The organism is Vibrio sp. D401a (assembly GCF_030248515.1).
In the GTDB taxonomy this organism is placed as follows: Bacteria; Pseudomonadota; Gammaproteobacteria; order Enterobacterales; family Vibrionaceae; genus Vibrio; species Vibrio rotiferianus.
The window spans coordinates 173,015-230,685 of the sequence record NZ_JAHGAI010000001.1; the positions used below are offsets into that span (position 1 = coordinate 173,015).

Here is a 57,671-nt window from a genome sequence, read left to right on the forward strand (position 1 = left end):
GCTGAGTCACATGTTGATCGTTCAATTGACGGCCCTGCTGAATTTATCCATACCAACATCATCGGTACTTATACCCTATTGGAAGGTGCGCGTAAGTATTGGAATGAGTTGTCAGAAGATGCTCGTCAAGCATTTCGCTTCCACCATATTTCAACAGATGAAGTGTACGGCGATCTGCCACATCCAGATGAAGTTGAAGGCGGTGAACTACCACTATTCACTGAGACGACGGCTTACGCTCCGAGTAGCCCGTACTCAGCATCGAAAGCATCAAGTGACCACTTAGTTCGTGCATGGGCTCGTACTTACGGTCTGCCAGTGTTAGTGACTAACTGCTCTAACAACTACGGACCTTACCACTTCCCTGAAAAGCTAATTCCATTAGTTATCTTGAATGCCCTTGCAGACAAGCCGCTACCAATCTACGGTAAAGGCGACCAAATTCGTGACTGGCTATTCGTAGAAGACCACGCGCGTGCACTTACAGAAGTGGTTCTAAACGGTGTGGTAGGTGAAACATACAACATCGGCGGTCACAACGAGAAGCAAAACTTAGAAGTGGTTCAAACGATCTGTAAAATCCTTGATCGTTTAGTTCCTAAAGCAACGCCATACGCAGAACAAATTACTTACGTAAAAGATCGTCCAGGTCACGACCGTCGTTATGCGATTGACGCAGACAAGATCGAACGCGAGCTGGGTTGGAAGCCACAAGAGTCATTTGAGAGTGGCATCGAAAAAACCGTTCAATGGTACCTAGATAACCAAGAATGGGTGAAGAACGTTCAAAGTGGTGAGTACCAACAATGGGTTGACCAGCAATATGGAGCTAGCAAGTAATGCGAATCTTATTGTTGGGTAAAAATGGCCAAGTTGGTTGGGAGCTGCAACGCTCCCTAAGCTGTCTCGGAGAAGTAACGGCTGTCGACTTTGATAGCGCAGATTACTGTGGTGATTTTACTAACCCAGAGGGGCTAGAGCAGACAATTTTAGCGCTTAAGCCTAACGTCATCGTTAACTCTGCAGCCTACACTGCCGTAGATAAAGCCGAAGATGATCAAGCTGTTGCTTATCAAGTAAACGCGGGCAGCGTTGAAGTTATCGCTAAAGCGGCAGAAAAGCTTGGCGCATGGCTTGTACACTACTCTACAGATTACGTGTTCGACGGTTCAGGAGAGCATGCTCGTAAAGAAGAAGCTCCAACTGCTCCATTGAATGTGTATGGTGCTAGTAAACTTCAAGGTGAGCAGGTAGTCGCTCAGCACTGCAGCAAATATCTGATTTTCCGCACAAGTTGGGTATACGCAAGTCGTGGTCACAACTTTGCGAAAACCATGCTCAAGTTGGCGAAAGAAAGAGAAGCACTTTCAATCATCAACGATCAAGTGGGTGCTCCTACTGGCGCAGAATTGTTGGCAGATTGCACAGCAAATGCGTTACGTGTTGCGCTAAATAAACCAGAGGTAGCAGGTCTTTACCACCTAGTAGCATCGGGTGAAACCACATGGTACGACTACGCGCAATTCGTTTTTGACTACGCACGTCGTAGCGGTATTGAGTTGGCCGTTAAAGAAGTGAATGCAGTACCAACAAGCAGCTTCCCGACCCCTGCACAAAGACCTCATAATTCACGTCTTGATACTTCCAAGTTTGAGCAAACATTTGAGCTTAACATTCCCCATTGGAAGCACGGCGTAGAACGAATGCTTGTAGAATTAACAGAGTCTTAAAAATGCAAAATACACAAAAAAGAAAGGGTATTATCCTTGCTGGTGGTTCAGGCACACGTCTGTACCCAGTAACTATGGCCGTAAGTAAACAACTACTGCCAATTTACGATAAGCCAATGATTTACTACCCGCTAAGCACACTGATGCTAGCAGGTATTCAAGAAATCTTGATCATTAGTACGCCTCAAGACACCCCACGTTTTGAGCAACTGCTTGGTGATGGTAGCCAATGGGGTTTGTCACTGGAGTATGCAGTGCAAGAGTCACCAGATGGTCTAGCGCAAGCATTTATTATCGCAGAAGAGTTCTTAAACGGTGCACCGAGTGCATTGGTACTGGGTGACAACATCTTCTACGGCCACTCACTACAAAAGCAATTGGCGGAAGCGAGCAACCAAGATTCGGGTGCAACCGTATTTGCTTACCATGTTCATGATCCCGAGCGCTACGGTGTTGTGGAATTTGATGACGAAGGTACAGCTGTTTCTCTAGAAGAAAAACCAGAAGTACCGAAGAGCAACTTCGCGGTTACTGGCCTTTACTTCTACGATGAGAAAGCGGTAGAGCGTGCGAAGAGCTTAAAACCTTCAGCTCGTGGCGAGTTAGAAATCACTGACCTAAACCGAATTTACCTAGAGTCCGGAGAGCTTTCTGTTGCTAGAATGGGTCGTGGCTATGCTTGGCTAGATACAGGTACTCACGAGAGCCTGATTGAAGCAACAAACTTTATTCAAACGATCGAGCATCGCCAAGGTTTGAAAGTTGCAGCGCCGGAAGAGATTGCCTACCGTATGGGCTTTATCGATGCAGATCAAGTACGTAAATGTGCAGCTCCGTTGGCAAAAAATGCTTATGGCCAATACCTACTGCGCATGCTAGAGGAATAAGCATGAAAGTTATCCCTACTGAAATCAAAGATGTATTCATCATCGAGCCGACAGTGTATGGTGATGATCGCGGTTTCTTTTTTGAAAGCTTTAACCAAGCACGTTTTGAAGAAGCGATCGGTCAAAAAGTCGAATTTGTTCAAGACAACCATTCTCGCTCAGTAAAAAATGTACTGCGTGGATTGCATTACCAAGAGCAACAAGCACAAGGAAAACTAGTACGTTGTGCAGTTGGTGAAGTACTGGATGTGGCAGTTGATATTCGTAAAGACTCAGAAACGTTTGGTAAAGTTGTTACCGTAAACCTGAGTGCAGAGAACAAACGCCAGCTTTGGATTCCTGCAGGCCTTGCACATGGCTTTAGCGTTCTTTCTGAGGTCGCTGAGTTTCTTTACAAGACCACTGATTACTACGCGCCTCAGTATGAGCGCAGCATTCGTTGGGATGATCCAGACCTAGCGATTGACTGGCAGCTAGAGGGTGAGCCCGCGTTGTCAGAGAAAGACAAGCAAGGCATCAGCTTTAGCTCCCTGAAATAAGATTAGAAGTGAGGCATTGCCTCACTTTTTTCTTTTTCGTTATAGAAAGTAGGCGAGTTATGCTTTTTGTAAATGCATCAAACACCATTGCGTCTTGATACCTATCAAAACACCCGCGGATACAAAAGATAGCCGAATAAAAGTGCAAATTCTGGTTAGATTTCGTATCATGCTCGCCTCTACAGAGAACCGAACACAAAGTCGAAAACAGGCAATTAGCCAATCTCTGAACGGAACAGATTCAGACAACATTATTAATATCGACTCGCAAATTTTGGCTAAAACATGTTTCCAACCAAAGAAAACCGTCAACTTTTCCGCACTATGGTGCGTCGAGAAGTCAAAGCAAAATACCAAGGTACATTACTAGGCTTCCTATGGAATCTTGTAACGCCTTTGATGATGCTTGCCATTTACTCCACTGTTTTCCTGACCGTATTTAAAGCAAAGTGGCATTTAACAGCGACAGAGCAAGCCGATTACGGTCTGATGCTGTTTGTGGGTATTTTAACCCATACCTATATGGCAGAAGTGCTAACCACAACCAGTAATGTGATTAGAAACAACAGTAACCTAGTGAAAAAGGTACGTTTTCCAGTTGCAATGCTGCCAATGATTTCCGTTTGTAGTGCAGGCGTGAACTATTTATTTGGTTTACTGCTTGCATTTGCCTACGGTGCATTCAACCACTACATTGCCGATTATACCTACATTATTTATTTGCCACTGGTCTTGTTAGTGTACGTTTGCACTTTGACCGCAATCGCATATTTAGTGTCAGCGCTTGGCCTATTCATTCGTGATGTGTCACAAATGATGCCGGTTTTGATCACAGTATTGTTATTTACGAGTACAGTCTTCTTCTCGGCGCAATCTGCGCCAGATGAGCTGGCACAAGTTTTGTATTTCAACCCAATAAGTCCAATAGCGGATGCAATCCGCAGCATCTTGTACGGTCAAATGCCAAATATGACACACCTATTCACTTTGGGTGTCGTGAGCATTGTATGTGGCTTTATGACCTACAAATTCTTCGGTCGTTTACGTCCGAGCTTTTCAGATATTTTATAAAATAACATGTTAAATGAGGGAATCATGCTTTTAGGTGAGCGACTCAAACAGAAGCAACTCATCTCGGATGAGGACATAGAACAAATTATCGCTCTTCAGGAACAAGCCCCGATAGGAAAGCGAGCTCGCTTTGGTGAGCTATGTGTTTCGCATGGCTTGTGTTCTGAGCAAGATATCCTCGCCGCGTTAAGTGAACAGCTAGAGTTACCTTTACTTGCCGATATTCTAGAGCAGCATTATGGCAGCGATCTGCCGCCGTCAGAGTTGGCATTGTCATTATATCCGGCTGAATGGTGGCAGCAGCGTCAAGCGTTCCCTCTTTTAAAAAACGACAACGAATTACTTGTTGCTCAAAGCGATATTTGGGATGACTTCGTATTTGAGTCATTGCTAAGAACGCACAACCTACATGTCATTCCAGTGTTGTGCTCGAACTACGAAATGCGTCAATTGCTCTCAACCATAGATGAGCAACAGACAACGGCAACCGCATTAACGGAGCAAGACAGCAGTTCGGCTCCTGTCGTTAAGTTTGTGAATGAATGTATTCAACGTGCAATCAAAGAGAACGCATCAGATATTCATTTTGAAGTAAACAAGCAACAATTCTCTGTGCGCTACCGTGTTGATGGGGTTTTACGTACCGTTGATCAGCCAGGAATGGCACAGCACTCAGCGATTTTATCGCGTATTAAGTTAATGGCGGGCTTGGATATTTCAGAAAAGCGTCTGCCACAAGATGGTCGTATCCGTGTTCGACTATCTGGCCTACAGGTCGATATTCGTGTTGCAACCACACCTACCGTTTACGGTGAGAATGCGGTGCTTCGTTTGCTTGCGAACGAGAAGCAAAGCCAAGAGCAGCAGCGCAAAGAGCTGGATATGCTGCCTGATCAAAAAGGCATTATTCAAGATATCTTGAGCAAGAAAACCGGTATTTTCCTGATAACAGGACCAACAGGTAGCGGTAAAACCACCTCCTTGTATACACTTCTTGGCCAGCTCAATGATGATCAAACTAAAATCATCACAGTAGAAGATCCGGTGGAATACCAAATGAAGGGGTTAACTCAAATCCAAGTCAACTCAGACATTGGTTTGAGCTTCGCTCACGTATTGCGTTCTGCACTTCGTCAAGACCCAGATATCATGTTGATTGGTGAGATGCGCGATAAAGAAACCTCACAAATCGCGATTCAGTCTGCGCTAACAGGTCACTTCGTACTATCAACGTTACACACCAATGATGCACCAAGCAGCTTTATTCGTTTGAAAGACATCGGCATTCCAGATTACTTAATTAAATCAACAGTAGTTGGCATCATGGCGCAGCGTCTTGTGCGTAAGTTATGCCCGCATTGTAAGCAAGTAGATGGACATGGTGAGCAAGCGGCTCAGTCACTTGGATACCAAGATGTTTACTCGCGTTGGGGGCATTTGTTACCACAACAAGTCACTTGGTACAAAGCGTGTGGCTGTGACCAATGTAATGGCACTGGTTACCACGGACGTCTGGCTATTTTCGAACTGTTAGGCTGGTCTGAGGAAGAAACAGCAGAGCTAGAAATGACAGAGTTACAGCAAGTCGCTAAAAAGCAGAACATGCGTAATTTACGTCAGGATGCCTTGATGCGAGCAGCATTAGGAGACACCACGCTAGAAGAAGTGCTACGTGTTGTAGGCTAAAGGATTAACCAATGAAGCAGTTTAAATACGTCGCACGCCGAAAAGACGGTTCATTGATCGACGGATGGCTACAAGCAGAAAGCGAGCAGCAAGCGAAACGGCAGTTGCAACAGCAGCAACGACAAGTTGTTATGTTGACTGAACAGCGCTCCAGTGGTGCGAAAAATCTAGGCCGTGAAACCCTGATCACCACATTGCGCGAACTCGCCACACTGCGAGAAAGTGGCATGCCGCTAGACCAGTGTATGCTTTCTTTGCTGGAAAACGTTGAAGACAAGCAAATGGAATTAGTACTTAAGCGTTTATACAGTGACATTGAGAGTGGCTCAAGCTTGTCCGAAGCCATTAGTGCTCAGCCCGATGCCTTCCCGTTTTACGTCTCTTCAATGCTACGTTTGGGTGAAGCAAGTGGTCAGCTAGGAGAGGCGCTATTTAGCATTTCTGAACGTATCGAGCGAGAAGAGAAGCTAGTAAGTGAAGTAAAGTCGGCATTGACCTACCCAGCGTTCCTGCTGGTTGTTTGTGTGGCGACGGTATTCTTCATGTTCCTCTATGTTATCCCGAACTTTGAGAATATGGTTCAAGGTGGAGGAGACGCCGGCGCACTTGGCACATTGCTAGATATTTCAGCATTTTTGAATGATAACCTAACTATTATTCTTATTTTAATGTCTGCATTGATTGGCGGAGTTTATTACAGCGCAAAGTATGGCAACCTCAAAGATTATGCTATGCAAACCTTATGCATAATCCCCATGTTTCGTAACCTCATCGATTCATGGAACATAGTTCAATTTTCCAGTAGTATGCAAAAGCTTTTGCAATCTGGAGTGGAACTTGTTGAGTCTGTAGAAATCACACTCAATAGCATTTCTGACACGCAATTAAGAAAGCGCTTAAACCACGTCGTAGTAAAAGTACGCGAGGGTAAAGGCCTTGCAGATTCACTTGCTGAATATCATGTATTTCCACCTATGGTTATTCGCCTCATTCATACCGGCGAGGCGGGGGCTTCTCTCGTGCCATGTTTCCGAGAAATACATAATTTGTATGAGCGTCGTCTCTCTAAAGGTTTGAAACAAATCCTTACCATACTAGAGCCCTTAGTGATTGTAATCATGGGGGGGATCGTAGGTAGTATTATGATCGTGCTGATATCTGGCATTATTTCAGTGAACAATATCAGCCTATAAAGAGGTAAAAAATGAATAACCAAAAACAACGTGGCTTTACGCTGATAGAGTTGCTAGTCGTACTTGTCCTAATCTCTTTGCTAGCTGGCTTGGTTGGTCCTCAACTGTTTAACCAAGTGGGTTCATCAAAAACTAAAGTGGCAGGCGCACAAATTGAACTGCTAACTTCAGCACTGAATACTTATCGTCTTGATATGGGTGAATACCCAAGCACTGAACAAGGCCTTGATGCGCTAATGGAAAACCCAGGCGATACCACTATGTGGAATGGCCCATACCTAGCGAAAGAAATCCCGCTTGATCCATGGAACCGAGCATACCATTACGAACTAAAACCAAATTATGAGTTCGCACTATACACCTTAGGCCGAGACAATAAAGCTGGTGGTGAAGGTGAAGATCAAGACGTTGGTATTAAGTAATGCCAACTAAGGTGCTGACGGCAAAAATCAAGAGTACTCGTGGTTTTACCATGATCGAGCTACTCGTTGTTCTTGCACTGCTTGGTGCAGTCAGCACCATTGTTGTCCCACAGCTTTGGGGCCAATACACTCGCTTCGCACAGCAGCAACAAGTTGAAAAATTCTGGGGAAAAGTTCGTGATCGAGCTGTGCTGCTACGTAAACAAGGGGAAAACTTCGTGTTTGAGCAGCAAAATCCTAAATGGCAAAAGCTCGCGGCTGAATACGACCTTACTTTACAAAAAAGTGACGTCATTATAGTCCGTGCGGATGGCTTTACTGCTGGTGGTACAATTAACCTTCAAGTGGAGTCAAAAGAAGCGTATTGGAAAATTGAAATAGCAACGCCAGATGGAACGGTTAACATTGCTCGCCGATAATTCACAAGCTCGTAAAACGCCTCAACGTGGTTTTACGTTAATTGAAGTTTTAGTCGCACTTGCGATTTTAGCCGCGGGTTTCTCTGTGATTTTCCAGATGTTTCAGCAATCGGGAATTACAGCAAACCGAATTCAACAAGTTCAGCATCGAGTCGATGTCGAGCAATCCATTTTTATGGAGTTGTCACATATCAACCCATCGGCAAATCAACAAGGTGTTGGCTCGCAAGGTGATATCACGTTTCAGTGGCGAGCAACACCAATTAGTCCTCTATTGAGGTTACGTAGCGAAGACAACACCAACCAGAATCATGTTCAAATATTTACGATTAATGTGGTCTATCAGGAAAAAAAAGTAGAGCGCAGTTTTGAATTTGATCAGATGGGGTGGGAGAGGAAAACCGGTGTATCCCGCTAAGCGTCATAGTAAAGGTTTCACACTGATTGAAGTACTTGTTGCACTGGTCGTGTTTTCTTCAGTCGTATCACTCGTCCTAATAGGTTTGGAGCAAGGCAGAAGCCAATGGGATAGGGCAATGAGATCTACGGATCAAAGCTATCATATGTTTCAACGTAAGCAATGGTTGCAACAGCTCTTTACTCAAGCAAACAGCGCGACATTTCAAATATCGTATGGTACTGAAGCGCCACACTTTTTAGGTACAGCTAACGACGTGTCGTTCATTAGCAATGCACCAATCATATCGGGTCCGGGCACATATGCGAGTGTTAACTTAACACTCGAAAGTCAGAGTAATGGGATGAGTCAGTTAGTATTTCGTCAGTGGCCATACAGTGACCCATACCTGAGTATTCCGCAGGAGGCGGCCGAGTCCAACACATTGGTATTGCTTAAAGACATTCAAAGTTTGGAGTGGGAGTATTACCTTGCACCGCGCGATGAGGCTACGCCGTGGGAAATCAAATACAACACCTTTAGACGTAGACCCGAAGGTTTATGGTCTCAGGAATATGATGCACGTTTTGAGCAAGAAGTGCCGCAGACGGTGAAACTTCATTTTACTCAAAATGGCAAAGAATACGTATGGCAGTTTTATCTACCAACAAAAACAGCGGCTTATAGCCAAGAAACTCGATTGAGTGTGTTCTAGATGAGAATTAATCGTCATCAAACAGGCGTCGTATTGCCGTTGACTCTTATTATACTCGCAATTCTCACAGCAATGGCGAGCGTGGTAATGGTGAGAGATCGAAACAAAGTCGCTGATACGGAAAACATGCGCGATCAATGGCAAGCAAGGCTAGAGATTCACAACGCAGAGCAACGTGTGTTTTACGCGATGTTGGCGGGAGAGCAACAACCTGGAGCCTATCAATTAGGTCAAACACTGTTGTTGACGGATGGAACACCAACCAAATTATCCAATGATGTTTGGGTATCGATTCAAGATCATGCGGGTTTAATGAGCCTACGTTTTATTGATCGTAAATTGCTTAGCGAATTATTTCGAGCATATTTAGGCCCAGGCTTTGATACCAATACAACACAAGCCATCATTAACTGGCAAACGCCGGGGGGACAGCTTCCTATTGATGCTGCAGTGCTGCCTAGGCAAGCTCTGTTTCGTAGTTTAGATGAGCTAATGCTGATCTCTGAAATTACACCTGAAATTTATAATGGTCGATGGAATATTGCGAGTGATGAGCCCTCACCAGAAATGGATGAGTTGAGGCCGCTACCTAAGTATGGATTAAGAGACTTGCTCACGCTTGGTGGGCAAGATCAACTGAACTATGCCGCAACGCCAGATATTCTACTACAAACGCTATATGGCTTTAATGCCGATGATATTGAAAGGCTAGATCGACTCAAAGCCAATGCAAACTGGCGAGGAGTCCAAAGTACTTTTCAGTCACTAGGCATGGCTTTTGGTGAGGGAAGTATGTCCCCAAGTGTGGATTACACTATCCGCTTCCAATATAAGGGAGTCCGAGCAAGAGGTGAATATGAGATATACGCATACTCACTTCCTGTGCCTCGTATATCGTGGTATTTTCCCGACCAATATCGTTATTTTACCCATACACAACCATAGGCAATAAGGTGATACATAAATTACAAAGGCAATGGTACGTTTGGCCTGAGCAAAGTCAGTTTGAACCCAAAACGGTCGAAAATGCACGTCAATGGGATAAAGTGATTGGCTTAGTACCTCAGTCTGTATGTCTCTTTAAGGTATTTTATTACCAAACCGAGCTGATACCACAAAGCGAGATCCGTCAGTGTGTGGATAACGAGTTAGAACAGCTAGTTGACTGGCAAGAATACCAATGTCATACGTGGATCAATAAAGTCCAAGATCGCTGGCAAGTTGCAGTTTGGTTTTGGGATAAAAGCGAGATTTCTTTTGCTCAGCCTGTAACGCATATCGTTCCTGCGATGGCGTGTGAGCTTGCGAAAGTCAATACACCTGAAGGCATACTGCTTTACACAGAAGGTCAAAATACTTCGGCACAGTCGTGGGCGATCACTTGGCAAGGTGGCAAAGTCATTGAGCAACTGTATCCAATGCGTTCACCACTACACCAGCGTACCGTGGCACAGCGAATCAGTGAGCAACAGCATGTTTACTCAAACCAGGACCACCATTCATTACTTCAAGGCGTCGAGCTAGCAAGCCTGAACCTAGTCCCTCGCTCTGCAGTGCTATCGGAAGGGAAATGTAGTAACCAGTTTGATCTGGATAATCCATGGCAATATTGGCGAACGTTATTGGCACTGCTGTTGGTTCTGCTTGCTTATATGGGAGCGGATGCCACTCTAGTGAGCTTCAAGCAAGGGCAAATAGAAGACGAAATTACCCAGTTACAACAAGAAACTTTCCAGCTTCAGCGCCTACGTGGCGAAGCTCAGGACACGAGTAAAGTACTGACCCAGATAGAGCTAGCGCAACTGCGACAAAGAGTACCAGTGCAGATCATTGAAGCGCTTACTACACAGCTTGCAAAAGACGTTGTCATAGAACGCTTAACATACAAGCCGGAGCGTATTGTGTTGCAAGGTACCATCCGAGATTCTCTGGGCCTGTTAGAAACGTTGTCGTCTCTAAAAGGAGTGAAAGAAGCACGATTGCTTGGCGAAGTCGTGCCAGTGGATGATGATAGACAAGAGTTCCGTGCAGAACTGATCTTGTTGGAGGCAGACCAATGGAAAAACTAAATCAGTTGCTGCAAGACTCGAACTTAAAAGAAGAGTTATCGAGTCCGGTTGTCCAGTGGGCAGGATTTTTCTGTGCCATCATCTTTGTTTGGTGGTTAGCGATCAGCCCATACACCGAGTGGCGTTCTCAAACTGTTGGGCAACTGGAGCAAAAAACATTGCAGCTTGAAAGGTTGCAACAGTTGAAGGCGAGCAGCGATGTCATTACTGACTCTATTACGCAACTGAAGGCAAATTACAAAGCTGCGGAGCAGTCCCTGATCAAGGAGCGCACCAATAGCCGTGCTATATCGGTCCAAGTGAATGCTTTTGAAGACGTATATCGCCCATTTGGACTAAAGTTCAGCGGCCGTCGTTTTGGTGAACCAGATGTCTATCCTTGGCTAGGTGAGAAAGTAGAATCGCAATGGCGCCTAGAAGGTGCATCGGACGATATTTTGTACATGCTATATGCATTAGCAAACCAACGTACCATCATTGAGCCCACATCGATTGAAATCAAACGTGGACGCACAACGCGTAATCAAACAGTGCCGAATTACGAAGTAGCGGTAGACATTCGCAGTTATCGTCAGCTACCGATCAGAGAACTGAAAATGAGAGCAAGACAATGATAGCGCAGACCAAAATAGTACTAGGTGCGGCGTCATTGGCCGTTGCATCTTTGGGAATGACCTACGTCAGTTTAACGCCTAGTAACAGTGCCGACGACTTACTCAGTGTGTCAGCATATCAATCAAAAGTGGACGCAGATCAGCCTCAGGCTCCAAGTGGCAATATATTCAAAGTGGATCGTGTGATTCGCGCTGTCGATGCCGACAAACAAGCTGAGCTTGATGCGGCAGCGCAAGCGGCAGAGGCCGCCCGCTCCGCGAAAGCAACACTCGGGGACTTTGTGATGGTCAGTATCGTCACCCAAGGTGAGCACACCTACGCTGTCTTCGTTGGTAAAGAGCAGCGAATTGCATTAGCCGAAGGTGAGTTTAATGATGCTATCGGTACATTAAGTTCAATTACAGGAAATCAAGCGACAACAACCGGAGTTGATGGCGCAGAGAAGCAGTGGCGACTGTTCCCAGTTGGTGATCTAACACCAAAAGAAGAGTCTCCAAACCAAGAGGAAACCACCACACAATGAACGGCCTATTGATGATGGAAAGGCGACATAAAAAAGCCCTGATGGCGGTAGCGATCAGTAGCCTGATGGCTGGCTGTGCTAACTTTGCTCCTTTACCACCAAACGTTTACTCACAGCCCCCATCGGTCAATGATCAAAATTCAGTCACTGTTATTGATGCTGATGCGAAAAAAGAAGACCAGCAAGAAGGTAAACTGAACGGTGGTTATGTTCAGGTAGATACCAGTATTCGTTCGGCTCCTCTACTACATGCATCACAGAAAAGCAGTGCTTCTGAGAACATTTTGGGCCTGCCAAAAGAACCCGTAAGCCTGAACGCCGATGGCCTGCCACTGAACCATTTCATCAACCTTGCATTAGGCGATGTGCTAGGCGTGAACTATGTGGTAGATACTGACTTAGCCAAAAAAACAACACCAATTACCATGCGTGTTAACCAACCTGTAGAGCCTTTGCGCTTGCTCGGGTTAGTTGAAGAGGTGTTACAAGTTAACGGCGTCGCACTCGCACTGGAAGACAACTTGATTAAGGTTATTCCTTCTAGCAAAACCAATAATCAAACGCCAAGCTTGATGAACCAAGCGGTTAAGCCTATGTTGCGTTATGGCAAGGTGGCGCAGTTGGTACCAATTTATTATCTGTCTATTAACCAAGCATCGAGCATGGCAAATAGCTTACTGCGTGAGGGTAATGGCGGAACCGTGTTGGTCCAAAACCATCTTAACTCTTTAATGGTCGTAGCTCGTCAGGATGATATTGAGCGTCTTGAAAAGTTACTTGCAGAGTTAGACGTACCAGCTAAGTCGTCAAACTATATGACGTTGATTAAACCAACGTACTCAACGGCAGGTGATCTTGCTAAAGAGTTAAAAGCAGCCCTAGATGCGGCTTCAATCCCCGCGACTATTGGTAGAGGTACGCACGGTGTGATTTTGTCGCAAATCAGCCCTGAGCAGTTGTTGGTTACATCAAGCACCAAAGCTTGGCTAAATTATGCTAAAGAGTGGATTAAGCGTTTAGACATCCCCAAACCGGTTGAAGGCACCCAAGGTGTTTATGCCTACTACATGAAAAACACCAAAGCGGCCGATGCATGGCAGATGGTAGAAGCGATATTTGGCGATGGTAAATCCAAGTCCAAACAACCAGAAACGCCGAGGCAAGATATTGTTGCATCTGCCCAAGAAGGTAGCTCGATTGCAGGTAATAAGGGATATCAGCCAAGACAAAGATCGGTGCAGCAAACCATGAGTGTGGTGTCTAAAGATTACCGTGTAGTGATCGACACCAAACGTAATGCTTTGATCTTTCAAGGCCAATACGCAGAGTATCAACGTTTAGTTGAATTGCTGAAATTCGTTGACCAACGTCCGCGTCAAGTGTTGCTGCAAGCAACAGTGGCCGAAGTTAAAGTAGAAGATGGCTTCACTTTAGGCACATCGTTTAACATTAAAAGCGGTGATATTACAGGTGGTACCAACGGTATTATAACTAATGCCGGCAACTTAAACCTAACGGGTGTATTTGGCGATGTTACTGCTGAGTTCACCGCCGCGATGGACAATGGTAAGGCGCAAATTCTTTCGAGCCCACGAGTCATTGCAATGGATCAAGAACCCGCACGAATCAGCATCGGTGAGCAGATTCAAGTAAAAACGGGTGAGGTGTCTGGTGGTGGTGATGACTCCAAAGCGACCATCACATATCAATATGTGGATGTAGGTATCACGCTCGATATTACCCCAACCATTAATCAAAACGGCTTGGTGGAACTCAGTATCAGCCAAGAGGTCAGTTCGCAAGGGGTGGCTTCTGGCGATAGCATCCCAATCAATAAGCGTTCACTCCAAACTCGTATGTTGGCAGACAGTGGCGACACCATTTACATGGGTGGCTTGATATCCAAAGATAACAACAACAGTGAGAAGAAGGTTCCTATTTTAGGTGATATCCCGGTAGTAGGTAACCTGTTTAAATATAAATCGGAGAAGCAGAACTCTACCGAGTTAGTGTTGTTGATTACGCCTTACGTGATCAATAGCCGTGATGAAGCCCAGTTCTATACCAAAGAGTTCAGGAATGTGACGGGTTGGGAAATGGTAGAAAGTCTACCTTATTAAATTAGAATAAAGCCCCTAAAAGGGGCTTTTTTATGCTTCATGCTTTTACTGTCTTATTTATTAATAAGGTGATAAGGAGTGAGGTTTTAATTAATTAGTCGTAAATATCCTCTTTTATTCGCGCAGACGAGTAACAAATTATTGTGTCAGGGGTCCCAAAAAGGAGGTATTGTTCAACTACGCAGGGAAAAATTCGCTATATTTTTACGGTTTTATTGGATGAAGTTTTGTACGTGCCACAGAGTAGTGTTGAGCTTTTTTTAATGGTCAAGAATTGTGAGATTGTCATATTCTTGACATTTATGTCATTCTTCTGACATGGGTTTGATATTTATATTTGAGCGATTGAATTTGTTTTAAAGCCAATAAAATCAAATGTTTAGATATTTATTGTTAAATGCTAATCAAAAGCATCATGTTTAAAACCATGAGCAAGAAAAATGGCGAGATAAAAAACACAAAATGGCGAATATTTGAACGATTTGGGTGGTGTGTTTTTTTTTGTGATTAAAATCACTCTCATTTTTCCTTGAATTAAGAGAAAAACGTCTCACTGTCACACTTTTTCCATTGACTTTATTTGTACTTCTAATAAAAATAGCGAGTGCGCACTTCGGGGCGCGATCTTTAAACTAATGCTTCGCAAGTTGGCTGAACTTTCTACTACTTAGCGGTGGAGACAGGAAAGCGCGAAGTATGGTGCGACGAACAGTGCACCGAAGTTGATCAAAAATCACCTTCCTAAGATGTCGGTGAGAATAATATGGATCCAAACTAAGGATATAAATAACATGTTAAAGAAAACGCTTCTTGCTGCTTCAGTAGCAGCATTCGCAGCAGCACCAGCAATGGCTGATGTAACACTATTTTATGGTAACAACACTGCTGATACAGAAGTAAACACAACGTATCTAGCATCAGTAACTAAGCAACCTGTACTTAGTTTCTCTACTGCTGAAGAACAAGTTGGCGCTCGTTTCGGCGTAACTGGCGATCTTAAGCAAAACGGTTTTATCACTATCGAACTAACGGGTGATGCAACATTTAATGAAAACGAAGTTCGTCAGTGGCTGACAGACATTGATGCTGCTGATGCAGACAGCCTAGATATTACTATCGGCTTGGATCTATACCAACAAACTGTTGCAAACAACGCTCTGACTGGTGTACCTACTGCTGTAGTGAACCCTACTCTAAGTCAGATTTTCAAAGTAATTCCAGCGTCTTCTGGCTACCAGCTAGATTACGCGATCGATTTAGATGGCAAACGCCTTCGTTTGGCACTTAAGCAAACTATCGGTTCATTTGATGATTTGATCGCGCTTAGCGCTCCAAAAACTGCAGCAGAGGTTGATACCGCTGCAGCAGCTAACGTTGCTCTTGCTGCTGACGTAGCGGCACTAGCTACAGCTGGTGTAACAGGTACTCTTGTTGATGGTGATGGTTCAACAACGACTGGTTACAAATTCTCAGATACTTCAGGCACAGCAACAACAGCAGCAGAAAAAGTTGCTTACATCCGCGCTAACGCTACTGGTGGTACTGATGATACTTACCTAGAAGGTCTTGCTGGTTTCGCAGAAGGTGATTCAACAGTTGCAGCTGCAGGTACTACAACTAACTTCGATTTTGCTAACGCTAACCAAATCTTCAACCTGAAGACTGGTAGTTCAGATGTTAAAGCTAAAATCGGTGCATTGAAGAACGCGTCATACTCTGCTGATCCTAAATCTACAGGTAGTCTATTCCAGTTAGGTGAACTATTTAAGCTAGCTCTAACAGATGCAGACTCTTACGGTAAAGCGACAGCTCTTGTTTCTACAGGGTTTACTGGTGTGTTTGCGGGTTCTAACGCTGGTACAGTTGTAAATGATCTAGACATCTCAGCAGATGGTCTGAAACTTATCAACCGTACGTCTAACCAGAACATTCAGTTGAACAAAGTTCGTTTAACTCTAAACGGTGACCTATCTGCGTTTGCAGCTGACGATTCTGGTATGCTTCTAACTAAATCAGGCACTACTTCTGATTGGAAACTGAGCTCAGACAAGAAATCAGCAACAGCTCTAGCTAATGTAGGCACAGGTGGTTCTTCTGGTGTTCTACAAGGTGAAGATGATCGTTTAGCAAGCGTTGCATTTACTACACTTGAAGATCTATATGTAGCAACAGACAACGATATCCCAGTAGAAGCGCAAGTTATCTCAATGACTGCTTCTATTCTAGGTGCAGAGCAAGATACTTTCGAAAACTACTCTAACACTCTAGAACAACTGTTCTTGATCACTCGTGACGGTCTGAAGTTCGATACTATCCTAACTGGTACAACTTCTTCTAACACTGTTCACATTCGTGACGTATCTGGTAACCTTCCTGTTGAAGGTGGTAAGATTTACGTGACTGTATGGGAATACGACGCACACGAAGCTGGTGAAAACGCAGAGCGTAACGTTCTTGCAGAGCGTGAAGAGCTAGCAGTTAAGCTACCTTCAAACGGTGCTGTAACTCTATCTCCAGCAACTATCGCTGCTCAACTAGGCATCGAAGTAGCTCCAGCTCGTCAAGCACGTATGCTATTCGAAGTTGAAACTAACGTTGGTGAAGTAGCTGTTAAGAAATCTGACGGTAAAGGTACTGACATCCAAGTTGGTTCTCAAGCTCAAGAGAAAGAGATCGTTGACTTCACTCTATAATAGAGTTTAGTAACTTTTGTCCAAAAGGAGCCTTCGGGCTCCTTTTTTAATGTCTGCGTTTCAGTAAGGTGACTCTTCCAGCGTATTTATGACGGTAAATGCGCAAATTTACTTCTCATTGACCTCACCGTTTTGCAAAGCGTTCTGTTTTTGCTCATAATACTCCCCCCTAATCGCAATAAATTACCCCGATGGTTATATCCGTTTCTCAACTCAGTAAAAGCTTTTCTCTTGCTAACCGCCCTTGGCAGCGCTTGCGCCAAGCATTGTGGCCAAAAGCAAGTGACGAGCGCTTTTACGCCCTAAAAAACATTAACTTTTCTGCTAAGCAAGGGGAAACCGTTGGTATTGTTGGTCATAACGGCAGCGGGAAATCGACCTTATTGCAGCTGATTTGTGGTGTTATGCAACCCGATCAAGGTGATGTCTCTATTCAAGGGCGAGTCGCGGCGCTCCTAGAGCTAGGCTCTGGTTTTAATCCTGAATTTACTGGTCGCCAAAACGTTTATTTCAATGCGCAACTGCTAGGTTTGAGTAAGGCAGAAGTGGCCGAGAGATTTGATGATATTCTCGCTTTTGCTGACATTGGTACCTTTATCGATCAGCCAGTAAAAAGCTACTCCAGCGGTATGATGTTGCGTTTGGCCTTTTCTGTTGTCATGCACATTGATCCCGACATCCTTATTGTCGATGAGGCTCTTGCGGTGGGCGACGATGCGTTCCAACGTAAATGTCACGCTAAGCTGCGTCAATTACAGGCAAAAGGGGCGACATTGCTGTTCGTTTCTCACTCTGCAGGTCAAGTTATTGAACTGTGTGATCGCGCAGTACTGCTCGATCATGGCGAGTTACTTATGGAAGGGACACCTAAGCAAGTAGTCCAGCAGTATCACAAGTTATTGCATATGCATGGCCCAGAGCGTGAAACGTATCGTCAGCAAATCAAAGATGGTTTACGTGAGCAGACAGAAACCAAACCGAAGAAGAAGCAACTTGCGGTAAGCAAAGGGGCATACGATCCAAATATTCAGCCTGTTTCTACAGTATGGTATCAAAGTCAAGGTGCCGTTATCAGTGAGCCTCATATTGAAAATCTAGATGGTGAAGCGGTCAATCTGCTCACTGCTGGCGAAGAGTACGACTACGTTTATCAGGTGCATTTCGAGCGTGAAGCGTTTGAAGTTGGTGGCGGTATGATGATCAAGACTGTTTCTGGGTTAGAAATCGCGGGTGCAACGAGCACACGCAATCATCAAATGCGTATTCCTTACGTTGCTGCAGAACAGACGATAGAGATGCGCTTCCGTTTCTCATGTAATCTGCCAAATGGATCGTACTTCCTTAACTGTGGTTGTTCTGCATTAGTTGAAGGTGAACGTCAGTTCTTACATCGTGGTGTAGATGCGGCAATGTTTACCGTGATTGAGCAAAGCAGCCATGTGACGGGAGCAGTAGACTTAGTGAAAAAGATCACGTCTAAGCCTTTGGTGACAGAGGGCTCTCATGCGTCCTAATCTATTTATTATTGGTGGACAAAAGTGTGGCACCAGTGCGTTAGCCCATTTCATCGCTCAGCATCCCGATATCTGCTTAGCTCAAGGTAAAGAGGCACATATACTTGATCATCCAGAGTACCTCAATAAAGAGGGACAAGTGTGTGTGAGCGACGCTGTTTTAGACCAAGCCTACGCCGAGAAATTTACGCATGCGAATGGAGAGCGCTACTTATGCGATGCAACGCCAATCTATGCCTACTGGAATCAGGTGTTACCAAAGTTGGCTGAATATCAACCCAATGCTAAAGTCATTTTTATGTTGCGTGATCCAGTTGAAAGGGCGATCTCACAATATACTATGGAGAGTAAGCGAGGCTTCGAGAGTGAATCAATGCTGAAAGCCTTTCTTAAAGAGCCATCGCGCCTTCGAGCTGCTCAACATGACTACAGTTGGCATTCATCGCTTCGCACGCACTCTTACCTAGACCGAGGTCATTTTAGCCAGCAGTTGGCGGAGATAAAGCGCCATTTTGGTGAGAACAATGTCTTAGTTATGCACAATGATGAGCTGCGCCACCATCATCAACAGGCCATGCAGCGCATCTTTGATTTTTTACAAATTGAGAGTGTGGCGATAGCAGCGGAATCAGTGTTTGCCGGGCAATACGCCTCCCCAAGCATAGGTGAAAGACTCGCCAAGTTATACGCCCAAGCCAAATTACATAAAGAGCAGAAGTTTGTACGCCAATATGCGACAAAACTGCCAAGCAAATCAGAATAACGAGTATCGAATATATGTCGAAAAACACTGAGCAAACGTCGGTAGAAACAAGCCAGAACAAATCGGTAGTGATTGTTCTAGGCATGCACCGTAGTGGTACGAGCGCACTGACTAAAGCCCTACAAGTTATTGGGGTTTCATTAAGTGAGAACTTAATGCCTGAGGGGGAATTTAACCCTAAAGGTCACTGGGAAGATATTGATGTCGTTAGTATCAACGATAAGCTTCTGGCACATTATGGCAACGTCTGGTTCAGTGCTACTCAACCAGAGATAAACCTTGATGATCAATATGTTCAATTGCTTCTGGGTGAAGCGGTTAACATGGTTCAGCAACGAGTTGAAGAGTTTAACCTTTGGGGCTTTAAGGATCCTCGTACTTCTCGTTTACTTATGTTTTGGCAAGAAGTATTCAAGCGTGCCGGTGTACAGGCTAAGTATGTCTACGCATTGCGTAACCCTTTAGATATTGCTCGCTCGTTGGCTCGTCGTGATGGGATCAATCATCGTCAGGGCTACTTATTGTGGCTTTGGCACACACTACCAAATTTAAATTTATTGCAATCCGAGAATGTGTCTTGGGTTGGTTTTAATGAGCTACTTTCTCAGCCTAGAACGGTGATTGCTAAGTTACAACAGCAATTAGAGTTAGACTCAGTATCAACAGAAAACGTTGATAAGTTCTGCGATTCTTACATTGACCCATCCTTAAGCCATAGTAATGCCCAACTGAGCGACCTTTATCAAGATACTGAGCACTTTGAACCAGTATTGAGTCTTTACGAGGCGATGGAGAAGTTCAGCCAAGGTTCGCTGACGTTGGAGCAATGGCTAAATGAAGAGCAGGCAGATAACGCTCACCGAGACTTTCAAAGTGCATTCTCGGAACAGTGGAAATGTCTAGCTGAAGAGCTGAATCAATCTGCATTTAAAAATCATGCTTTGCTGTATCATGCGAATATTCGTAACGATCAGTTAATAGATGATTCCCGCAACAAGCAAGCTGAGCTACAGAATGAGCTTGAAAAAGTTCATGCTATTGTTAACGAGAAAGAACATTGCTTAATTGAGATGAACCAAAAGTTGGTAGAAACCAGCGATGCTTTTGTTGCACATAAGAAAGCGCTTGAAGAATTACGCCCTGAACTAAAAAAAGTGCATCATGAATTAGAAAAAGCACACCTAAGTTTGCATGAGAAAGATGTTCAGATCGCGACACTCAATGAACTTAAATTTGTGGTGCGTGAGAAGGAATCGCAAATAGCGATGCAGCAAAACCAAGCTCAAGCACTAGAGCAACGAGTGGCTGAACTGGAACACCGCAATGCAAATTCAGAGCAATGGGCATACTCGCTGCAAGCTGCAGTCGCTGAAATGCAAAACTCAACATCTTGGAAGCTAACTTCGCCGATACGTGCAATTCGTCCTGTGCTTTCGATGCCAATTAAAGTGGCCAAGCGTGGAGTTGGCTTTGTTAGGCATCATGGTGGCGTTCAGAATACCTGCCGCAAAGCGTGGGGTGTTTACCAACGTGAAGGGCTGAAAGGTTTGCTTAGCCGTGGTCAATACCAAGCGGCTCAAGCCGTAGAGCCGACAGGTGAACCACTGATCGATTACGGTCAATGGCTTGAAAAGTATGGTCAGTTGTCTGCCGAGCAAACGCAGCAAGTATCAGCACGTATTGCAAGCTTAGAAAATAAGCCGAAAATCTCTGTCTTGATGCCTGTATATAATGCACCAGTAAACTACTTGCGTGAAGCGATCGAATCAGTGACCGCTCAGCTTTACCCTGAGTGGGAGCTATGTATTGCCGATGATGCGTCACCAAACCAAGAAGTGCGTGATGTACTGCGTGAGTACGCGCAACAAGATAGCCGAATAAAAGTGGTAGAACGTGAGCAGAATGGTCATATCTCCGAGGCAACCAACAGTGCGCTTGAAGTCGCAACAGGTGAATACATCGCCTTAATGGATCATGATGATAAGCTGCCAAACGATGCTCTTTACTGGGTGGCAGAAACAATTCTAGCGAACCCGGAAGCGGCATTGATTTACAGTGATGAAGACAAGATCACTGCAGATGGTGCAACCCGCTATGATCCAAACTTTAAACCTCAGTGGAATCCAGAACTGCTGCTAAACCAGAACTGTATTTCGCATTTAGGCGTTTACGAAACTGAGTTGGCAAAAGAAATCGGAGGCTTCCGTAAGGGCTTTGAGGGAGCGCAGGATTGGGATTTTGCGCTGCGTTTTACAGAGAAAGTAGAACGCGAGCACATCATCCATATTCCACGTATTCTTTATCACTGGCGTGCAATTGAAGGCAGTACAGCGGTTGATGGTGATGAAAAACCTTATGCTTTAATTGCGGGTTTGAAAGCCGTACAAGAACACTGTGACCGAATGGCGATCAAAGCCGAAGTGGTTGAACATCCAGAGCGTCACTATGCTCGAGTTAAATACGAGATCCCAACACCTCAGCCAATGGTAAGTATGATCATTCCAACACGTAATGGTTTGGACGTACTTTCTGTGTGTATCGACTCTATTTTGGAAAAGACGACTTACCAGAGCTACGAGATCATCATTGTAGACAATGGCTCAGACTGCCCAGACACCTTAGCGTACTTAGAGAAACTCCAGCAAGAGAACAGCAATGTAGTTGTGCTGCGTGATGATAGCCCATTCAACTATTCTGCGCTGAACAACAAAGCAGCAGCGATTGCGAAAGGTGAGATCTTAGCGCTGGTGAACAATGACGTAGAAGTGATCACGCCTGATTGGTTAACGGAAATGGTTGGTCATGTTATCCAACCACAAAACGGAGCGGTTGGCGCTCGTCTTTGGTACCCAGATGATACGTTACAACATGGTGGTGTGATTATGGTGGGGGGCGTTGCTGGCCATGCACATAAACACTTGCCAAAAGGTTTACCTGGATACGGCTGTCGTGCGATTGTTTCGCAAAACTACTCTGCAGTAACGGCAGCCTGCCTACTGGTTCGTAAAGAGGTGTTTGAACAAGTCGGTGGTTTGAATGAGAAAGATCTGACCGTGGCATTTAATGACATCGATTTCTGTTTGAAAGTACAAGAAGCGGGTTATTTCAATGTGTGGACACCATATGCAGAGTTGTACCACTACGAATCGAAAACTCGTGGTTTTGAAGATACGCCAGAGAAACAAGCACGTTTTGCCAAAGAAGTGCAGTACATGCGTGGCCGTTGGGCGAATGTCTTGGATGCAGATCCATGCTACAACCCGAACTTAACCATGGCTCGTGAAGATTTTTCACTGGCGTTTGAGCGCCGAGTTTAGATTTTCACCATAACGGAAAATAGCAAAAGCACTGTATTGGCAGTGCTTTTTTATTGCTTAGAAGTTGCGTTAAATACGGTTTACTACTGAAATGGATGTACAGCAGCTATTCTATAACCCGGTACTGTTGGGTCCTAAGCAGAGTGGCGAATGCATGTTTGGCGTCATCTTCACCATGGATTAGGTGGATTTCTTCAGGAGGGGGCTCAATACCTTTAATAAAGCGCATTAGGTCATCTTGTCCTGCATGAGCCGAGTATCCCGACATAGTGTGCACTTGTGCATTGATTTCAATTTTTTCGCCATCGATATCCACTTCGATTGCGCCTGATTGTATTTCCCGTCCCAAGGTGTTTTTTGCTTGATAGCCAGCAAAAATGACGTCGTTGCGCTCATCAGGAAGTAGGGCTTTCAGGTAGTTGACGATTCTGCCACCCTCACACATCCCTGAAGCGGCAACCACAATAGCAGGTTCTGCAGAGACTTTAAGCCGATTTACCAGTCGGGAGTGCTGTTTGTGATCAGAGACGGTAATGCACTGGTCAAAGGCAAGCGGGTGGCGGTGAGCATCTAGCCGAGTTTTGGCTTCTTTGCCCCATAGCTTTTTAAATTGGCGATACGTTTTGGTGACTTTTTCTGCCAGTGGCGAATCAAGAATGATAGGAATGTTGGCATCAATATTATGCTGATGGATAAGCAGTTCAATATCGAACAACAACTCTTGGGTTCTGCCGACGCTAAAAGCCGGAATGAGGATGGTTCCACCATCTGTCAGAGCATGGTTGATAATTCCAGCCAGTCGCATTGCACGTTGCTCTGCGGGATCGTGGTTCTTGTTACCATAAGTGGTTTCGATATATAGGTAGTCAGCTCTAGTTGGTGATATTGGGTCGGGTAATAGTGGTGTGTCATATTGGCCTAAGTCGCCAGAGAAAACCACAATCTTATTATTAGGAAGCTTCACTTCTAAATATGCAGAGCCAAGAATATGCCCTGCTGGTTGAAACCTTAAATAGGTTTTTGTCCCTAGACGATACCATTGCTTGAAAGGAATTGGACGAATGAGTCGCTTGATAAAACTCAGAACTTTATCTCGCTGCAACGCACTAAGGCCAAGCTGCAACTTTAAACCATCTTCAAGCATGAGAGGGATCAACTTGCTGGTCGCAGGAGTGCAATAGATAGGCTTGTTAAATCCAGACGCAATTAGCCAAGGTAATCGACCTATGTGATCGATATGGGCGTGAGTGATTGCAATGCCGATCAGGTGTTTAGACGGAAATCGAACCACTTGCTCTGATTGAGTTGCCTCCCCGCCTTGCAGTAAGCCGCAGTCAACGAGCAGGTGACCAATATCAAGGGGTATTTCGTGGCATGAGCCAGTCACGGTGTCTTTCCCGCCATGATGAATCACTTCCATTTTTATCTCCCTCGTCTTTTCAAATCTTCTAAGTCAATTTTGGACCTTGTCAGCTCTGAAGGAAATTCTATCAGTACCCCATAGGTAAATTGTTCAAATGCTCATATTGCGCGACTGATCTCAAACAAAGTCATACTTAACATGGTTTTTAATATCGATTTAAGCGCACTAACATTTCAGTTAAAATAGGAAAGATTTTTTAATTAGTCAGTTCGCCTTCCATCGTTCTGCCGCGATTTAGGAGCCAGACCTAAGGCGGTAGCGTATTTGAGAGAACATAACCATAACCTATAAAGTGGTGTGAATTAATAATGATTGATACAAAACAAATGACGCATTTAAAGCAGCTAGAAGCGGAATCGATTCACATCATGCGTGAGGTGGCTGCTGAGTTTGATAATCCCGTGATGCTTTATTCTGTCGGTAAAGACTCTTCGGTTATGCTGCATTTAGCCAAAAAAGCCTTCGCGCCTGGCATTCCACCCTTTCCGTTGATGCATGTAGATACTACGTGGAAGTTCAAAGAGATGATTGAATTTCGTGACTATATGGCGAACAAATTGGGCATGAAGTTGCTCGTTCATCAAAACCCTGAAGGTTTGAAAATGAACATCAACCCATTTGTGCATGGTAGCTCATTGCATACAGATATAATGAAAACCCAGGGGTTAAAACAGGCGCTGGATAAACATGGCTTTGATGCTGCTTTTGGTGGTGCACGCCGTGATGAAGAGAAATCTCGCGCTAAAGAGCGAGTCTATTCTTTCCGAGATGAAAACCATCGATGGGATCCGAAGAATCAGCGCCCAGAACTATGGAATATTTATAATGGTCGTATTCATCAAGGGGAGAGCATTCGAGTTTTCCCTTTATCTAACTGGACAGAGCTAGATATCTGGCAGTATATCTATCTAGAAAATATCGAAATTCCTAGCTTGTATTTGGCCAAACCACGCCCAGTTGTCGAGCGTGATGGTATGTTGATCATGGTGGATGATGATCGGATGGAGCTAAAAGAAGGTGAGAAGGTAGAGAAGAAGATGGTGCGCTTTCGAACCTTAGGTTGCTATCCATTAACTGGCGCTGTGGAATCTCAAGCCACGACACTGCCAGAAATCATCCAGGAAATGTTGCTTACGACGACTTCTGAGCGACAAGGGCGCGCTATTGATCATGACAGCTCCGGCTCGATGGAGAAGAAAAAGCGTGAAGGCTACTTTTAATCATCCACACATATAGCCGTTACCCAGATGCTTTTCACTGCGACCGTCATTCTCGTCTTGCTTATTTTTTTAGCAACGACAAAAATCAGACCAGCCATGCTATTTATGATAGCTGTGCTGTGCCTGTATACCTATGGAGAGCTTTCTCTAGAAGAAGTCACTTCGAACATCACTAACCATTCCGTCCTGACGCTTATCTGTTTGATGTTAGCATCTCTAGCCTTGGAGAAGAGTCAGCTTTTGCCGTGGGTTTCGACAAAGATTTTCCGCCCTAGCTATACTCAAACCATTTCTTTGCTTGGTATCAGTACTGCGCTAAGTTCTGCGTTGTTAAATAACACTGCCGTTGTCGCGACTTTGATGGGGGCGGTGAAACGCAATCAGGATCATCCCGCTCAGAAGTTGTTGTTGCCGCTTTCCTACTTTGCCATTTTGGGTGGTACGTTAACTTTGATCGGTACCTCGACAAACCTTGTGGTGAATGCGTTACTTATTGATGCAGAGCTACCAAGCCTACACTTTCTTTCATTCTTCCCTGTCGGGATTGCTCTGGTTCTTGTTGTTGGTAGCGTAGTGATATGGTCGACTAAGTCATTAACTGCAAAGGATAGAGCTCAACAAGATAAGCTGGATTACTTCATTGATGCAGAAGTCGTAGTCGGGAGTAAATTGATTGGTAAGTCAGTACAGCAAAACCGGCTACGCGCGCTCGATGGTTTATTCTTGGTTGAGGTTGTTCGACAAGGCCAACTTATCTCACCCGTTACGCCAGAAACGTTAATCCTTGCACAGGACAAGTTAATCTTTGCTGGTGATGTGAAGCAGATTAAACAGTTGCAGCTCTTTGATGGCTTAAGGCTATTTTCTGATGATATTCAGTTATTAGAATCCAACTTAACTGAAGCGATCGTTAGCCCAGAATCGGTGTTGGTGAGTAAGACACTAAAAGAAACAGAATTTCGTTCACGCTTTGATGCTGCTGTGGTGGCGATTTCCCGTGATGGTGAGCGATTGTCAGGTAAACTCGGTGAACAAGTGCTCCGTGCTGGGGATAAGCTGGTTCTGGCAGTGGGTACGGATTTCGATAAAAGGCAAAACTTGTCGCGTAACTTTTTCTTCTTATCAGGGAAGACGGTGGAGCAACCGTTAACGGGGTGGCAAAACGCGCTGGTGATTTTGGGCTTTCTAGCCGCGATTGTTGTTTCTGTTGTCTCTTCGATAACGTTACTTGAGGCTATGGTTGGGTATTTGATTGCACTGATTATCGGTAATGCATTAGATAGCTCCACTATCAGAAGGCGCTTCCCTTTTGAGTTGTGGTTAATCTTGGTTTCAGCGCTATGCCTAGCACAGGCATTTACTAATTCAGGCTTGGCTGAGTGGATATCAACGAATTTATTTCAGATGCTTAATGGGTATTCGGCCTATACCGCATTAATCGTTGTTTTTATTACGACTTTGTTGTTGACCGAGATCATCACTAACACAGCCGCCGCAGCGATCGTACTGCCTGTAGGAATCGCTTTAGCAAAAGCGTATGGGGTGGATTCTAGCCCTTTTATTATGGCAGTAGCATACGCCGCAAGCGCTTCGTTTTTAACGCCTTATGGATACCAAACTAATCTGATGGTAATGAATGCAGGGGGCTATCAGGTAAAAGACTTTATCCGAGTCGGTTGGAGGGTGTCATTGGCGTATACTTCGGTTGCGTTAATCACAATTCCCCTTGTTTTCCCGTTTTAACTGTTAAATTTAAGTGAAATGAAAACATACGAAAGAAAACAGAATGAATCCGTTAGTGATGACCTAGTTTGGCATCATACTAATGTCACTCATCAAGAGCGGGTGAAACAAAAAAAACAACGTCCCGTCGTACTGTGGTTTACTGGACTAAGTGGTTCCGGAAAGTCGACAATCGCCAATGCGCTAGAAAGAAGATTGCTAGAGCTGAATAAGCATAGCTATTTGCTCGATGGCGACAATGTTCGTCATGGACTCAATCAGGATTTAGGCTTCAGTGATGTTGATAGGGTAGAGAATATCCGCAGGGTTGCAGAGGTTGCTCACTTGTTTGTTGATGCTGGAATGATCGTACTTACAGCTTTTATCTCTCCATTTCGTAGCGATAGACAACTAGCAAGAGACAAAATTGGGTCAGAGGCATTTATAGAGGTGTTTTTAGATATCCCACTAGCAGTGTGCGAAGACCGTGATCCTAAGGGACTTTATAAAAAAGCGCGAGCTGGACAAATTAAGAGTTTCACTGGCATTGACTCTGATTATGAAGCGCCAATAGAACCAGAGATAACTTTAAACGCTAATATGTCCATTGAAGATGCTGTGGACACTATCATTGCTACCCTCACCGAAAAAGATTTTATTTAGGAATATTACTTATGTCCCACAGTTCTGACTTGATTGCAAAAGACATTGAAGCCTACTTAAAAGTGCATGAGAACAAAGATCTTCTCCGCTTTTTAACTTGTGGCAATGTTGATGACGGTAAATCAACGTTAATTGGGCGTCTGCTTTATGATTCAAAGTTGATCTATGAAGATCAAATGGCGGCAATTGAGAAAGATTCGCAAAAGTTTAATACCACAAATGAAGCGTTTGATTTAGCTCTACTTGTTGATGGGTTGCAGTCTGAACGTGAGCAAGGCATCACGATTGATGTAGCTTATCGATACTTTTCTACTGATAAGCGTAAATTCATCATCGCAGACACTCCAGGGCATGAACAATATACGCGAAACATGGTGACAGGGGCTTCAACCTGTGACCTTGCTATTGTGATGGTTGATGCGCGTCGTGGGATTCAAACGCAAACTCGTCGCCATAGTTATATTTGTTCTTTGCTGGGTATCAAGCACGTCATTGTCGCGATTAACAAAATGGATTTAGTGGACTATGACCAAGAGATTTATCAAAGCATTAAGCGCGACTATCGTAAGATGGCAGAAAACTTTGATATCGACGACATTCGTTTTGTGCCTATATCAGCCCTCAAAGGCGATAATGTAGTAACTCCAAGTGGGCACATGGATTGGTATCCGGGAGCGACACTGATGAAGTTGCTTGAGACGGTCAAGGTTGCTAAAGATAAAAATACATCGGCATTGCGTTTTCCAGTCCAATACGTGAATCGCCCTAGCTCTGACTTCAGAGGTTATTGTGGCACTATCGCTTCAGGTACTGTTCAGGTTGGTGATACAGTTACAGTTCTTCCTTCAGGGAAGTCTTCCTCCATTGCATCCATTTACACCTTTGATGGTGAGTTAAACCAAGCATTTCCTGGCCAAGCTGTCACATTGACGCTTGATGATGAAATCGATATATCTCGCGGTGATATGATCGTTCATCCAGAGCAACCCCCAATTGTGGCGGACAAAGCATCGGCTCATTTGGTGTGGATGGGCGAAGAGTCCATGAGAGTGCACAAAGAGTACGTTTTTAAGTTCTCAACCAAAACTTGTGTCGGTAAGGTAAGTCATATTCAACACAAAATCGACGTAAACACTCTAGAGCAGCACGCTGAAGATTCACATACATTGGATCTTAATGAGATTGCGCTAGCTTCTTTTGATTTAAATGATCAAGTGGCGATGGATTGTTACAAATCACTACCATCTACTGGTGCGTTTATTGTTATTGATCGCTTGTCAAATGTTACCGTAGGCGCAGGTATGATTACTTATGTTCACGACAATAAAAAAACAAAAGAGACTAAGCGAGAGTACACGCCAGCAGAAATTGCGCTTAATACATATATTCGAGAGCACTACCCTGAATGGGGATGTTTGGAAATAAATTAAGCAATTATTAGTTTTATGGTAAATAAATTTTACTCAAAAATATTCAGCAGTGGTGCGGTTAATATAGTCGGTATAATGTTAATAGCATTATCCGGAATTGTATTAGCAAGAATTCTTGGTGTTGAAAAATATGGGGAATATGCCACGTATATGTCTATTGTAGCGATGGCGATAATTCCTCTAGTTAATGGGATTCCTCAGATCGTTATAAGGGAGTTGGCCAGTAAAGAACCAAAAGAAAATCTAAGTAGTAGAAAGTACAATGTTATAGCTTGGTCTAGAAGTTTCTTGATGTTTCTTTGTGTTCCTTCAGCTCTATTTGTGTTAGTTAACTCTTGGTGGCAGGGTACTTCATATATTATGTCAGCTATATTATCTACAATAATAATAACAAAGGCTGAATTATTTAGAAGAGGGGCTATATTAACTGGAAATGGAAGAGTTATATATGCTCAAACATTAGTTAAAATTATACCTATGATACTATTTTTTTTAGGACTAGCTATAGCTGTACTGGCTTTTGACGCTAAACTAAATGAAAAAAGTACATTGATGATATTCCTGTCTGCATTAGTAGCTTCTTTGTTTTTCTTTCGAGTGAAAAATAAAGTATTTCTACTAAAAAATAAGAACAAATCACTCTATTCAATGTGGAGCAAAAGTGTTGCCCCGTTTGTTTTCGTTGCAGCATTTAGTTTGAGTGTTAATGAGATATCGATAATTTTACTAGGTAACTTATATAAATCAAGTCATGCAGCGATGTTATCGGTTTCTATCCAGTCAGTAAACTTAATAACGCTTGGTATGATCTCTATTAACTCGATTATATCACCGAAGATCGCAGAGCTATACAGTAGCGAGCAGGTGGATAAACTACAAGATCTAATTACTAAAATTACAAAGATCAGTTTCTTTATATCAATACCAATCATATATGTATTTTTCTTCCATGGAGAGATTTTCTTAAGTTATGTTTTTGGAGATGCGTATCGAAGCGCACAAGCAGTATTGGCTATTTTGACAGTTTCTCAAGTTATAAATCTAATTACAGGACCAGTAGGACTTGTGGCGAATATGTGTGGTTTAGAGCGTATGTCACTTAAAATATCTGGTATTTCCTTTGTTTTATTTATGATCTTTGGCTTTATTTTAGTCTATTTTTACGGGCCTTTAGGCTTCGCTATCTCTATTGCTATTAACGTTATTTTTTCTAACGTTGTTATGTCAAAAGTTATATACAGTAAAATTGGTGTGAAAACATGGTTGAGGTACAAGTAGTGGATAAATTGAATGTATAATGTTCTATACTGTAAGAGCCACGGTTTAGTTTATATATCTAACCCTAAGGTAGCATGCTCATCGATAAAAAACTCTCTTCTGTGTGGCTTTGATGGCGATGTCCATCTAGAAGCAAGGAAAAGATTAAGTCTCCCCAATAATAAAGATATACCAATTTTTATTTTAACAAGAAATCCTTATAGCCGAGCACTTTCTGTTTACAAGGATAGAATTGAAAATAAGCATGATGTTGTTGTACGAGATGGATTTTGTAAAAAATATGGTTTAGAAACAAAAGATGATATTAGTTTTTATCAGTTTTTAAGTGCTTTGAACAACGATAAAGATAAATCCATTATGGACATGCATTATCGACCTCAAGTGCTTAATTTATACACTGATGATGTTGAGCCATGCTTTATTGGTCGTATTGAAAGAATGAAAGAGGTTGAGATTTTTTTAAGTAGGTACAATGTCAATTTAGTAAATAAAATCCCTCATGCTAGAAATGCTTCTAACACTTATATAGATGAAATATCTCAAGATGAAGCAAAGTTGATAGAGAGTATATATTCACAGGACTTTGATTTGTTGGGTTACGACAGAAATATAAAAAACATTAATCCACCAGAATGTATCTATCAAGAGCAAGTAGTTCGAGGTGAGTATTTAAAACTAGTATCATCAAAATACACCAGATTATACTGGGAATTACGTTTCTTTTTCGTGCGCTGTAAATCTCTAATCAAGAAAATACAATTGTATTTAATAAAATAGGCAAAATATGAAAGCTATTATTTTGGGTGATGGCTGGGTTGCTAACGCTAGGCATAAACCCGCTTTAGATAAATTAAGTATCTCTTATGATACTTATGACATAAGAACTGATGATGATTTTTGCAACAGTGGATATGATTTTGCTGTTGTCTCCGTTCCTCCAATGTCAAGATTGCACGCAGTCAAAAAGTGCCTAGAAAAAGGGATAGTTAGATTATACCTAGAAAAACCCTTAGCACACACAATAGAAGATGCAGAAGAAATTATCAAACTAATAGGTGATTACAATGCAGAAGCATACTGTTTGCACAACTTTGCATTTTCTGAAGTCGGTAAATACCTTCTGAGTCTTGATAGAAAAGATATCAAATTTTCGATCTTTACTCAGGTGAATAGAGAAGATAGAAAATTACCAAAATGGATAGATGAGTTACCTTTCGGTATAGGATTAGATGAGTTTCCTCACTTTGGTTATTTATCTAGAACCTTATATGTAGACAAAGGATTAAACTCTGATGATGTGATATTTATTGAGGATGACAAAACATTTAATAATAAGTGGGAAATTACTATATCCCACCAGCAAGGTTGGACAGTGTGCAACTTATGGACTGATTCATATTATACAGATGAAGCGCTTGGCCAAACACCATATTGGCAGTATAAGGAAGTGCTTAAAAGATGTTTGTATGAACTTAGATCGTTAGTCAAAGTATCAATAAATAGAGTGATTCTAAAGAAAAGCAATGACTTTGGCACTAATACTATGTGGGAGAAGTTGCTTAGTAATACCCTCTCTCAGAAAGAAAAAGAAGTTGTAAGCTTAGATATGGGGCTCAAAATACTACAAGATTATTACAAGGTAAGAGCAAAGTGAAGGTCGTAATTTGTCACACGAATAAAGGTGGAGCATATCGTGTTGCTAAATTCTATGCTGAATGTTTAGAATCAGAGTTGTTGATAAATCCAAGCCCAATTCAAATATTTAAGTTGTGTTTTAACAAAAAAATAGACACAGTATTTTTTCATAATATTGCATTGGCTTTTAAGTATTGCCTTATTTTTAGATTGTTTAATCATAATGTTAAAGTTTTTAATGTCGAGCATTTCGTCATGTCGCAAATGCTAAAACATGAAGTTAAAACTAAGCTTAGAAGATTCTACTTTTTTTTAAGGTTATATATAACAAAGGTATTTAATGTAAAAACGATATGTTTGGATGATTATAGCAAAAAAAATAGAAAGAAATTTATTAAAGGTGATTCAATTGTAATATATAACCCATTACTCAACGGTGTTTCGCAGTGTGAAGAAATGGCCAAGGGTAGTAACCACAATTATGACTTAGTGTGGTCTGGCGGGTTGAGCTATCAAAAGAAATGGCCTGAAGTACTTGATGTTCTTGCTAAACTAGCTAAAAGTGGCAAGAAAGTTGCCATCGCTTCTTATGACCAACCTAATGAGAGAGATAGGTTAGCGATAGAAACTGCAAATATTGATTTCTTTTATTCACATTCTGATTGGACATCTCTATCTGAGAACTATCTGTTTTCTAGTAATTATGAAGGTTATCCGCTCGTGTTGATTGAAGCCATGCAAGCTAATATGAATATTATTGCTTGGTGTAATAAGGCTTGTAGCTATCAAATATTAAAATATTATAGAAACTTCAAATATTATCCAGGCAAGTTAAGTCTTGAGAACCTCGATCTTTCTTCACTTAATTTTTCTACAACGAGTGGAAAAACGTTTCCTAATGTCGACATATTAAAGCGGCATAATTTAGAAGAGGTAGCTAGTAGAATCAACGAAGTTGTTGATAAGAGCTAAGTAATACAATGATAGATGTGTGTTTTGTTAAAACAGGCCGAGCATTTTTGCCTGAAATTTATGCGTATAGAGCGTACCTTCATAAAAAAGGTATCACTACCTGTATCGCAGATGATTTGAAACAGGCAAAACAAATACACTGTAAAGTTTACTATCGCTTCGGAGGTTTCCTTACACAAAGAGTTGCAAACGACTCTCTTGAAGTTCATGAGTATCATACGATAAGCACCGGGCGATTTGTTTCTTTAAAAAATATCGTGAAATCGTTTTTTAGCGCAAAACCTGACTACCTTTCGTTTCTCAATTCTTATGTGGAAAGTACTTACTTCTTCTCTTCTGGGATCCCTACTTTTTATAGAGATATGGGAGCGGAGTCCTCTCTTTTAGATATTAGAAAGTTATCAGATAAAAAAGATTATGATATTTGCTACTTTGGTTCGATAAGTAACCGAGAAGGGGTTTCGGACGCGATACTTCATCTAGCAAGTAAAGGATACCAACTTGTTGTTGGTGGTAACGCCAGTGAAAAGGATCAAGAGCTATTTGCTAAGCATGATGTGCACTATTTAGGGGTTTGTAGTCGAGAGGTGGTTTATGATTGCTTGTCTAGGTCCCGTTTTGGTTTGAACATCGTTCCTGATGAATATCCATTAAATAGGCAAACCGCGACAAAAGTTATCGAGTATTTGGTCGCTGGGATTCCAGTTATATCGAACAACTATCAGTGGATTCGCGAGCATTCAATGTCAACCGGATACGATTTTCTCGATCTTGATTCTGCTATTGAATTAAATAACGTTGAACTTGGTAGATTTATTTTGAATGAGGCTCAAGCTAAGCGATTCACGTGGGACTCTATTCTTGATGAATGCGGTTTCTACAAAATCATTAAGGAACTTATCGAACGTTATGAAAGTACTTCAAGTTGCCACCGTAGCAACCACGATTAACGCATTTTTATTGCCCTTCGCGAGAGAATTTCGCGATCTTGGTTGGCAAGTCGATGCGGCTGCAGAGGGAATCGAGCAGTTTCCTGATGTACAAAATGCTCATGACAAATACTATGAAATTGGTTTTTGCAGAAACCCTTTCAAAGTTCGCGCGTTAATTCAGTCATTGATTGAGATTCGGAATCTTTTAAAGCGAGAGCGCTATGACGTTGTGCATGTCCATACACCAATAGCATCATTCTTAACGCGCATTGCATCGATAGGGGTCGGTAACACGAAGCTTTTCTACACGGCTCATGGCTTTCACTATGTGAAAGGAAATCCTTTTTGGAAGAATGCAATTTATTATTTGGCAGAAAAATGTGCTGGTTTACTAACCGATCATTTATTTGTGATTAATGAGGAAGACTACCGTTTCGCCACCGAAAAGCACATCGCGTCCAAAGTCAGTAAAATTGATGGCATCGGCGTTGACATGGGATACTTTACTTTCTCTGTTGAAGACCGAAAGATTTTACGAGATGAACTTGGTATTCAGGATGGAGAAGTAATGCTGCTTCATGTTGCTGAGTTGATACCAAGAAAACACCATAGTGTCATGTTTGAAGCATTGGCTAAGATGAAAAAGACTGAGGCGCTCGGCAATGTAAAGTATGTGGTCGTCGGAAGTGGTCCTTTGTTGACCGAGCTGGAGCAACTCAGTCGTCAATTGAAGCTGAATGGGCATATTTTGTTCTTGGGATATAGAACGGATGTAAAACGTCTTTTATCGGCTTCTGATGTATTGGTGCTAAGTTCAAAACAAGAAGGTCTACCTCGATGTGTTATGGAGGCGATGAGCGTTGGAAAGCCTGTAATTGCATCGAATATAAGAGGAAACAGTGACTTACTACAGAGTGGGGCAGGCATTCTTGTTGAGCTTAATGATGTTGAGGGGTGGCAAGTCGCTATCCAAGAGCTTGTGAATAGTGAGTCTCTCAGAGAGACTATGGGCAAAGTCGGACAAGATCTGATTTGCACCCGCTTCGAAGAATCTAAGGTTATTGATCAAGTGAAAGGTGTTTACATGAATGAGGCGATAAGGTGATGAAAAGGTTATTCGATCTAATTGCATCGTCAGCGGCTTTAATTTTACTCTCACCAATCATCATTTTGCTCTTTATAAAGGTGCGCAAGAACCTAGGCACCCCGGCTATTTTTTCCCAGACTCGGCCTGGTCTGAATGGGAAGCCATTTCGAATGTTCAAGTTTCGGAGCATGCGAGATGCTTTTGATGAAGAAGGTAATCCACTACCAGACGCTGAGCGAATAACAGACTTTGGGCTTAAGTTAAGAAATTCGAGCTTGGATGAACTGCCAGAGTTGTGGAATGTGTTAAAAGGGGATATGAGCTTAGTTGGTCCGAGGCCACTGCTGATGGATTATTTGCCCTTGTATAATGCTGAACAAGCTCGCCGGCATGAGGTTCGTCCTGGTATTACTGGGTGGGCTCAAATCAACGGAAGAAATGCGATCAGCTGGAGTGAGAAGTTCAAACTTGATGTTTGGTATGTGGATAACAAATCTCTGTGGCTTGATTTGAAAGTACTTTTCCTAACAGTGAAGAAAGTGCTGGTTAAGGATGGAATTTCCGCTGAAGGACATGTCACTGTCGAGCCATTCAGAGGAAACCATGATGACTAAGATTGCGATTCTCGGTGCAAGTGGGCATGGCAAAGTTGTTGCGGAAGTTGCTGAGTTAAATGGTTATGAGAACATCGTTTTTTTCGATGATCGTTTTCCCGTGTTGAATCAACTAGAACATTGGAACGTTGTTGGTACTACTGAAGATTTATTGAAGGATGTATCAAAATTTGATGCGGTTGTTGTGGCTATCGGAAATAACGAAGTGAGATTGATTAAACAGAATCATTTGGTGGCGATGGGTGCGACACTTGTTACCTTAATACACCCTTCTGCTGTGATTAGTCGTTATGCAAAAATAGGTATTGGTACGGTGGTAATGGCGAATAGTGTTGTGAATGCTTTCTCTTATATTGGAGATGCGAACATCATTAACACAGGAGCAACCGTGGATCATGACTGTATTCTTGCTAACGGTGTTCATGTTTCACCTGGCGTGAACCTTGCTGGTGGGGTTCAAGTCGGCGAGGGCTCATGGTTAGGCATTGGATGCAAGGTCAAACAACTTATTGCTGTTGGGCGAGGTGTTGTTGTCGGCGCCGGATCGGTGGTTGTTTCAGATATCACTGACTTCGAAACGGTCGTAGGAAATCCAGCTAAACCACTCCTTTAATATCATTACATAAAATCTAGGTGTTTCAGTGTTAAATACGTCTTTTTCTCCATGGCCTTCATTCTCACAAGAAGAAGCCGATGCTGTCAGTTCAACCTTGCTCTCCAACAAAGTCAATTACTGGACGGGTGATGAATGCCGTCAATTCGAAAAGGAGTTTGCTCTATGGGCAGACTGCCAATATGCAGTTGCATTGGCAAATGGCACTCTTGCTCTCGATTTAGCATTAAAGGCGTTAGATATTGGTGTCGGAGATGAGGTCATTACAACTCCGCGTACTTTTTTAGCGACAGCGTCATCGATTGTTACGAGCGGCGCGTCTCCTGTTTTTGCTGATGTTGACGTCAATAGCCAAGCAATAACTGCAGAGTCGATTAGTGCAGTTTTAACCGACAAAACGAAAGCTGTAATTGTAGTCCACTTGGCGGGAATGCCAGCTGAGATGGATGCGATTATGGCACTGTCAGAGCAACATGGTTTCTATGTCATTGAAGACTGTGCCCAAGCACACGGTGCAAAGTATAAAGGTCGAAGTGTCGGTTCAATTGGCCATGTCGGTGCATGGTCTTTTTGTCAGGATAAGATCATGACGACTGGCGGTGAAGGTGGCATGGTGACGACGAATGATAAGAGCCTGTGGTCCAAAATGTGGGCGTATAAAGATCACGGCAAAAGTTACGATGCCGTTTATAATCGAGAGCACTCCGCAGGCTTTCGTTGGCTGCACGAGAGCTTCGGCACGAACTGGAGAATGACTGAGATTCAAGCCGTGATTGGGCGTATTCAGCTGACGAGGATGCCAGACTGGAGCGAGCGACGACAGAGTAACGCCAAACGAATTGATGATGTAGCAAGTTTATTTAACGTTGTTCGTGTCGTGAATGTGCCTAGCTACATGATTCATGCGGAATACAAACATTACCTTTTTGTTCAACCTCAAAACTTGGCCAAAGGTTGGAGCCGAGACCGTATAGTTAACGAAATGAATAGTAAAGGAGTGCCAGTATATCAAGGGAGTTGTTCGGAAGTTTATTTAGAGAAAGCGTTTGACGGAACCTCTTGGCGACCTAATAAGCGCTTGGAAAATGCAAAAGAGCTTGGCGAGACCAGCTTGATGTTTTTAGTTCATCCTACTTTAAATGAAGCAGAGTTAGATACAACGGTTGCAGTGTTAAAAGAAGTACTTATGAAAGCACAAAAATAAGCGACTTATAACGCATATATTCTATTGATTTTGCTTTGAAAATAACTAACTCATGATAAATCGACTATTAAATTTTTCTCGCCCGACGAAAAGGCTGATCAGTGTTGCTGCTGACAGTACTTTTATATTCGTTGCTTATTGGGCGGCTTTTTATACACGAATGAGTGAGGTGAGAGATTTCTCGCCAACAAAAGAGCATTGGTACGTTTTAGCTGGCTTAATTTTATTTACTGTAGTTGTATTTATTCGCAGTGGACTATATCGAGCCATTCTTCGCTATATGAGCGCGAATGCGGTTATAGTTGTCAGTGTTTCCTCAACCATTTCAGCCCTTACTTTGGTTTTACTCGCTTATTATTTTCAAGCGTTTTTGCCTCGATCCGTTCCGATTATCTACTTAACTTACCTGATAGCGCTTTCTGGTGGATCTCGAATGGTAATGCGCAGCTATATTGGGCGAACAAATGTGAGTGGCCGAGAAAAGGTTATTGTTTATGGGGCTGGTGCAGCTGGAAGGCAGTTAGTTAATTTAATTAAACAAGGTAGTGAATACAAAGCTGTGGCTTTGATGGATGATAATCGCACTCTGCATAAAAGCATTGTACAAGGGCTGACTGTTTATCCACGTAACCAACTCTCGTGTCTACAAGGTAAGTACGGAGTTCGAAAGGTTCTTTTAGCAATACCATCTGCAACACGCTCAGAAAGAAGAGAGATAATTGAGTATTTAGCTGAGCAGCAATGTGAAGTTCTTACTATTCCTAACTTAGATGATCTGTTAAATGGCTCTTTTGCCATCGATCAGTTAAAAGAGGTCTCTGTTGATGATCTACTAGGGCGTGACCCAGTGGTTCCCAATCAAGAGCTTTTACGTGCGAATATTGCAGGGCTAACGGTTTTGGTAACTGGGGCGGGAGGATCTATCGGTTCTGAGTTGTGTCGTCAAATCGTCCAACAATCTCCGAGTCGGTTAGTTTTATTCGAACGTTCTGAGTTTGCCCTATATAACATAGAACAGGAACTCCGCCCGGAAGCCATAAAACATGGTATTGAATTGGTACCAATCCTCGGAAATGTTCAAACATATAGTCGATTGGTGGAGGTGTTCAAATCATTTAATGTTAATACGGTTTACCATGCTGCAGCGTACAAACATGTCCCTTTAGTTGAGTACAATGTAGCTGAAGGGATTCTGAATAACGTTCACGGAACCTATCAAACAGCATTGGCAGCGATACAGTGCGGTGTAGACTCGTTTGTTTTGATTTCTACGGATAAAGCTGTTCGTCCCACTAATGTAATGGGGACAACAAAACGGCTTGCAGAGCTGGGTCTACAAGCTTTATCTCAACAAGCAGCATCAAAAGCGGAACAATGTACTCGATTTTGTATGGTTCGATTTGGCAATGTTCTTGGTTCATCTGGGTCAGTCATCCCACTATTTAAAAAGCAGATAGAAAATGGAGGGCCTGTTACGGTAACTCACCCGGATATTACCCGCTATTTTATGACAATTCCCGAAGCTGCTCAGTTAGTTATACAAGCTGGAGCCATGGGAGAGGGGGGAGATGTTTTCGTTCTTGATATGGGGCATCCCGTAAAAATCAGCCAGCTTGCGGAAAATTTGATTCACTTGAGTGGTAGAGATGTTCGAAGTCAAGATAATCCAGAAGGTGATATTGAAATTTTATATACTGGCGTGAGGCCTGGTGAAAAGCTCTATGAGGAACTGCTGATAGGGGACAATGTGAAACCTACAGCACACTCAAGAATTATGTCCGCTAGTGAGATGTCGATAACGGTCAATGAATTTGACGAGATATTAGAGAAGCTTGTTCTCTCCTGTGAGCGTGGGGATTTAAAAGAGGTTTGGGATACCCTGTTGATGGCCCCGACAGGTTTTGCTCCCTCTGATAGTTTGTCTGATGTTGCATGGATAGCAAGAACTCGCCTAGTTAGCTAGTATCAAGATCACAAGACTATAGCTCCAACTCAATTTTACATATGAATTACATTGTAATTTGAACATAAAAAAAAACCGACGCAGATGGCGTCGGTTTTTTATATCTTATCGGAACAATTAAGCTTTAGCTGCTGCCGCTGCTTTAGCGATTGCTGCGAAGCTCTTAGCGTCTAGAGAAGCACCACCAACTAGAGCACCGTCGATGTCTGGTTGTGAGAAGTAAGCTTCTGCGTTTTCTGGCTTAACAGAACCGCCGTATTGGATGATAACTTGTGCTGCAACTGCTTCGTCTTTCGCTGCGATTAGTGCGCGGATAGAAGCGTGGATGCGTTGTGCATCTTCAGCTGTTGCTGCTTTACCTGTACCGATAGCCCAGATTGGTTCGTAAGCGATGATTGCGCCGTTTAGAGCTTCAACACCGTAAGTGTCGATAACTGCGTTGATTTGACGTGCACAAACAGCTTCAGTTTCGCCAGCTTCGTTTTGAGCTTCAGATTCACCGATACAGAAAACAGGAGTTAGACCGTTTTCTTTTAGGAAGTTGAATTTCTTCGCGATGAACTCATCAGATTCGTTGTGGTATTCACGACGCTCAGAGTGACCGATGATGATGTGAGATGCACCAAAGTCTTTCAGCATTTCTGGAGACATATCGCCAGTGAATGCACCGCTGTTGTTTAGGTCAGTGTTTTGTGCACCAAGGATGATCTTGTTACCGCCTTCTGCGATTACACGCTCAGCTAGATCGATGTAAAGTGCTGGTGGAGCTACTGCTACGTCAACACCTTCAACGCCTTCAAGCTCAGCATTAAGACCAGTTAGCAGCTCAGTTACCATTGCTTTGCTACCGTTTAGTTTCCAGTTACCCATCACTACAGGACGACGCATAGGAATATCTCCATATTTATTTCAATTAATGTAAAAAATCTACGTAGGAATATAACAGAATAATGTGAACAGATCATGATTGGCGTCATGTCTTATTCGGCTTTCTTCATCTGGTCGGTGCTGCATTAGTTCTGTTATTTTTGTCAAAAGCAATCGATTGGTGATCGCGTAGACAGAATGATAGTTCATTCCTCGGAAAATGCTGCCTAGATTGGTATTACTGTGGGCTAAAAGTTAGCCGTAACAAGAAAGGAATCAAAATGCCAAACTTAGTTTTAGAATATTCCAACTCGGTGGATGAGCGAGTGAATGTTCAGGGGTTATTGGAAGATCTACATAAAGTCACGCTTGATAGCGGATTATTTGAGTTAGCATCTGTGAAGTCTCGAGCTTTACGTTGCCACAACTGGCTCGTAGGAGAAGAGGGCGATAGTGTCGATTTCATTCATATCAACTTTGATTTGCTGGCTGGCAGAAGTGCCGAGCAAAAACGTGAGCTCTCAAGAGCGTTGATGGTCGTTTTACAAGAGCAAGCGAGTCATGTGCGCAGTTTGACGGTGAATGTTCGAGATATGGATACTGATTGCTTCCAGAAGGTGGTAAATTAACCTCACTAGCTTTATTTGATGCGGCTAAATCTGGTCGCGTTTTCAATATGTTGAGTGTGTCGATGTCGATTAAAGAGTTATTGTTTTCTTTCCAAGGGCGTATAGGTCGTAAAACGTATTGGGTGTGGAATATTATTTATTACATCCTGATTCTGGGGTTTGGCGCTGGCATCAGTAAGCTATTCCCGGCGTTTTCTTACATCTTATTGCCAGTGTTTTTAATGATTCTGCTGATCCCTGATTTGGCGATTACAACGAAACGTTGGCATGATCGCGATAAATCTATCTATTGGTTGGCGTTAAACATTCCTTTGATTATTGGACGAGTCGCAACGCCAATGACCAACCCTGCAGCGCAAGAAGCTTCAACACCACAAATGCTAATTGCTTCGGTATCATTGATCTGTGGTTTGTGGATTCTTGTCGAGTGTGGTTTCTTGAAAGGTACCGCTGGCCAGAACAAATACGGACCTGAGCCATTATAGGCCATGAAAAAGGAGCGTTGATGCGCTCCTTTTTAATAAAAATCACCGCGATGGAAGGGAACCACATCCGCCTTTTGCGATGGCTCACCATCTCCCTCTAGTGCCTCTCTAAACTTCACCATTTGCTTCTGGAGCTCGTTCATCAGAACGACGTTGGTATGATTGGGATTCTTACAATTATCAATCACACGATCAATATGGCTTTGCTGAGCCCATAGTCGGTCTTGCATCTGATTCGACGCAGAGTCGATCATTTCTTTTGCCATATCATGACGAAATTGTTCAAACGCTTCTGGATCTTTCTCCGCCATTCTCACCATTTCGTCGAAGGGCGGTAAGTGCTGAGTCTTAACTGTATTTGGCATAACTTTACTTCCAATTCCATCTGGAACATTTTTAATGATAGTAAAGTAAGCGTAATTCAGTTCTGGCTATTGTTAGTGGGAACGTTTAGATGGTCTCAGTTTTAAGACAGATTGTAGTTGAGGTGAATTGAGTTCATTTACTGATAGATGCGATATACACAACGTCGTTGACCACTGATGATGTGTTCGGTTCGTTCTATGGTGGTATTGTCACCCAGTAGAGATTGAAAGACATTGAGTTCAGATGAGCACAAACTCGGGCAACGAGTGGCTGCTTTGCAGATAGGGCAATGGTTTTCAATAAGAATAAAGCCGTGTTCATCTTGTTCAAGTTCTGCCATATACCCTTCTTGTTCACGAAGAGACACTAGCGTTCTAAGCTTGCTTTCTAGTGAGTCACACTGTTCGATGTGCTGTTGATAGTTCTGCTGGGTAAGCTTTTCTCGCTCTGAGGTCACTTTGTCGAGGCCGGCTTTGCCAAAAATGTGTTCAACCGCTTCGATAAACTGAATGGTGAGCTCGCCATGTCGGTCAGCAAATTGCTCGTGACCTTTTTGTGTCAAAGACCAATGGCGAGTTGGGCGACCAACTTTCACTTTCATATCATACGTGGACAGGATCCCGTCATCTTCCAAGCCTTGCAGATGCTGACGCGCACCCATGGTCGTCATGCCAAGCTCAGAAGAGAGTTGTTTTGCTGTGACAGATCCGTCACGCTTAACGATTTGCAAAATCCTATCTACGGTCTTCATATACCCACCTTTATACATCCGTACATATTATGCGCGATAGGGTTAGTAAAGAAAAGTGTTGACTTAATTTGAGTAGGGATTTGTCGGGTCCATGTTCATGCGAACAAATATATATCGTCATTCTGAACAACGAGGAACGAACGTGATTCAGAATCTATTATCCGTTGATTCTGGGGTTTTGGATGAGGAATAAAGGTTAAGAGCTTGCTGGAGCTAGATTCTTAGTCTCGTTGAGGCTCGCTAGAATGACTTACAAGGAAAGAAAGGCTCCAACTCAGAGTGAGTGGGAGCCTCGAACAATGCTTAAAGAATAATATCTCGCACTTCAGGATCTTTACGCTCTAGGTAGTGCGTAGATTTGATACGGCGGATAGTGCGACAGCGGCCGCGGATCAATAGAGTTTCTGTCGTTGCGATGTTGCCTTGGCGAGAGATGCCTTCTAGTAGGTCACCCTTAGTGATGCCTGTTGCTGAGAACACAACGTTGTCGCTGCGCGCCATGTCTTCCATTTTTAGAATGACATTGGCTTTAACACCCATTTCTTCACAGCGCTGAAGCTCTGCTGCGCCGTAGATGCGGTTTTCTTCCGTATCACCTTTGACTTCGTGGCGAGGAAGAAGGCGACCGTGCATATCACCGTCTAGCGCGCGGATAACTGCTGCTGATACGACGCCTTCTGGCGCACCACCGATGCAGTACATTACGTCTACTTCGCTGTCTGGCATACACGTTAAGATAGAAGCGGCTACATCACCATCTGGCACTGCGAATACGCGAACACCCATTGCTTGCATCTCTGCGATCACGTCATCGTGACGAGGTTTAGCAAGAGTAATGACAACAAGTGTATCAAGAGACTTGTTCAGTGCTTTAGCGACGTTTTCTAGGTTTTCTTTGAGTGGTTTGCCAAGGTCGATAACGCCTTTTGCGCCAGGGCCTACAACTAATTTCTCCATGTACATGTCAGGCGCTTTCAAGAAGCTGCCTTTCTCGCCCGCAGCTAATACAGCAAGTGCGTTCGATTGGCCCATCGCTGTCATGCGGGTGCCTTCGATTGGGTCTACTGCGATATCCACTTCATCGCCCCCACAACCAACTTGTTCGCCGATGTAGAGCATTGGTGCATCATCGATCTCACCTTCACCAATAACGATTTCACCGCTGATGTCTGTTTTATTCAGTAGGGTGCGCATTACCTCAACAGCCGCACCGTCGGCTGCATTTTTGTCGCCACGGCCTAGCCATTTGTAACCAGCTAGTGCTGCACCTTCAGTAACACGGGAAAATGCCATTGCTAAATCGCGTTTCATGATGTCTCCAAGTAACAGGGGAAGAAGAATTTGCGCGGCGATTCTATCACACCACAAAGTAAACGTTTGCCTTTTTGCTGAGCTTTAACTCTATCTAAGTTGAATTTGATCAATGTAGAGTGACTTTTAGCGCTCATCACGGGCAATAAAGAGGAGCAAAAATGCTTCGTAGATAAGAAAAGTCAAGGTTTAGTGAGATTGCGTTGATTTTTTAACCGAATGATGCGAAAGATCGAATATAGTAAGTGTTTCTGAACGCTACGCTGAGTAGAATGAAGCTATATTAGATGAACGATGACGATTCATCCCAACCGAATAATCAAGGTAGGCCCAGATGTCTTTTGAAGTACTAGAAAAACTAGAAGCGAAAATTCAAACTGCAGTTGACACAATCACTCTTCTTCAAATGGAAGTTGAAGAGCTGAAAGAAGACAAAGCAAAGCTTGAAACTGAAGCGACTGAGCTTCGTTCACAACGTGAAGAACTTGAGCAAAAATCTCAGCAGGCTCAACAAGAGCACGCACAATGGCAAGAGCGCATTCGTGCACTACTTGGCAAGATGGACGAAGTGGAATAATCCACTCTTGTATCCAGATTCAAAAACACCCGCCATGTGCGGGTGTTTGTGTATTTGAGGCTGGCTAACTTAGCTCTTGTTCTTCGTCATCTGCATCTAGTTCAAGATCAATGTTGAGCGGCTCTGGTGAAAGAATGATGCCAGTGCTGTCTGCGTAGATGTAATCTTCTGGTAGGAAGCTGACTCCGCCAAAGTTCACTGGTACGTCAATTTCACCGATACCTTGGTTAGCTGCACCAACAGGAATAGAGGCTAGTGCTTGAATGCCTAGATTCATGTCTTCAAGTTCATCCACTTCGCGGACACACCCGTAAACGACAATCCCTTCCCATTCATTCTCTTCGGCTAGTGTTGCGATTTCTGCATCGATTAATGCTCTGCGTAGAGAGCCGCCACCATCAATCAACAATACTCGCCCGATACCATCTTGCTCTAACGTTTCGCGGATCAGAGTGTTGTCTTCAAAACACTTAATCGTTGTCACTTGTCCTGCGAAGGATGCGCGACCACCAAAGTTACTGAACATCGGTTCAACCACATCTACCTGATCAAGATAGATATCACAGAGTGCTGAGGTATTGTATTCCATAGCGTGCCTTTCTAAACAGAAACTGTTGTCTTTGAGTATATAGAGGCATTAAGTCAATGCAATGACATTCCTTTTTTAACTCACGAGAGTTTGAGCTACCACAATTGTTGCAAACAAAACGTTAGTTACCAGAGAGCATTTGACAACAACGGGCATCATCGGTGCAATTTGTGCTGGTTGCTGCGTTTGCCATACTGCTCTACCGTGCTGCGCGACTACATACACACTGACGAGGAATGGCAGGCTGATCCAAACTGGCTTGCCTTGAATCAGTAAATAGCTTGCAAAAGCTACGAGGGCAGAGCCAAGCAAAATAAAGTGGTATTGCTTCGCTTTACGTTGGCCAAGTCGAACCGCCATGGTGCGTTTACCGCATTGACTGTCGTTTTCAATATCGCGCATGTTGTTGATGTTCAGTACCGCAACCGCTAGCAGGCCACAACCTAACGCTGGTAGGAAAAGTGTTGCATCCACATGACCAGTGTGAAGGAAGTACGTCCCCGAGACCCCAAGTAAACCAAAGAATAAGAATACTGAGAGATCCCCCAAGCCAACATAGCCGTATGGCTTGCTGCCCATGGTGTAAGCAATTGCCGCTAGGATGGCAAGAATACCTAACCCGATAAAAGTAAGGATACTTTCAAAAGAGCTGAGGGCATAAAACACCAAAGTTAAACCTGCAATAGCAGTCAGGATAATGTTGAAGATGATCGCTTTCTTCATTTGGTCTGCGGTTACTACACCAGACTGCATCGCGCGCTGAGGACCTAAGCGATTATCATTGTCCGTACCTTGCACAGCATCACCATAATCGTTAGCTAGGTTAGACAAAATTTGCAGTAGCGTGGCAGTGACTAATGCCATGATAGCGATCGTCAGAGAAAAGTGCCCCGCAGAATACGCGAGTACGCTCCCAGTAAGAATCGATACCAGTGCCAGTGGTAATGTTTTTGGACGAGCGGCTTCAAGCCAGATCTGTAAAGATTGTTTCATGGATATTTCGTGCTAGTAACCAATGTGCCCAGTATAAGCACAAAGCGCCCGTTACGCTATTGACCTGACGCAACTCAATTAAGAGTCAAAGGGTTACGGAGAAGGAACACAGTTTCCATATTTGAGGGAATAAAATGGCGCTTTTTAATAAAGAGAAGGGGACGGCGAATGTTGTTATTAGATCCTTAGTCTCGCTTGAGCTCGCTAAAGTAGCTCTCATTCAGAAAGAAAAAGCCCAGAAACAAGGTTCTGGGCTTTGAGCTCTATAGTGCTAGTTAAAGAATGAAGCGACTTAGATCTTCATCTTCAATTGTATCGCCTAGGCGGTCTTTCACGTATGCCGCGTTGATGACGAATTTCTCACCGGCTTTTTCAGTCGCATCGTAAGAAATCTCATCCATCAGGCGTTCCATTACGGTGTGTAGACGACGAGCACCGATGTTCTCAGTAGTTTCGTTTACTGTCCATGCTGCTTCTGCGATTTGCGTGATGCCATCTTCAGTAAACTCTACGTTCACGTCTTCTGTCTTCATTAGTGCAATGTATTGCTCAGTTAGAGACGCTTTCGGTTCAGTTAGGATGCGTTTGAAATCGTTGCTAGTTAGCGCTTCAAGCTCAACACGAATAGGTAGACGACCTTGTAGCTCTGGGATCAAATCAGACGGTTTTGCCACTTGGAATGCACCTGAAGCTACAAACAAGATATGATCTGTTTTCACCATACCGTGCTTGGTTGATACTGTGCTACCTTCGATTAAAGGTAGTAGATCACGTTGAACACCTTCACGAGATACGTCAGGGCCAGAGCTCTCACCGCGTTTACAAATCTTGTCGATTTCGTCGATAAATACGATGCCGTTGTTCTCTACGTTGAAGATCGCAGATTCTTTCAGTTCTTCTTGGTTTACCAGTTTCGCCGCTTCTTCTTCCGCCAACGCTTTCATTGCGTCTTTGATTTTCAGCTTACGCTTTTTCTTGGTGTCACCAGCTAGGTTTTGGAACATACCCTGCAGTTGGTTGGTCATCTCTTCCATGCCAGGAGGAGCCATGATTTCCACACCCATTTGTGGCGCAGCTACGTCGATTTCGATTTCTTTATCGTCTAACTTACCTTCACGTAGTTTTTTACGGAAAATTTGACGAGTGTTTGAGCTGTCTTCAGTTTGTTCAGCTTGACCCCAAGCATCACGAGCTGGTGGCAGTAGGGCGTCAAGAATACGCTCTTCAGCCAGCTCCTCTGCACGGAACTTTACTTTTTCCATTGCTTGCTGGTGGGTCATCTTTACGGCAACATCTGTTAGGTCGCGAATAATGGTTTCCACTTCTTTACCCACGTAGCCAACTTCGGTGAACTTGGTCGCTTCTACTTTGATAAACGGCGCGTTAGCCAGTTTTGCAAGACGACGAGCAATCTCTGTTTTACCTACACCAGTTGGACCAATCATTAGGATGTTTTTTGGTGTTACTTCTACACGCAAGCTTTCTTCAAGTTGCATGCGACGCCAGCGGTTACGCAGTGCAATCGCAACCGAACGTTTTGCTTTGTCTTGACCAATGATGTGGCGGTTCAGTTCATGAACGATTTCGCGAGGAGTCATTTCAGACATATTCTTTCCTTACTTCGTTACGATTACGCTTAAGCCGTAGGCTTAGGAAGTTCTGCTGTAGATTCTAGTTCTTCTACAGTGTGATGATGGTTGGTGAACACACAGATGTCGCCGGCAATGTTCAATGCTTTTTCTGCGATTTCGCGAGCATCTAGGTCTGTGTTTTCTAATAGTGCAGTGGCTGCCGCTTGTGCGTATGCACCACCTGAGCCAATCGCGATCAAGTCATTTTCTGGCTGAACCACATCACCATTACCTGTGATGATCAGTGAAGCGGTTTCATCGGCTACAGCCAGCAGCGCTTCTAGTTTTCGAAGTGCTCGATCGCTACGCCAATCTTTAGCTAGTTCAACGGCTGCTTTAGTTAGATGGCCTTGATGCATTTGCAACTTACTTTCAAAACGCTCGAATAGAGTGAAAGCATCGGCAGTACCACCGGCAAAACCTGCAAGTACTTGATTGTTGTACAGGCGACGGACTTTACGTGCATTGCCTTTCATTACCGTATTGCCTAATGATACTTGGCCATCACCCGCGATGACGACTTTGTTGTTTCGACGTACAGATACAATAGTAGTCACAGTCGACCTCTTAATTATTTCTCTTTGGATTTAATCATTATATGGGGGGAAGGGATTCGGGATTCAAGGGGAAGTCGTTTTTCCTTTGTCGACATTATGATTTGTCGTTTTGAACGAGGAAGAGAGTGAGATGCTTTGGAGCGTAAGTGGTTTGATGATAACTGCGGGCTCACTGAGCAATGTGAGTGGTTATGGATTACCCGAGTAGGGGATCTCGACTTACTGTTGGATAAAAGAAAAGACCAACCGATTACTTGGTTGGTCTCGACATTAATGAGATCTTTAAGAGTTAAATATTCTCTTTCCAAATCGCACACGGTTCGATCTTGGCTCGTTGCAATTTATGGCGATCTTTTTCCGCATCACGTTTGAACTTATATGGACCTAGTACGACACGGTACCAAGAGCTGCCTTCTTTCTTACGTATTCTGCTAGAAATACCTTGAAAAGCGATCGCTAGCTTACGGTCTTCTGCTTGAGCCTGAGTCTTATACGCCCCACATTGCATTATGTAAGGGATCTTTGAGACTTCAATTTCTTTCGCGACCACTTCGACTTCACGGCTAGGTAAAGACTCGACATATTCCCACTTTTCCTCAGGAGGAGGTGGAAGTTCTTTCTTTGGTTTCGGCTTGCTTGTCTTCACCGGCTCTTGTTTCGCTACTGGCTTTTCTGGCTCAGGATCGGTACTGAGTAGGTATAAGCCATAGCCAAAGCCCCCCACAAGCAAGACAGCTAGTAGGCCACTACGCCAAGGTTTTTTTCGTGATGGTTGTTTCTTGGTTGTTTTTTTCGGCGTGCCACGACCACGTCGTACATAATCTCTATTTGCCACGGTAACTTCAGGTCATCAAGGATTCTGACAGTATGGTAATCCAGAACGAGGAGAGAAAACACCCTGACAATGTAATCTTGTTAGCTACGTGCAGGAAACTGGCCACTTTAGCGATGCTAGAGTGGCTAGTTAGTTATCAGCGTAATGGTGGTGGAGCAGCACTACCTCGAACAACAAGTTTGGTCTCAAGTAAGCGAGAGCCGGAGTGTACATCATGACCTTTTAACAGCTCTAGCATCATTAGCATGGCTTGGCGACCGATCTCATAACGAGGTTGCGAGATGGTAGTTAACGGTGGATCGCAGTACTGAGCAAATTGGATATCGTCAAACCCAACAATTGAGATGTCTTGTGGAACTCTCAATCCTAGGCGTTTTGCTTCTTGGATCGCACCAATAGCCATGGTGTCACAATGACAGAATACAGCGGTAGGTGGCTCTGGTAGTTCGAGTAGTTTACGGATTGCTTGTGCACCGCCTTCAAAGGTGAAGTCAGTAACGATACTGTATTGTGCTTCTTTAGTAATGCCCGCACGACGTAACGCCTGTTGGTAACCCTGCTGACGGAATTGGCATAGTGCAGCACTCTCTGGACCAGAGATTTGAGCGATACGCTTATGGCCTAATTGAGTTAGGTAGTTCACAGCTTCAAAAGCAGAGGTTAGGTTATCAATGTGTACGGTTGGCAGTTCTAGCTCAGGAGCAAACTCACAAGCCATCACCATAGGCGGTAAGTTTTTCTGTTCTGGCTTGCTGACATCGAATGGTAAATCGGTGCCAAGCAGTAGCATGCCATCAGCTTGTTTGGTAAAGACGAGGTTTACAAATGAGCTTTCTCGTTTTTTCTGTTGACCACTGTCGCCCAGTAGGACTAGGTAGCCATGTTCCATTGCTGCATCTTCGATACCACGAATGATTTCAGAAAAGTACGGATCGCAGATGTCGGGAACTATAGTGACAATGGTTTTTGATTCATTTCTACGTAAGTTGCGTGCTAATGAATTCGGTGAGTAGCCAGCTTCAAGCACAGCATCTTCTACTCTTTTTCGTGTCGATGATGATACTTTTTCCGGATTCATCAGAGCTCGCGACACGGTTGCGGTAGAGACTCCAGCAAGCTGGGCAACATCCTTCATTGTCGCCATAGTTTATACCCTCTCAATTGATTGCCAGATGACGTTTGTCATTGTTCTAATATCAGCCTATGTGATTGATCCACTTTAGACTTTGCTAATTTGGATAGTCTATTCATTTCTAAAGTGAAAGTTACGGCCTGATTAACAAAAATTGCAATGCGATTGTGATTTTCATCACATAAGACGGTAATTCATTACATAGTTAAACGTTTGCTAGCTGAGATCTTGTGGTTCTATGTCTAAATTCCAGCGCACTTTCTTGGCATTTGGCAACAACTCAATAGCAGGTTTCGCACTGGTTAATAACTTTTGCATCAATGAGCGATGCTGAGTTTGCAGTAATAATTGCCAACGATATTTCCCGGCACGCTTGGCTAACGGTGATGGCGTCGGCCCCAATACCATGCAGGAATCATCGAATAGTGGGTGTGATTCAAGGGTAAAACGCACTTGGCGTAAAAAGTCTTCAACCACCTCGCTTTGGTTTGCCTCTGCTTTAAATAATGTTAAGAAGCTATATGGCGGTAATTGAGCCAGCTTACGTTCTTCTAAGGCGGTCATGGCAAAGTGTCGGTAGTCTTTTTGCAGCAGCGCCTGTAGCAAACTATGTTCTGGATGGTGGGTTTGCAGTATCACTTCTCCCGGCTTACTTGCTCGGCCAGCGCGCCCGGCGACCTGAATGAATAACTGTGCTAAACGCTCTGATGCTCGGAAGTCACTACTATATAAAGAGCCATCCACATCTAGCAGCGCAACAAGTGTCACGTTAGGGAAGTGGTGGCCTTTTGCTAGCATTTGAGTGCCGATTAAAATTTGGTATTCGCCTTTACGAATCGACTCGAGCGCATCCTCTAGGCTGCCTTTGCGGCGAGTGCTATCTCTATCAATACGAATAGCTTTGTATTCGGGAAATAGATCTGCCAATTGTAACTCGAGCTGTTCCGTGCCTACGCCCACAGTCACTAACTGTGTCGAGCCACACCCTCGGCATTGATGAATCACAGGTTGCTGTGAGCCGCAGTGATGACAGCGAATCTCATTGCTGTATTGATGGAAGGTGTAGTAAGCATCACAACGTTTACATTCCGCAATCCAGCCACATTCATGGCACATCAATGCTGGTGAAAAGCCTCGGCGGTTTAAGAACAACATGACTTGATTGCCTGCTTTTAGGTGTTTGCGCATTTCTGCAATCAAAGGCGCGGATAATCCACTATCTAAATAGAGGCCTTTTACATCGAGTACTTTATTCGTCGTTGGCACAGCAGAGCCAGCACGCTGAGTCAGAGTTAAATGATGATACTTACCAGTGAGTGCATTATGCAGTGTTTCTAATGCAGGCGTTGCTGAACCAAGCACAATAGGCACTTGCTCTTTATGTGCGCGCATAACCGCAACATCACGCGCGTGATAGCGTAGGCTATCTTGCTGTTTATAAGACGAGTCGTGCTCTTCATCGACGATAATAATGCCGAGATTGGCGAAAGGCGTTAGCAGGGCAGAGCGGGTACCAATAATGATGCCGGCGGCTTTGTCCCGTGCAGAAAGCCAAGCATTCAGCCGCTCGGTATCATTTAGCCCAGAATGGATCAGATCAACGGGAACATTAAAGCGATGTTTAAAGCGGTTGATAGTTTGTGGTGTTAAACCTATCTCTGGCACCAAAACTAATGCTTGTTTACCTTGCTCAAGCACTGGCTTAATGAGGTTCAAGTAGACTTCGGTTTTACCTGAGCCGGTTACGCCCTCTAATAAATAGCAGGCAAAACCGGTTTGACTGTTTACGCTTGCAATAGCCAGCGCCTGTTCATGGTTGAGTTTTGGCTTCTCTACGTCGCACTCGACTTGTTGGCCCCACTTAGTGATTGTTGGCCTCTTCTCTATGCGTTCGACCCAGCCTTTCTCTTCTAAAGATTTAAGTACGCTAGACCCAATTTCATGATCAATAAACTCTTGATGCGGAACTGAGCCATTAACTAACATCTGCAAAGCACGCTGTTGTTTGACTGCGCGCCCTAAACCTTGCATCAGCTTATCTTTACCCGATGTAGTGATCTTCCACTCTTGCAGCGTAGCAAAGTCTGCAGGTTTACCTTTACGCAGTGCAGTGGGCATCGCGTTGTGTAATGTATCTCCGAGAGGGTATTGGTAAAACTGACTACACCAAGTAAGTAAGGAGTATAGTTTCTCTGGCCATAGAGGTTGGGCGTCTAAAACTGCTTTGATTGGTTTCAGTTGCTCTTTAGGAAAATCAGAATGGTTCACCATCGCAGTGACTATGCCGACAAGGGTCTGACGGCCGAAAGGAACAGACACTCTTCCTCCAATGAGCGGAAAGAGATGCCCGGGAATGATGTAATCAAACTGTTTGTCGAGTGGTACCGGTAGTGCCACTCTAGCGATGGATGGGCGCATAGAATCTTAACTATATAAAAGAGGGAAGAAGAGGGTATAGTCTATTAAAACCTTCGGTGGAATTCGAGTAATCCTCAAATAAGGTAAGAGAAAGTCCTCTATATATAAGTGCTGGTGAAAAAAGTGGCGAAAAAGTTGCCAAATGTGTTGATCCTAGCAAGGTGATTCATTACTATACTGCGCCTTGAGATATGGCTTCGGCAATTGGTCGATGCGGTATCGCATTTTTGATATTAATTACGTGTGGTGTGCGGCTTAGATTCGTATAGCGACACGGCCTACTATTGAGGTTATCCCATGAAAGCTGGTATCCACCCAGAATACAAAGCAGTAACTGCTACTTGTTCTTGCGGCAACTCTTTTGAGTTCAAATCTACTCTAGCGAAGGAATCTATCCACCTAGACGTATGTGACAAGTGTCACCCATTCTACACTGGTAAGCAACGTATCGTTGATACAGGCGGCCGTGTTGATCGCTTCAACAAGCGTTTCGGTGCACTATCAAGCAAGAAGTAATAGCCAGCGCTATTATCATTCCTGTTTAAAAAAGGACGCTAAGGCGTCCTTTTTGTTTATGCGGCGGCAGAACTTTTGGATATTTCGAGTGGTTGGATTTTATTCGATTATTTTTCACTCAGCTCTTGCATCCTAAAGTGTGATCTGTATAATGCGTCGCACTGGTTAAGCCAGTTGTGAACCAATGAGCAATGAGGAGCGAGTAAATCCTAGTGATTTACGCGGTAATGTAGACTCAGCTTATGTTCGCGGTTAATACAATTAGCTATCTTTTCTTCGGAAAAACTATCCCCAGACGTGACTCTGGTATATAGGGATAGTTAATCGAAAATTAACTGACAATGTGTCCTAATCTTGGACGCTACGGTTTCACATAAATCAATCGGCATTCTCTCGTCTTGACGAGTCTGAGTGGCGATATTGTTTGTGTAATTTTTAATATTGGAGCTCTGTCTCATGCAGAACCAACGTATCCGTATCCGCCTAAAAGCATTCGATTACAAACTAATCGACGCTTCTACAGCGGAAATCGTTGAAACAGCTAAGCGCACTGGCGCACAGGTTCGTGGTCCAATCCCACTGCCAACTCGTAAAGAGCGTTTCACAGTTCTTATCTCTCCACACGTTAACAAGAAAGCACGTGACCAGTACGAAATTCGTACTCACAAGCGTCTAATCGACATCGTTGAGCCAACAGACAAAACTGTTGATGCTCTAATGCGTCTAGACCTTGCTGCGGGCGTTGACGTTCAAATTAGCCTAGGTTAAGGGAGATTAGAAGAATGATTGGTCTAATCGGTCGTAAAGTGGGCATGACCCGCGTATTTACTGAAGACGGCGTTTCTATCCCAGTAACAGTTGTTGAAGTTGAAGCAAACCGTGTTTCTCAAGTTAAAACTCTTGAGACAGACGGCTACGCAGCAATTCAGGTAACTGCTGGTTCTAAGAAAGCTAACCGTGTAAACAAAGCTGAAGCAGGTCACTTTGCTAAAGCTGGCGTTGAAGCTGGTCGCGGTCTTTGGGAATTCCGTTTGGAAAACGGTGAAGAGTTCGCAGTTGGCGCTGAGCTAACAGTTGAACTATTCAACGAAACTAAGAAAGTAGACGTTACTGGTACATCTAAAGGTAAGGGCTTCCAAGGCGCTGTTAAGCGTTGGAACTTCCGTACTCAAGATATGACTCACGGTAACTCATTGTCTCACCGTGCACCGGGTTCAATTGGCCAATGTCAAACTCCAGGTCGCGTATTTAAAGGCAAGAAAATGGCAGGTCACATGGGTGCTGAGCGTGTAACGACTCAAAACCTAGAGATCGTACGTGTTGACGCTGAGCGCAATCTGCTTCTTATTAAAGGTGCAGTACCGGGCTCAACAGGTGGCAACGTGATCGTTAAACCAGCTGTTAAAGCATAACGTCTCAGGAGTAAGTAATGGAACTAATGGTTAAAGGTGCTGATGCACTAACTGTTTCCGAAACTACTTTCGGACGTGAGTTTAACGAAGCTCTTGTACACCAAGTAGTTGTTGCGTTTGCAGCAGGTGCTCGTCAAGGTACTCGTGCTCAAAAAACACGTTCAGAAGTTTCTGGCGGTGGCGCTAAGCCATGGCGTCAAAAAGGTACTGGCCGTGCGCGTGCTGGTACAATCCGTAGCCCAATCTGGCGTACAGGTGGTGTTACTTTTGCTGCGAAACCACAAGATCACAGCCAAAAAGTAAACAAAAAAATGTACCGCGGTGCTATGAAGAGCATTCTTTCTGAGCTAGTTCGTCAAGAGCGTCTAATCGTTGTTGATAACTTCTCAGTTGAAGCGCCAAAGACTAAAGAGCTAGTTGCTAAGCTTAAAGAGCTTGAGCTAACTGACGCTCTAATCGTGACTAGCGAAGTAGATGAGAATCTATTCCTAGCTGCTCGTAACCTATACAAAGTTGACGCACGTGACGTTGCTGGTATCGACCCAGTTTCACTAATCGCGTTCGACAAAGTTGTAATGACTGCTGAAGCAGTTAAGCAAGTTGAGGAGATGCTAGCATGATCACTGAAGAGCGTATCCTAAAAGTTCTACGTGCTCCGCACATCTCTGAAAAAGCAACTATGGCAGCTGAGAAAGCGAACACTATCGTTTTCAAAGTAGCTAAAGATGCAACTAAAAAAGAGATCAAAGCAGCTGTAGAAAAGCTTTTTGAAGTTGAAGTTAAGTCTGTAAATACTCTTATCACTAAGGGTAAGACCAAACGTCAAGGTCTACGCCAAGGTCGCCGCAGCGACGTTAAGAAAGCGTACGTTACTTTGAAAGAAGGTCAAGATCTTGACTTTGTTGGCGGCGCGGAATAACAGGAGTAGTTAAGAATGGCTATTGTTAAATGTAAGCCGACTTCCCCTGGTCGTCGTCACGTTGTTAAAGTTGTTAACGCTGACCTACACAAGGGCAAGCCATACGCACCTCTTCTAGAGAAAAACTCTAAGAACGGTGGTCGTAACAACAACGGTCGTATCACAGTACGTCACATCGGCGGTGGTCACAAGCACCACTACCGTCTAGTTGACTTCAAACGTACTAAAGACGGTATCCCAGCGACAGTTGAGCGTCTAGAATACGATCCAAACCGTAGCGCAAACATTGCTCTAGTTCTATACAAAGACGGTGAGCGTCGCTACATCCTAGCACCTAAAGGTGTTAACGCGGGTGATGTTATTCAGTCTGGTGCTGATGCACCAATCAAAGCTGGTAACACTCTACCAATGCGTAACATCCCAGTAGGTTCAACTGTACACAACGTTGAACTTAAACCTGGTAAAGGTGGTCAGCTAGCTCGTTCGGCTGGTGCTTACGCTCAAATCGTTGCTCGCGACGGTGCGTACGTAACTATCCGTCTACGTTCTGGCGAAATGCGCAAAGTTCTTTCTGAAGGCCGTGCAACAATCGGTGAAGTTGGTAACTCTGAGCACATGCTACGTGAACTTGGTAAAGCTGGTGCTTCACGCTGGCGCGGCGTACGTCCAACCGTACGTGGTGTAGTAATGAACCCGGTTGATCACCCACACGGTGGTGGTGAAGGTCGTACATCTGGCGGTCGTCACCCAGTATCTCCTTGGGGTATGCCAACTAAAGGCTTCAAGACTCGTAAGAACAAACGCACTGACAAGTACATCGTACGTCGTCGTAACAAGTAATCTATATAAAGAGGAATCGCCATGCCACGTTCTCTCAAGAAAGGTCCATTTATTGACCTACACTTGCTGAAGAAGGTAGAGAAAGCGGTGGAAAGCGGAGACAAAAAGCCACTTAAGACTTGGTCCCGTCGTTCAATGATCATCCCATCGATGATCGGTTTGACCATCGCTGTCCATAATGGTCGTCAGCACGTACCTGTTTTCGTTACCGAAGAAATGATCGGTCACAAACTAGGTGAATTCGCACCAACACGTACTTACCGCGGTCACGCTGCGGATAAGAAAGCTAAGAAGCGTTAAGGAGTAAATGATGGAAGCTATTGCTAAACATAACTTTGCTCGCATTTCGCCTCAGAAAGCTCGCTTAGTTGCGGATCTAATTCGTGGTAAATCTGTTGACCAAGCTCTAGAAATCCTAACTTTCAGCAACAAAAAAGCTGCTGTTCTAGTTAAGAAAGTTCTAGAGTCTGCTATCGCTAACGCGGAGCACAACGAAGGTGCAGATATTGACGATCTGAATGTCGCAAAAATCTTTGTAGATGAAGGCCCTATCATGAAGCGTATTATGCCTCGTGCTAAAGGTCGTGCGGATCGTATCTTGAAGCGTTCAAGCCACATCACTGTTGTTGTAGCAGATCGCTAGAGACTAGGAGAGTAAGCAATGGGTCAAAAAGTACATCCTAATGGTATTCGTCTTGGCATCGTTAAGCCTTGGAATGCTACATGGTTTGCTAACACCAAAGATTTCGCTGACAACCTAGACGGCGACTTCAAGGTACGTCAGTTCCTAACTAAGGAACTACAAAAAGCGTCTCTTTCACGTATCGTTATCGAGCGTCCTGCTAAGAGCATCCGTGTGACTATTCACACTGCTCGTCCAGGCGTTGTAATCGGTAAGAAAGGTGAAGACGTTGAGAAACTACGCGCAGCTGTAGCAAAAATTGCAGGTGTACCAGCGCAAATTAACATCGCTGAAGTACGTAAGCCTGAACTTGATGCACAACTTGTTGGTGACAGCATCGCGTCTCAACTAGAGCGTCGTGTTATGTTCCGTCGTGCTATGAAGCGTGCGGTACAAAACGCAATGCGTCTAGGTGCTAAAGGCATCAAAGTGGAAGTAAGCGGTCGTCTAGGCGGCGCTGAAATCGCACGTTCTGAGTGGTACCGTGAAGGCCGTGTGCCTCTACACACTCTACGTGCAGACATTGATTACGCAACTTCTTCGGCTCACACTCAATACGGTGTGATCGGCATTAAAACTTGGATCTTCAAAGGTGAGATCCTAGGTGGTATGCCAGCAGCTAACGCTGTAGAGCCTAAAGGCGACAAGCCTAAGAAGCAGCGTAAAGGCCGTAAGTAAGGAGTCGACAGATGCTACAACCTAAACGTACTAAGTTCCGTAAGGTTCAGACAG

Annotated in this window: 59 protein-coding genes (2 of these 59 running past the window's edge); 47 read left to right on the top strand and 12 right to left on the bottom strand. The window is 43.8% G+C overall.

What is annotated here, in order from left to right:
* From rfbB to KIV41_RS00860, 20 genes are all read left to right on the top strand, one after another.
* A protein-coding gene (gene rfbB / locus KIV41_RS00765) for a dTDP-glucose 4,6-dehydratase (protein WP_038883485.1) crosses the window boundary here: on the top strand, positions 1-840 show its 3' portion. The gene continues 243 nt to the left of window position 1, outside the view; only the last 840 of its 1,083 coding nucleotides appear in the window; the start codon falls outside the window, past its left edge; the stop codon is at positions 838-840.
* Entirely contained in the window at positions 840-1,730 is an 891-nt protein-coding gene (rfbD, locus tag KIV41_RS00770) for a dTDP-4-dehydrorhamnose reductase (RefSeq protein WP_252041494.1), read from the top strand. The genes rfbB and rfbD overlap by 1 nt, the downstream gene beginning before the upstream one ends.
* A gap of 2 nt (positions 1,731-1,732) precedes the next feature.
* Positions 1,733-2,617: a glucose-1-phosphate thymidylyltransferase RfbA gene (gene rfbA / locus KIV41_RS00775; RefSeq protein ID WP_038883490.1), complete on the top strand. Its 885-nt coding sequence runs from the start codon at positions 1,733-1,735 to the stop codon at positions 2,615-2,617.
* A 2-nt stretch (positions 2,618-2,619) separates the two neighbouring features.
* Positions 2,620-3,156: a dTDP-4-dehydrorhamnose 3,5-epimerase gene (rfbC, locus tag KIV41_RS00780; protein ID WP_010445186.1), complete on the top strand. Its 537-nt coding sequence runs from the start codon at positions 2,620-2,622 to the stop codon at positions 3,154-3,156.
* A 285-nt stretch (positions 3,157-3,441) separates the two neighbouring features.
* Positions 3,442-4,227: an ABC transporter permease gene (locus KIV41_RS00785; protein WP_010445188.1), complete on the top strand. Its 786-nt coding sequence runs from the start codon at positions 3,442-3,444 to the stop codon at positions 4,225-4,227.
* Positions 4,228-4,251: 24 nt separating this feature from the next.
* The gene (locus tag KIV41_RS00790; RefSeq protein ID WP_285335519.1) at positions 4,252-5,913 is read left to right on the top strand and encodes a GspE/PulE family protein; all 1,662 of its coding nucleotides are present in this window, start codon (positions 4,252-4,254) and stop codon (positions 5,911-5,913) included.
* Between the two features lie 11 nt (positions 5,914-5,924).
* Positions 5,925-7,106: a type II secretion system F family protein gene (locus KIV41_RS00795; RefSeq protein ID WP_038883497.1), complete on the top strand. Its 1,182-nt coding sequence runs from the start codon at positions 5,925-5,927 to the stop codon at positions 7,104-7,106.
* Between the two features lie 11 nt (positions 7,107-7,117).
* Positions 7,118-7,528 carry a type II secretion system major pseudopilin GspG gene (gene gspG / locus KIV41_RS00800; protein WP_072604277.1) on the top strand — a complete coding sequence of 137 codons (411 nt, stop codon included), beginning with the start codon at positions 7,118-7,120 and terminating at the stop codon, positions 7,526-7,528.
* Positions 7,528-7,947, top strand: coding sequence for a prepilin-type N-terminal cleavage/methylation domain-containing protein (locus tag KIV41_RS00805; protein ID WP_285335520.1), 420 nt, complete (start codon positions 7,528-7,530; stop codon positions 7,945-7,947). The genes gspG and KIV41_RS00805 overlap by 1 nt, the downstream gene beginning before the upstream one ends.
* Positions 7,919-8,365: a type II secretion system protein gene (locus KIV41_RS00810; protein ID WP_252041501.1), complete on the top strand. Its 447-nt coding sequence runs from the start codon at positions 7,919-7,921 to the stop codon at positions 8,363-8,365. The genes KIV41_RS00805 and KIV41_RS00810 overlap by 29 nt, the downstream gene beginning before the upstream one ends.
* On the top strand, positions 8,352-9,059 hold the full coding sequence (locus KIV41_RS00815; protein WP_252041503.1) for a prepilin-type N-terminal cleavage/methylation domain-containing protein: 708 nt from the start codon (positions 8,352-8,354) through the stop codon (positions 9,057-9,059). Before KIV41_RS00810 ends, KIV41_RS00815 begins: the two co-directional genes overlap by 14 nt.
* Positions 9,060-10,004 carry a hypothetical protein gene (locus tag KIV41_RS00820; RefSeq protein WP_285335521.1) on the top strand — a complete coding sequence of 315 codons (945 nt, stop codon included), beginning with the start codon at positions 9,060-9,062 and terminating at the stop codon, positions 10,002-10,004.
* Positions 10,005-10,012: 8 nt separating this feature from the next.
* A complete protein-coding gene (locus KIV41_RS00825; RefSeq protein ID WP_285335522.1) occupies positions 10,013-11,128 on the top strand; it encodes a hypothetical protein in 1,116 nt (371 codons plus the stop codon).
* A complete protein-coding gene (locus KIV41_RS00830; protein ID WP_252041506.1) occupies positions 11,116-11,742 on the top strand; it encodes a hypothetical protein in 627 nt (208 codons plus the stop codon). Before KIV41_RS00825 ends, KIV41_RS00830 begins: the two co-directional genes overlap by 13 nt.
* A complete protein-coding gene (locus tag KIV41_RS00835; RefSeq protein ID WP_252041507.1) occupies positions 11,739-12,266 on the top strand; it encodes a hypothetical protein in 528 nt (175 codons plus the stop codon). Before KIV41_RS00830 ends, KIV41_RS00835 begins: the two co-directional genes overlap by 4 nt.
* Positions 12,263-14,386 (top strand): secretin N-terminal domain-containing protein, encoded by a 2,124-nt coding sequence (locus KIV41_RS00840; protein WP_285335523.1) that lies wholly within the window; start codon positions 12,263-12,265, stop codon positions 14,384-14,386. Before KIV41_RS00835 ends, KIV41_RS00840 begins: the two co-directional genes overlap by 4 nt.
* Positions 14,387-15,177: 791 nt before the next feature.
* Positions 15,178-17,079: a cell surface protein gene (locus KIV41_RS00845; protein WP_285335524.1), complete on the top strand. Its 1,902-nt coding sequence runs from the start codon at positions 15,178-15,180 to the stop codon at positions 17,077-17,079.
* Between the two features lie 191 nt (positions 17,080-17,270).
* Complete coding sequence (locus KIV41_RS00850) at positions 17,271-18,593, top strand: ABC transporter ATP-binding protein (RefSeq protein WP_285335525.1); 1,323 nt, start codon at positions 17,271-17,273, stop codon at positions 18,591-18,593.
* Positions 18,583-19,356, top strand: coding sequence for a sulfotransferase (locus KIV41_RS00855; RefSeq protein ID WP_285335526.1), 774 nt, complete (start codon positions 18,583-18,585; stop codon positions 19,354-19,356). The genes KIV41_RS00850 and KIV41_RS00855 overlap by 11 nt, the downstream gene beginning before the upstream one ends.
* Positions 19,357-19,370: 14 nt before the next feature.
* Entirely contained in the window at positions 19,371-22,673 is a 3,303-nt protein-coding gene (locus KIV41_RS00860) for a glycosyltransferase (RefSeq protein ID WP_285335527.1), read from the top strand.
* Positions 22,674-22,779: 106 nt separating this feature from the next.
* On the opposite strand, the gene KIV41_RS00865 is transcribed toward KIV41_RS00860, so the two are convergent.
* Positions 22,780-24,093, bottom strand: a complete 1,314-nt coding sequence (locus KIV41_RS00865; RefSeq protein ID WP_285335528.1) for an MBL fold metallo-hydrolase RNA specificity domain-containing protein — start codon at positions 24,091-24,093, stop codon at positions 22,780-22,782.
* Positions 24,094-24,407: 314 nt separating this feature from the next.
* Between KIV41_RS00865 and cysD the strand changes: the two genes are divergently transcribed.
* From cysD to KIV41_RS00935, 14 genes are all read left to right on the top strand, one after another.
* Complete coding sequence (gene cysD, locus KIV41_RS00870; protein ID WP_202796568.1) at positions 24,408-25,316, top strand: sulfate adenylyltransferase subunit CysD; 909 nt, start codon at positions 24,408-24,410, stop codon at positions 25,314-25,316.
* A 96-nt stretch (positions 25,317-25,412) separates the two neighbouring features.
* Entirely contained in the window at positions 25,413-27,059 is a 1,647-nt protein-coding gene (locus KIV41_RS00875) for an SLC13 family permease (protein WP_285335529.1), read from the top strand.
* Positions 27,060-27,077: 18 nt separating this feature from the next.
* Positions 27,078-27,701: an adenylyl-sulfate kinase gene (cysC, locus tag KIV41_RS00880; protein WP_010445226.1), complete on the top strand. Its 624-nt coding sequence runs from the start codon at positions 27,078-27,080 to the stop codon at positions 27,699-27,701.
* 11 nt (positions 27,702-27,712) lie between these two features.
* Entirely contained in the window at positions 27,713-29,131 is a 1,419-nt protein-coding gene (gene cysN / locus KIV41_RS00885) for a sulfate adenylyltransferase subunit CysN (RefSeq protein WP_285335530.1), read from the top strand.
* A 15-nt stretch (positions 29,132-29,146) separates the two neighbouring features.
* A complete protein-coding gene (locus KIV41_RS00890) occupies positions 29,147-30,409 on the top strand; it encodes an MATE family efflux transporter (RefSeq protein ID WP_285335531.1) in 1,263 nt (420 codons plus the stop codon).
* A 12-nt stretch (positions 30,410-30,421) separates the two neighbouring features.
* Positions 30,422-31,186 (top strand): sulfotransferase family 2 domain-containing protein, encoded by a 765-nt coding sequence (locus KIV41_RS00895; RefSeq protein ID WP_010445234.1) that lies wholly within the window; start codon positions 30,422-30,424, stop codon positions 31,184-31,186.
* A gap of 7 nt (positions 31,187-31,193) precedes the next feature.
* Positions 31,194-32,063, top strand: a complete 870-nt coding sequence (locus KIV41_RS00900) for a Gfo/Idh/MocA family oxidoreductase (protein WP_010445236.1) — start codon at positions 31,194-31,196, stop codon at positions 32,061-32,063.
* Positions 32,060-33,016: a glycosyltransferase gene (locus KIV41_RS00905; protein ID WP_285335532.1), complete on the top strand. Its 957-nt coding sequence runs from the start codon at positions 32,060-32,062 to the stop codon at positions 33,014-33,016. The genes KIV41_RS00900 and KIV41_RS00905 overlap by 4 nt, the downstream gene beginning before the upstream one ends.
* 8 nt (positions 33,017-33,024) lie before the next feature.
* Positions 33,025-33,966, top strand: a complete 942-nt coding sequence (locus KIV41_RS00910) for a glycosyltransferase (protein WP_285335533.1) — start codon at positions 33,025-33,027, stop codon at positions 33,964-33,966.
* Positions 33,926-35,053, top strand: coding sequence for a glycosyltransferase family 4 protein (locus tag KIV41_RS00915; RefSeq protein WP_285335534.1), 1,128 nt, complete (start codon positions 33,926-33,928; stop codon positions 35,051-35,053). Before KIV41_RS00910 ends, KIV41_RS00915 begins: the two co-directional genes overlap by 41 nt.
* A complete protein-coding gene (locus tag KIV41_RS00920) occupies positions 35,053-35,649 on the top strand; it encodes a sugar transferase (RefSeq protein WP_285335535.1) in 597 nt (198 codons plus the stop codon). The genes KIV41_RS00915 and KIV41_RS00920 overlap by 1 nt, the downstream gene beginning before the upstream one ends.
* Entirely contained in the window at positions 35,642-36,262 is a 621-nt protein-coding gene (locus KIV41_RS00925; RefSeq protein WP_010445246.1) for an acetyltransferase, read from the top strand. Before KIV41_RS00920 ends, KIV41_RS00925 begins: the two co-directional genes overlap by 8 nt.
* Positions 36,263-36,290: 28 nt before the next feature.
* Positions 36,291-37,466, top strand: coding sequence for a DegT/DnrJ/EryC1/StrS aminotransferase family protein (locus tag KIV41_RS00930; RefSeq protein ID WP_285335536.1), 1,176 nt, complete (start codon positions 36,291-36,293; stop codon positions 37,464-37,466).
* 52 nt (positions 37,467-37,518) lie between these two features.
* Positions 37,519-39,429: a nucleoside-diphosphate sugar epimerase/dehydratase gene (locus tag KIV41_RS00935; protein WP_285335537.1), complete on the top strand. Its 1,911-nt coding sequence runs from the start codon at positions 37,519-37,521 to the stop codon at positions 39,427-39,429.
* A 117-nt stretch (positions 39,430-39,546) separates the two neighbouring features.
* Here KIV41_RS00935 and tpiA read toward each other — a convergent pair whose 3' ends face one another.
* Complete coding sequence (gene tpiA / locus KIV41_RS00940) at positions 39,547-40,317, bottom strand: triose-phosphate isomerase (RefSeq protein ID WP_010445251.1); 771 nt, start codon at positions 40,315-40,317, stop codon at positions 39,547-39,549.
* A 260-nt stretch (positions 40,318-40,577) separates the two neighbouring features.
* Between tpiA and KIV41_RS00945 the strand changes: the two genes are divergently transcribed.
* On the top strand, positions 40,578-40,925 hold the full coding sequence (locus KIV41_RS00945; protein WP_045386362.1) for a 5-carboxymethyl-2-hydroxymuconate Delta-isomerase: 348 nt from the start codon (positions 40,578-40,580) through the stop codon (positions 40,923-40,925).
* Between the two features lie 62 nt (positions 40,926-40,987).
* Entirely contained in the window at positions 40,988-41,410 is a 423-nt protein-coding gene (locus tag KIV41_RS00950) for a DUF805 domain-containing protein (protein WP_010445255.1), read from the top strand.
* A gap of 32 nt (positions 41,411-41,442) precedes the next feature.
* On the opposite strand, the gene KIV41_RS00955 is transcribed toward KIV41_RS00950, so the two are convergent.
* The 3 genes from KIV41_RS00955 to glpX all read right to left on the bottom strand — a co-directional run bounded on the left by KIV41_RS00955 (position 41,443) and on the right by glpX (position 43,838).
* Complete coding sequence (locus KIV41_RS00955) at positions 41,443-41,775, bottom strand: DUF3135 domain-containing protein (protein ID WP_010445257.1); 333 nt, start codon at positions 41,773-41,775, stop codon at positions 41,443-41,445.
* 137 nt (positions 41,776-41,912) lie between these two features.
* On the bottom strand, positions 41,913-42,527 hold the full coding sequence (locus KIV41_RS00960) for a metalloregulator ArsR/SmtB family transcription factor (RefSeq protein ID WP_285335538.1): 615 nt from the start codon (positions 42,525-42,527) through the stop codon (positions 41,913-41,915).
* Between the two features lie 303 nt (positions 42,528-42,830).
* Positions 42,831-43,838: a class II fructose-bisphosphatase gene (gene glpX, locus KIV41_RS00965; RefSeq protein ID WP_088881386.1), complete on the bottom strand. Its 1,008-nt coding sequence runs from the start codon at positions 43,836-43,838 to the stop codon at positions 42,831-42,833.
* Positions 43,839-44,172: 334 nt separating this feature from the next.
* Here glpX and zapB point away from each other — a divergent pair, with 334 nt between their 5' ends.
* A complete protein-coding gene (gene zapB, locus KIV41_RS00970; protein ID WP_010445262.1) occupies positions 44,173-44,415 on the top strand; it encodes a cell division protein ZapB in 243 nt (80 codons plus the stop codon).
* 64 nt (positions 44,416-44,479) lie between these two features.
* Here the strand turns inward: zapB and rraA are convergent, their stop codons facing one another.
* The 7 genes from rraA to priA all read right to left on the bottom strand — a co-directional run bounded on the left by rraA (position 44,480) and on the right by priA (position 52,570).
* Positions 44,480-45,004, bottom strand: coding sequence for a ribonuclease E activity regulator RraA (rraA, locus tag KIV41_RS00975; RefSeq protein WP_010445263.1), 525 nt, complete (start codon positions 45,002-45,004; stop codon positions 44,480-44,482).
* Between the two features lie 75 nt (positions 45,005-45,079).
* Positions 45,080-45,997, bottom strand: a complete 918-nt coding sequence (locus tag KIV41_RS00980; protein ID WP_171356766.1) for a 1,4-dihydroxy-2-naphthoate polyprenyltransferase — start codon at positions 45,995-45,997, stop codon at positions 45,080-45,082.
* 275 nt (positions 45,998-46,272) lie between these two features.
* A complete protein-coding gene (gene hslU, locus KIV41_RS00985) occupies positions 46,273-47,604 on the bottom strand; it encodes an HslU--HslV peptidase ATPase subunit (protein WP_045386369.1) in 1,332 nt (443 codons plus the stop codon).
* 29 nt (positions 47,605-47,633) lie between these two features.
* The gene (gene hslV / locus KIV41_RS00990; protein ID WP_009698878.1) at positions 47,634-48,185 is read right to left on the bottom strand and encodes an ATP-dependent protease subunit HslV; all 552 of its coding nucleotides are present in this window, start codon (positions 48,183-48,185) and stop codon (positions 47,634-47,636) included.
* 289 nt (positions 48,186-48,474) lie between these two features.
* Positions 48,475-49,020: a cell division protein FtsN gene (gene ftsN, locus KIV41_RS00995; protein ID WP_045386372.1), complete on the bottom strand. Its 546-nt coding sequence runs from the start codon at positions 49,018-49,020 to the stop codon at positions 48,475-48,477.
* 136 nt (positions 49,021-49,156) lie between these two features.
* The gene (gene cytR, locus KIV41_RS01000; protein WP_045386374.1) at positions 49,157-50,164 is read right to left on the bottom strand and encodes a DNA-binding transcriptional regulator CytR; all 1,008 of its coding nucleotides are present in this window, start codon (positions 50,162-50,164) and stop codon (positions 49,157-49,159) included.
* Positions 50,165-50,368: 204 nt separating this feature from the next.
* A complete protein-coding gene (priA, locus tag KIV41_RS01005) occupies positions 50,369-52,570 on the bottom strand; it encodes a primosomal protein N' (RefSeq protein WP_285335539.1) in 2,202 nt (733 codons plus the stop codon).
* A 297-nt stretch (positions 52,571-52,867) separates the two neighbouring features.
* On the opposite strand from priA, the gene rpmE reads away from it, so the two are divergent.
* The 10 genes from rpmE to rplP form a co-directional block, all read left to right on the top strand.
* Entirely contained in the window at positions 52,868-53,086 is a 219-nt protein-coding gene (rpmE, locus tag KIV41_RS01010) for a 50S ribosomal protein L31 (RefSeq protein WP_010445294.1), read from the top strand.
* A gap of 456 nt (positions 53,087-53,542) precedes the next feature.
* Entirely contained in the window at positions 53,543-53,854 is a 312-nt protein-coding gene (rpsJ, locus tag KIV41_RS01015; RefSeq protein ID WP_004410492.1) for a 30S ribosomal protein S10, read from the top strand.
* 14 nt (positions 53,855-53,868) lie between these two features.
* A complete protein-coding gene (gene rplC / locus KIV41_RS01020; RefSeq protein ID WP_005435072.1) occupies positions 53,869-54,498 on the top strand; it encodes a 50S ribosomal protein L3 in 630 nt (209 codons plus the stop codon).
* Positions 54,499-54,515: 17 nt separating this feature from the next.
* Positions 54,516-55,118 carry a 50S ribosomal protein L4 gene (rplD, locus tag KIV41_RS01025; protein ID WP_005435074.1) on the top strand — a complete coding sequence of 201 codons (603 nt, stop codon included), beginning with the start codon at positions 54,516-54,518 and terminating at the stop codon, positions 55,116-55,118.
* The gene (gene rplW, locus KIV41_RS01030; RefSeq protein WP_004398471.1) at positions 55,115-55,417 is read left to right on the top strand and encodes a 50S ribosomal protein L23; all 303 of its coding nucleotides are present in this window, start codon (positions 55,115-55,117) and stop codon (positions 55,415-55,417) included. The genes rplD and rplW overlap by 4 nt, the downstream gene beginning before the upstream one ends.
* Before the next feature lie 15 nt (positions 55,418-55,432).
* Positions 55,433-56,257: a 50S ribosomal protein L2 gene (gene rplB / locus KIV41_RS01035; RefSeq protein ID WP_045386379.1), complete on the top strand. Its 825-nt coding sequence runs from the start codon at positions 55,433-55,435 to the stop codon at positions 56,255-56,257.
* A gap of 21 nt (positions 56,258-56,278) precedes the next feature.
* Positions 56,279-56,557, top strand: coding sequence for a 30S ribosomal protein S19 (rpsS, locus tag KIV41_RS01040; protein WP_005431614.1), 279 nt, complete (start codon positions 56,279-56,281; stop codon positions 56,555-56,557).
* A 10-nt stretch (positions 56,558-56,567) separates the two neighbouring features.
* A complete protein-coding gene (rplV, locus tag KIV41_RS01045) occupies positions 56,568-56,900 on the top strand; it encodes a 50S ribosomal protein L22 (RefSeq protein ID WP_010445309.1) in 333 nt (110 codons plus the stop codon).
* Between the two features lie 18 nt (positions 56,901-56,918).
* Complete coding sequence (gene rpsC / locus KIV41_RS01050; RefSeq protein ID WP_005435080.1) at positions 56,919-57,617, top strand: 30S ribosomal protein S3; 699 nt, start codon at positions 56,919-56,921, stop codon at positions 57,615-57,617.
* Positions 57,618-57,628: 11 nt separating this feature from the next.
* A protein-coding gene (gene rplP / locus KIV41_RS01055) for a 50S ribosomal protein L16 (RefSeq protein ID WP_005379577.1) crosses the window boundary here: on the top strand, positions 57,629-57,671 show its beginning. It continues 368 nt past the right edge of the window; 43 of the gene's 411 nt are visible here — the first part of the coding sequence; it begins with the start codon at positions 57,629-57,631; its stop codon lies beyond the right edge, outside the window.

Coding starts and splice junctions, on each gene's coding strand:
- priA (WP_285335539.1), bottom strand. CDS start 52,570: ATGCGCCCATCCATCGCTAGAGTGGCACTACCGGTACCACTCGACAAA.
- hslU (WP_045386369.1), bottom strand. CDS start 47,604: ATGTCTGAAATGACTCCTCGCGAAATCGTTCATGAACTGAACCGCCAC.
- rpsJ (WP_004410492.1), top strand. CDS start 53,543: ATGCAGAACCAACGTATCCGTATCCGCCTAAAAGCATTCGATTACAAA.
- rpsS (WP_005431614.1), top strand. CDS start 56,279: ATGCCACGTTCTCTCAAGAAAGGTCCATTTATTGACCTACACTTGCTG.
- rplC (WP_005435072.1), top strand. CDS start 53,869: ATGATTGGTCTAATCGGTCGTAAAGTGGGCATGACCCGCGTATTTACT.
- KIV41_RS00790 (WP_285335519.1), top strand. CDS start 4,252: ATGCTTTTAGGTGAGCGACTCAAACAGAAGCAACTCATCTCGGATGAG.
- KIV41_RS00895 (WP_010445234.1), top strand. CDS start 30,422: ATGTATAATGTTCTATACTGTAAGAGCCACGGTTTAGTTTATATATCT.
- KIV41_RS00835 (WP_252041507.1), top strand. CDS start 11,739: ATGATAGCGCAGACCAAAATAGTACTAGGTGCGGCGTCATTGGCCGTT.
- rplW (WP_004398471.1), top strand. CDS start 55,115: ATGATCACTGAAGAGCGTATCCTAAAAGTTCTACGTGCTCCGCACATC.
- KIV41_RS00820 (WP_285335521.1), top strand. CDS start 9,060: ATGAGAATTAATCGTCATCAAACAGGCGTCGTATTGCCGTTGACTCTT.
- KIV41_RS00795 (WP_038883497.1), top strand. CDS start 5,925: ATGAAGCAGTTTAAATACGTCGCACGCCGAAAAGACGGTTCATTGATC.
- KIV41_RS00890 (WP_285335531.1), top strand. CDS start 29,147: ATGGTAAATAAATTTTACTCAAAAATATTCAGCAGTGGTGCGGTTAAT.
- cysC (WP_010445226.1), top strand. CDS start 27,078: ATGAAAACATACGAAAGAAAACAGAATGAATCCGTTAGTGATGACCTA.
- KIV41_RS00860 (WP_285335527.1), top strand. CDS start 19,371: ATGTCGAAAAACACTGAGCAAACGTCGGTAGAAACAAGCCAGAACAAA.
- KIV41_RS00855 (WP_285335526.1), top strand. CDS start 18,583: ATGCGTCCTAATCTATTTATTATTGGTGGACAAAAGTGTGGCACCAGT.
- rfbC (WP_010445186.1), top strand. CDS start 2,620: ATGAAAGTTATCCCTACTGAAATCAAAGATGTATTCATCATCGAGCCG.
- KIV41_RS00845 (WP_285335524.1), top strand. CDS start 15,178: ATGTTAAAGAAAACGCTTCTTGCTGCTTCAGTAGCAGCATTCGCAGCA.
- KIV41_RS00945 (WP_045386362.1), top strand. CDS start 40,578: ATGCCAAACTTAGTTTTAGAATATTCCAACTCGGTGGATGAGCGAGTG.
- KIV41_RS00865 (WP_285335528.1), bottom strand. CDS start 24,093: ATGGAAGTGATTCATCATGGCGGGAAAGACACCGTGACTGGCTCATGC.
- KIV41_RS00915 (WP_285335534.1), top strand. CDS start 33,926: ATGAAAGTACTTCAAGTTGCCACCGTAGCAACCACGATTAACGCATTT.
- rplV (WP_010445309.1), top strand. CDS start 56,568: ATGGAAGCTATTGCTAAACATAACTTTGCTCGCATTTCGCCTCAGAAA.
- KIV41_RS00955 (WP_010445257.1), bottom strand. CDS start 41,775: ATGCCAAATACAGTTAAGACTCAGCACTTACCGCCCTTCGACGAAATG.
- cysN (WP_285335530.1), top strand. CDS start 27,713: ATGTCCCACAGTTCTGACTTGATTGCAAAAGACATTGAAGCCTACTTA.
- zapB (WP_010445262.1), top strand. CDS start 44,173: ATGTCTTTTGAAGTACTAGAAAAACTAGAAGCGAAAATTCAAACTGCA.
- glpX (WP_088881386.1), bottom strand. CDS start 43,838: ATGAAACGCGATTTAGCAATGGCATTTTCCCGTGTTACTGAAGGTGCA.
- rpmE (WP_010445294.1), top strand. CDS start 52,868: ATGAAAGCTGGTATCCACCCAGAATACAAAGCAGTAACTGCTACTTGT.
- KIV41_RS00840 (WP_285335523.1), top strand. CDS start 12,263: ATGAACGGCCTATTGATGATGGAAAGGCGACATAAAAAAGCCCTGATG.
- rfbA (WP_038883490.1), top strand. CDS start 1,733: ATGCAAAATACACAAAAAAGAAAGGGTATTATCCTTGCTGGTGGTTCA.
- cytR (WP_045386374.1), bottom strand. CDS start 50,164: ATGGCGACAATGAAGGATGTTGCCCAGCTTGCTGGAGTCTCTACCGCA.
- KIV41_RS00810 (WP_252041501.1), top strand. CDS start 7,919: ATGGAACGGTTAACATTGCTCGCCGATAATTCACAAGCTCGTAAAACG.
- KIV41_RS00785 (WP_010445188.1), top strand. CDS start 3,442: ATGTTTCCAACCAAAGAAAACCGTCAACTTTTCCGCACTATGGTGCGT.
- KIV41_RS00960 (WP_285335538.1), bottom strand. CDS start 42,527: ATGAAGACCGTAGATAGGATTTTGCAAATCGTTAAGCGTGACGGATCT.
- rplD (WP_005435074.1), top strand. CDS start 54,516: ATGGAACTAATGGTTAAAGGTGCTGATGCACTAACTGTTTCCGAAACT.
- rplB (WP_045386379.1), top strand. CDS start 55,433: ATGGCTATTGTTAAATGTAAGCCGACTTCCCCTGGTCGTCGTCACGTT.
- KIV41_RS00900 (WP_010445236.1), top strand. CDS start 31,194: ATGAAAGCTATTATTTTGGGTGATGGCTGGGTTGCTAACGCTAGGCAT.
- rraA (WP_010445263.1), bottom strand. CDS start 45,004: ATGGAATACAATACCTCAGCACTCTGTGATATCTATCTTGATCAGGTA.
- KIV41_RS00910 (WP_285335533.1), top strand. CDS start 33,025: ATGATAGATGTGTGTTTTGTTAAAACAGGCCGAGCATTTTTGCCTGAA.
- KIV41_RS00925 (WP_010445246.1), top strand. CDS start 35,642: ATGACTAAGATTGCGATTCTCGGTGCAAGTGGGCATGGCAAAGTTGTT.
- rpsC (WP_005435080.1), top strand. CDS start 56,919: ATGGGTCAAAAAGTACATCCTAATGGTATTCGTCTTGGCATCGTTAAG.
- KIV41_RS00875 (WP_285335529.1), top strand. CDS start 25,413: ATGCTATTTATGATAGCTGTGCTGTGCCTGTATACCTATGGAGAGCTT.
- KIV41_RS00830 (WP_252041506.1), top strand. CDS start 11,116: ATGGAAAAACTAAATCAGTTGCTGCAAGACTCGAACTTAAAAGAAGAG.
- KIV41_RS00935 (WP_285335537.1), top strand. CDS start 37,519: ATGATAAATCGACTATTAAATTTTTCTCGCCCGACGAAAAGGCTGATC.
- KIV41_RS00950 (WP_010445255.1), top strand. CDS start 40,988: ATGTCGATTAAAGAGTTATTGTTTTCTTTCCAAGGGCGTATAGGTCGT.
- tpiA (WP_010445251.1), bottom strand. CDS start 40,317: ATGCGTCGTCCTGTAGTGATGGGTAACTGGAAACTAAACGGTAGCAAA.
- KIV41_RS00805 (WP_285335520.1), top strand. CDS start 7,528: ATGCCAACTAAGGTGCTGACGGCAAAAATCAAGAGTACTCGTGGTTTT.
- KIV41_RS00920 (WP_285335535.1), top strand. CDS start 35,053: ATGAAAAGGTTATTCGATCTAATTGCATCGTCAGCGGCTTTAATTTTA.
- KIV41_RS00850 (WP_285335525.1), top strand. CDS start 17,271: ATGGTTATATCCGTTTCTCAACTCAGTAAAAGCTTTTCTCTTGCTAAC.
- KIV41_RS00980 (WP_171356766.1), bottom strand. CDS start 45,997: ATGAAACAATCTTTACAGATCTGGCTTGAAGCCGCTCGTCCAAAAACA.
- gspG (WP_072604277.1), top strand. CDS start 7,118: ATGAATAACCAAAAACAACGTGGCTTTACGCTGATAGAGTTGCTAGTC.
- rfbD (WP_252041494.1), top strand. CDS start 840: ATGCGAATCTTATTGTTGGGTAAAAATGGCCAAGTTGGTTGGGAGCTG.